Annotated in this window: 39 protein-coding genes, 3 tRNA genes, 6 rRNA genes, 2 pseudogenes and 1 other annotated feature (1 of these 51 only partly in view); of the genes and pseudogenes, 14 read left to right on the forward strand and 36 right to left on the reverse strand. The window is 45.9% G+C overall.

The features are described 5' to 3' along the window. The 5 genes from glpE to ftsY all read right to left on the reverse strand — a co-directional run. Nucleotides 1-178, reverse strand: partial view of a thiosulfate sulfurtransferase GlpE gene (gene glpE / locus ITG09_15680; GenBank protein ID UPR52070.1) — the 5' portion only. 143 nt of this gene lie to the left of the window's left edge; the window shows 178 of its 321 coding nt (coding positions 1-178); it begins with the start codon at nucleotides 176-178; its stop codon lies off the left edge, out of view. Nucleotides 179-596: 418 nt separating this feature from the next. After that, nucleotides 597-1,454: an RNA polymerase sigma factor RpoH gene (gene rpoH, locus ITG09_15685; GenBank protein ID UPR52071.1), complete on the reverse strand. Its 858-nt coding sequence runs from the start codon at nucleotides 1,452-1,454 to the stop codon at nucleotides 597-599. Nucleotides 1,455-1,631: 177 nt separating this feature from the next. Then, a complete protein-coding gene (gene ftsX / locus ITG09_15690; GenBank protein ID UPR52072.1) occupies nucleotides 1,632-2,600 on the reverse strand; it encodes a cell division protein FtsX in 969 nt (322 codons plus the stop codon). Beyond that, the gene (gene ftsE / locus ITG09_15695) at nucleotides 2,587-3,264 is read right to left on the reverse strand and encodes a cell division ATP-binding protein FtsE (GenBank protein UPR52073.1); all 678 of its coding nucleotides are present in this window, start codon (nucleotides 3,262-3,264) and stop codon (nucleotides 2,587-2,589) included. Before ftsE ends, ftsX begins: the two co-directional genes overlap by 14 nt. 78 nt (nucleotides 3,265-3,342) lie before the next feature. Then, nucleotides 3,343-4,608 (reverse strand): signal recognition particle-docking protein FtsY, encoded by a 1,266-nt coding sequence (gene ftsY, locus ITG09_15700; GenBank protein UPR52074.1) that lies wholly within the window; start codon nucleotides 4,606-4,608, stop codon nucleotides 3,343-3,345. A 230-nt stretch (nucleotides 4,609-4,838) separates the two neighbouring features. Between ftsY and rsmD the strand changes: the two genes are divergently transcribed. Continuing rightward, nucleotides 4,839-5,441 (forward strand): 16S rRNA (guanine(966)-N(2))-methyltransferase RsmD, encoded by a 603-nt coding sequence (gene rsmD, locus ITG09_15705; protein ID UPR52075.1) that lies wholly within the window; start codon nucleotides 4,839-4,841, stop codon nucleotides 5,439-5,441. Between the two features lie 10 nt (nucleotides 5,442-5,451). Next, the gene (locus ITG09_15710) at nucleotides 5,452-5,718 is read left to right on the forward strand and encodes a DUF1145 domain-containing protein (protein ID UPR52076.1); all 267 of its coding nucleotides are present in this window, start codon (nucleotides 5,452-5,454) and stop codon (nucleotides 5,716-5,718) included. A gap of 106 nt (nucleotides 5,719-5,824) precedes the next feature. Here the strand turns inward: ITG09_15710 and ITG09_15715 are convergent, their stop codons facing one another. The 5 genes from ITG09_15715 to ITG09_15735 all read right to left on the reverse strand — a co-directional run bounded on the left by ITG09_15715 (nucleotide 5,825) and on the right by ITG09_15735 (nucleotide 10,332). After that, nucleotides 5,825-7,147 carry an IS4 family transposase gene (locus ITG09_15715; GenBank protein ID UPR52077.1) on the reverse strand — a complete coding sequence of 441 codons (1,323 nt, stop codon included), beginning with the start codon at nucleotides 7,145-7,147 and terminating at the stop codon, nucleotides 5,825-5,827. A 126-nt stretch (nucleotides 7,148-7,273) separates the two neighbouring features. Beyond that, entirely contained in the window at nucleotides 7,274-7,858 is a 585-nt protein-coding gene (locus tag ITG09_15720) for a YhgN family NAAT transporter (protein UPR52078.1), read from the reverse strand. Between the two features lie 215 nt (nucleotides 7,859-8,073). Next, nucleotides 8,074-8,310, reverse strand: a complete 237-nt coding sequence (locus ITG09_15725; GenBank protein ID UPR52079.1) for a YecH family protein — start codon at nucleotides 8,308-8,310, stop codon at nucleotides 8,074-8,076. A gap of 90 nt (nucleotides 8,311-8,400) precedes the next feature. Next, the gene (locus ITG09_15730) at nucleotides 8,401-9,021 is read right to left on the reverse strand and encodes a lysoplasmalogenase (GenBank protein UPR52080.1); all 621 of its coding nucleotides are present in this window, start codon (nucleotides 9,019-9,021) and stop codon (nucleotides 8,401-8,403) included. Between the two features lie 936 nt (nucleotides 9,022-9,957). Continuing rightward, nucleotides 9,958-10,332 carry a DUF4145 domain-containing protein gene (locus tag ITG09_15735; GenBank protein ID UPR52081.1) on the reverse strand — a complete coding sequence of 125 codons (375 nt, stop codon included), beginning with the start codon at nucleotides 10,330-10,332 and terminating at the stop codon, nucleotides 9,958-9,960. 244 nt (nucleotides 10,333-10,576) lie between these two features. Here ITG09_15735 and ITG09_15740 point away from each other — a divergent pair, with 244 nt between their 5' ends. Next, complete coding sequence (locus tag ITG09_15740; GenBank protein ID UPR52082.1) at nucleotides 10,577-10,906, forward strand: DUF2500 domain-containing protein; 330 nt, start codon at nucleotides 10,577-10,579, stop codon at nucleotides 10,904-10,906. Nucleotides 10,907-10,966: 60 nt separating this feature from the next. Here the strand turns inward: ITG09_15740 and ITG09_15745 are convergent, their stop codons facing one another. The 7 genes from ITG09_15745 to rhtB form a co-directional block, all read right to left on the reverse strand. Then, nucleotides 10,967-11,980 (reverse strand): acyltransferase, encoded by a 1,014-nt coding sequence (locus tag ITG09_15745; GenBank protein UPR52083.1) that lies wholly within the window; start codon nucleotides 11,978-11,980, stop codon nucleotides 10,967-10,969. A gap of 153 nt (nucleotides 11,981-12,133) precedes the next feature. After that, complete coding sequence (arsJ, locus tag ITG09_15750) at nucleotides 12,134-13,354, reverse strand: organoarsenical effux MFS transporter ArsJ (GenBank protein ID UPR52084.1); 1,221 nt, start codon at nucleotides 13,352-13,354, stop codon at nucleotides 12,134-12,136. A gap of 97 nt (nucleotides 13,355-13,451) precedes the next feature. Beyond that, entirely contained in the window at nucleotides 13,452-13,943 is a 492-nt protein-coding gene (locus ITG09_15755) for a cyclin-dependent kinase inhibitor 3 family protein (GenBank protein ID UPR52085.1), read from the reverse strand. 41 nt (nucleotides 13,944-13,984) lie between these two features. Next, nucleotides 13,985-14,986: an ArsJ-associated glyceraldehyde-3-phosphate dehydrogenase gene (locus tag ITG09_15760; protein UPR52086.1), complete on the reverse strand. Its 1,002-nt coding sequence runs from the start codon at nucleotides 14,984-14,986 to the stop codon at nucleotides 13,985-13,987. A gap of 41 nt (nucleotides 14,987-15,027) precedes the next feature. Further along, nucleotides 15,028-15,369: a metalloregulator ArsR/SmtB family transcription factor gene (locus ITG09_15765; GenBank protein UPR52087.1), complete on the reverse strand. Its 342-nt coding sequence runs from the start codon at nucleotides 15,367-15,369 to the stop codon at nucleotides 15,028-15,030. Nucleotides 15,370-15,468: 99 nt separating this feature from the next. Continuing rightward, nucleotides 15,469-16,689, reverse strand: coding sequence for an HDOD domain-containing protein (locus tag ITG09_15770; GenBank protein UPR52088.1), 1,221 nt, complete (start codon nucleotides 16,687-16,689; stop codon nucleotides 15,469-15,471). A gap of 45 nt (nucleotides 16,690-16,734) precedes the next feature. Next, the gene (gene rhtB, locus ITG09_15775) at nucleotides 16,735-17,352 is read right to left on the reverse strand and encodes a homoserine/homoserine lactone efflux protein (GenBank protein UPR52089.1); all 618 of its coding nucleotides are present in this window, start codon (nucleotides 17,350-17,352) and stop codon (nucleotides 16,735-16,737) included. Between the two features lie 81 nt (nucleotides 17,353-17,433). Here rhtB and ITG09_15780 point away from each other — a divergent pair, with 81 nt between their 5' ends. Both ITG09_15780 and ITG09_15785 read left to right on the forward strand, forming a co-directional pair. Further along, nucleotides 17,434-18,414 carry an alpha/beta fold hydrolase gene (locus ITG09_15780; GenBank protein UPR52090.1) on the forward strand — a complete coding sequence of 327 codons (981 nt, stop codon included), beginning with the start codon at nucleotides 17,434-17,436 and terminating at the stop codon, nucleotides 18,412-18,414. Between the two features lie 182 nt (nucleotides 18,415-18,596). Continuing rightward, nucleotides 18,597-19,424 (forward strand): Cof-type HAD-IIB family hydrolase, encoded by an 828-nt coding sequence (locus ITG09_15785; GenBank protein ID UPR52091.1) that lies wholly within the window; start codon nucleotides 18,597-18,599, stop codon nucleotides 19,422-19,424. A gap of 86 nt (nucleotides 19,425-19,510) precedes the next feature. Here ITG09_15785 and ITG09_15790 read toward each other — a convergent pair whose 3' ends face one another. Then, the gene (locus ITG09_15790; GenBank protein ID UPR52092.1) at nucleotides 19,511-19,978 is read right to left on the reverse strand and encodes an EVE domain-containing protein; all 468 of its coding nucleotides are present in this window, start codon (nucleotides 19,976-19,978) and stop codon (nucleotides 19,511-19,513) included. 39 nt (nucleotides 19,979-20,017) lie between these two features. Here ITG09_15790 and ITG09_15795 point away from each other — a divergent pair, with 39 nt between their 5' ends. Both ITG09_15795 and ITG09_15800 read left to right on the forward strand, forming a co-directional pair. Next, on the forward strand, nucleotides 20,018-21,562 hold the full coding sequence (locus ITG09_15795) for a hypothetical protein (GenBank protein ID UPR52093.1): 1,545 nt from the start codon (nucleotides 20,018-20,020) through the stop codon (nucleotides 21,560-21,562). A 2-nt stretch (nucleotides 21,563-21,564) separates the two neighbouring features. Then, nucleotides 21,565-22,161 (forward strand): DTW domain-containing protein, encoded by a 597-nt coding sequence (locus ITG09_15800; protein ID UPR52094.1) that lies wholly within the window; start codon nucleotides 21,565-21,567, stop codon nucleotides 22,159-22,161. Between the two features lie 138 nt (nucleotides 22,162-22,299). Here the strand turns inward: ITG09_15800 and ITG09_15805 are convergent, their stop codons facing one another. From ITG09_15805 to ITG09_15840, 8 genes are all read right to left on the reverse strand, one after another. Next, complete coding sequence (locus ITG09_15805; protein ID UPR52095.1) at nucleotides 22,300-24,780, reverse strand: EAL domain-containing protein; 2,481 nt, start codon at nucleotides 24,778-24,780, stop codon at nucleotides 22,300-22,302. A 192-nt stretch (nucleotides 24,781-24,972) separates the two neighbouring features. Then, the gene (locus ITG09_15810) at nucleotides 24,973-27,471 is read right to left on the reverse strand and encodes an EAL domain-containing protein (GenBank protein ID UPR52096.1); all 2,499 of its coding nucleotides are present in this window, start codon (nucleotides 27,469-27,471) and stop codon (nucleotides 24,973-24,975) included. 168 nt (nucleotides 27,472-27,639) lie between these two features. Then, a complete protein-coding gene (gene yigB / locus ITG09_15815) occupies nucleotides 27,640-28,356 on the reverse strand; it encodes a 5-amino-6-(5-phospho-D-ribitylamino)uracil phosphatase YigB (protein UPR52097.1) in 717 nt (238 codons plus the stop codon). A gap of 15 nt (nucleotides 28,357-28,371) precedes the next feature. Then, nucleotides 28,372-29,304 (reverse strand): tyrosine recombinase XerC, encoded by a 933-nt coding sequence (xerC, locus tag ITG09_15820; GenBank protein ID UPR52098.1) that lies wholly within the window; start codon nucleotides 29,302-29,304, stop codon nucleotides 28,372-28,374. Beyond that, a complete protein-coding gene (locus tag ITG09_15825; GenBank protein UPR52099.1) occupies nucleotides 29,273-29,971 on the reverse strand; it encodes a DUF484 family protein in 699 nt (232 codons plus the stop codon). The genes xerC and ITG09_15825 overlap by 32 nt, the downstream gene beginning before the upstream one ends. A 44-nt stretch (nucleotides 29,972-30,015) precedes the next feature. Next, a complete protein-coding gene (gene dapF / locus ITG09_15830; protein UPR52100.1) occupies nucleotides 30,016-30,846 on the reverse strand; it encodes a diaminopimelate epimerase in 831 nt (276 codons plus the stop codon). Between the two features lie 11 nt (nucleotides 30,847-30,857). Next, the gene (gene lysA / locus ITG09_15835; GenBank protein UPR52101.1) at nucleotides 30,858-32,111 is read right to left on the reverse strand and encodes a diaminopimelate decarboxylase; all 1,254 of its coding nucleotides are present in this window, start codon (nucleotides 32,109-32,111) and stop codon (nucleotides 30,858-30,860) included. Nucleotides 32,112-32,152: 41 nt separating this feature from the next. Next, nucleotides 32,153-32,365, reverse strand: coding sequence for a lipoprotein (locus tag ITG09_15840; GenBank protein ID UPR52102.1), 213 nt, complete (start codon nucleotides 32,363-32,365; stop codon nucleotides 32,153-32,155). On the opposite strand from ITG09_15840, the gene cyaY reads away from it, so the two are divergent. Further along, the gene (gene cyaY, locus ITG09_15845; GenBank protein ID UPR52103.1) at nucleotides 32,345-32,659 is read left to right on the forward strand and encodes an iron donor protein CyaY; all 315 of its coding nucleotides are present in this window, start codon (nucleotides 32,345-32,347) and stop codon (nucleotides 32,657-32,659) included. The two genes, ITG09_15840 and cyaY, sit on opposite strands and share 21 nt — an antisense overlap. Before the next feature lie 71 nt (nucleotides 32,660-32,730). On the opposite strand, the gene ITG09_15850 is transcribed toward cyaY, so the two are convergent. Further along, entirely contained in the window at nucleotides 32,731-35,259 is a 2,529-nt protein-coding gene (locus tag ITG09_15850) for a class I adenylate cyclase (protein ID UPR52104.1), read from the reverse strand. Between the two features lie 344 nt (nucleotides 35,260-35,603). Between ITG09_15850 and hemC the strand changes: the two genes are divergently transcribed. The 4 genes from hemC to ITG09_15870 are packed head-to-tail and all read left to right on the forward strand — an operon-like array spanning nucleotide 35,604 to nucleotide 39,700. Further along, nucleotides 35,604-36,542 (forward strand): hydroxymethylbilane synthase, encoded by a 939-nt coding sequence (hemC, locus tag ITG09_15855; protein UPR52105.1) that lies wholly within the window; start codon nucleotides 35,604-35,606, stop codon nucleotides 36,540-36,542. A gap of 2 nt (nucleotides 36,543-36,544) precedes the next feature. Then, nucleotides 36,545-37,273 (forward strand): uroporphyrinogen-III synthase, encoded by a 729-nt coding sequence (locus ITG09_15860; GenBank protein ID UPR52106.1) that lies wholly within the window; start codon nucleotides 36,545-36,547, stop codon nucleotides 37,271-37,273. A 19-nt stretch (nucleotides 37,274-37,292) separates the two neighbouring features. Then, complete coding sequence (locus tag ITG09_15865; GenBank protein UPR52107.1) at nucleotides 37,293-38,519, forward strand: uroporphyrinogen-III C-methyltransferase; 1,227 nt, start codon at nucleotides 37,293-37,295, stop codon at nucleotides 38,517-38,519. Then, a complete protein-coding gene (locus tag ITG09_15870) occupies nucleotides 38,519-39,700 on the forward strand; it encodes a heme biosynthesis protein HemY (GenBank protein UPR52108.1) in 1,182 nt (393 codons plus the stop codon). The genes ITG09_15865 and ITG09_15870 overlap by 1 nt, the downstream gene beginning before the upstream one ends. A gap of 752 nt (nucleotides 39,701-40,452) precedes the next feature. On the opposite strand, the pseudogene ITG09_15875 reads toward ITG09_15870, so the two are convergent. The 6 genes and pseudogenes from ITG09_15875 to ITG09_15900 all read right to left on the reverse strand — a co-directional run bounded on the left by ITG09_15875 (nucleotide 40,453) and on the right by ITG09_15900 (nucleotide 48,349). Next, nucleotides 40,453-41,208 (reverse strand): annotated as a pseudogene (locus ITG09_15875) (IS4 family transposase). Nucleotides 41,209-41,234: 26 nt separating this feature from the next. Continuing rightward, nucleotides 41,235-41,808: pseudogene (locus ITG09_15880) on the reverse strand (transposase). A 144-nt stretch (nucleotides 41,809-41,952) separates the two neighbouring features. Next, nucleotides 41,953-42,029: transfer RNA gene (locus tag ITG09_15885), tRNA-Asp, on the reverse strand. Nucleotides 42,030-42,072: 43 nt separating this feature from the next. Further along, nucleotides 42,073-42,188: ribosomal RNA gene (rrf, locus tag ITG09_15890) — 5S ribosomal RNA — on the reverse strand. Nucleotides 42,189-42,372: 184 nt separating this feature from the next. Next, a 23S ribosomal RNA gene (locus ITG09_15895) occupies nucleotides 42,373-45,265 on the reverse strand. Between the two features lie 191 nt (nucleotides 45,266-45,456). After that, nucleotides 45,457-48,349 (reverse strand): 23S ribosomal RNA (locus tag ITG09_15900). A 348-nt stretch (nucleotides 48,350-48,697) separates the two neighbouring features. Here ITG09_15900 and ITG09_15905 point away from each other — a divergent pair. Together ITG09_15905 and ITG09_15910 are read left to right on the forward strand one after the other, a co-directional pair. After that, nucleotides 48,698-48,774, forward strand: a tRNA-Ile gene (locus ITG09_15905). 21 nt (nucleotides 48,775-48,795) lie between these two features. Next, nucleotides 48,796-48,871: transfer RNA gene (locus ITG09_15910), tRNA-Ala, on the forward strand. Between the two features lie 96 nt (nucleotides 48,872-48,967). On the opposite strand, the gene ITG09_15915 is transcribed toward ITG09_15910, so the two are convergent. From ITG09_15915 to ITG09_15925, 3 genes are all read right to left on the reverse strand, one after another. Then, nucleotides 48,968-50,499 (reverse strand): 16S ribosomal RNA (locus ITG09_15915). A gap of 288 nt (nucleotides 50,500-50,787) precedes the next feature. Further along, a 16S ribosomal RNA gene (locus ITG09_15920) occupies nucleotides 50,788-52,297 on the reverse strand. A 573-nt stretch (nucleotides 52,298-52,870) separates the two neighbouring features. After that, a 16S ribosomal RNA gene (locus ITG09_15925) occupies nucleotides 52,871-54,402 on the reverse strand. The 16S, 23S and 5S rRNA genes sit together here with 3 tRNA genes alongside, the layout of an rRNA operon. Before the next feature lie 55 nt (nucleotides 54,403-54,457). Continuing rightward, nucleotides 54,458-54,542: a sequence feature (16S ribosomal RNA rRNA prediction is too short), on the forward strand.

Genomic DNA, 54,542 nt, shown 5'->3' on the forward strand with positions numbered 1-54,542 from the left:
GTTGTTCGAACTCTACCTCATCCATGAACGACACCATCGTATCATTGGTAAGGTGATAAGCTGTTTTTGAGTGAGCCACCGCGAAAGACTGCGGGTCACGGATATCGACAAGTCTTGCTTCGCCTTGTTCTAAAAGGGCTTGAGCGCTTTTAACATCGATATGTTTAAACTGGTCCATGACTTTCTCTTTTATGCTGATTTACTTTGCTGCCATTGTAACCTATCCCAAGGCTAACAATCACATCCACTTAATAAGGTTATCCACCAGCGATCACTTTTACACCGTTTGTGGATAAATCTGTGGATTGCGTGAATAAAGTGTTTTTTTTAAAATAGATCCACAACATGTAGTGATGATCCTGATCTAACTGTGGGTGTTATGAAAAATATCCCCACATCAAAAACCCTCACAAAGCCTTACTACACCCTGCTTTTAGACAACTGACGAATAAACTTCTCACAGAGTTATCCACAAAATCATTTTGCAAATTTCGATCGCAAAAGTTGAGAAATCGATCGAAAATAAAAAGGCCGAGATCTCTCGATCTCGGCCTTTTCAAATTCAGCTTATTTTATCGCTTCTGGCTTATCTGCCTTTAGAAGTCACCAACAGCTTGCTTCAACTTCTTCATCGCATTCTTTTCTAACTGACGAACACGTTCTGCAGAAATGCTGTAAGTATCGGCAAGGTCTTGCAGTGTCGATTTGTTGTCATCTAACCAACGTGAGCGAACAATGTGTTGGCTACGCTCGTCTAAGCTCTTCAATGCGAGGCCTAAACGATTATTGGTATGAGATTCCCAGTTAGCGGCTTCAACCGTCTCAGCAACGTCTGATGCCTTATCTTCAAGGTAATAAACTGGTGCAGTGTAAGCAGAGCCACCGTCATCATCATCCATAGGCGCTTCAAACGTCGCATCTTGTGCTGCTAAGCGAGATTCCATCTCACGAACTTCTGAAGGCTCAACACCCAGTTCACGAGCAACCGTCTCAACTTCACCGTTATTGAACCAACCTAAACGCTTTTTAGACTTACGAAGGTTAAAGAACAGTTTACGCTGTGCCTTCGTAGTCGCAATTTTAACGATACGCCAGTTACGTAGAACGTATTCATGAATTTCAGCTTTGATCCAGTGAACAGCAAACGAGACGAGACGAACACCAACTTCTGGATTGAAGCGCTTAACAGCCTTCATCAAGCCGATGTTACCTTCTTGGACGAGATCAGCCATTGGCAGCCCGTAGCCAGAGTAGCCTCTTGCAACGTGCACCACGAATCGTAGGTGGGAAAGGATCAAGCCTTTCGCAGCATCGATCTCACCTTTGTAATGTAATCGCTCTGCAAGTCCACGTTCCTCTTCAGGTGTCAGCATTGGGTAGCTGTTCGCTGAACGGATATAGCTATCTAAACTATCTTGTGTGACTAAAGCCATTTGATACGCTTGGTTTGCCATTCGGTTCCTCATCAATCTCTGATCTGGAGTAATACATCTATTAAAACCCGACAATCTTGAACCTAAAATGAACAGGTTTCAAGGAGGGGGAAGTAATTATGCATAATCAATTCATCTATACAAGGCAAAAACTGGTTAAGAAGTGCCTATTTTTCGTCTAAATATGACTCTATTCACCTAAATTGGTTCAATTTCTTTTAGGTGACGCTGTGCAGAAAGCTTCGCAGCCACACTACCAAGCAGGGTTCCGACGATCAAAAGCAGTAAAGATTCATCCCAACTCAGGCCAATTAAACGAAAGTGGCTGTCGTATAGCTGAGCCAAATCATCCACTGCGCTGTTCAGTAATACGGTAATCAATGCCGTCATTACCCAAGCGCTAATCGAACCTAAAACACCAAACCACATCCCAGAATAAAGGTATGGTCGAAGAATGTAGCTGTCGGTCGCACCAATCAACTTCATGGTTTGAATCTCTTCTTTATGCGCCAACACATTAAATCGTAGTGTATTGCCGATAATCAGAAATACCGCGCCCAACATCAATACCGTTAAGGTAATCACGATGACAGCCGCTAATGCTTTGATAGCATCTAATCGCGCTAACCAATCTTCGTCTAGACGAACATCGGTCACTAATTCTTGTTGTTTAACTGTGCCTGCCAGCTCTTTAATTAGGGTATCGCTGTGTACGCTTGGTGTAATCACCAACACACCTGGCAGTGAATAATCGTCGAGGATGGTTAGGGCATCTTCAAAACCAGAATACTGGCTGAGGTCTGCAAGCCCTTGTTGCGGAGAGATGTACTCAACCAGCTCAACTTGATCCCAACTTTCGATTTCATCCTTAAGCACCATAACTCTCGGCTCAGGAATACCATCCTCTATATAAGCACTTATTTGTGACGGGCTAGTGACATCTTGCGCCACTTCCCCAACATTTTTACCCAATAGGTACAAACAAGCTGGCATCGCCAACGCCATAGAGATCACCGCAAGAGTCAGCAAGTTGCCTAACGGGCGCTGCCACATTTGCGAGAACGATGACTTGGCTTGTTTCCAGTGAACAACAAAGAAGCCGTCGCTTGAAGCGCGGGTTGCTGCTCGATTAGATTGAGGTTTCTTGATGCGCTTATTCGCGGCCATAGTCTTCAACCTCACTCAAAAATCCTTGGTTTAATTCAAGATGGCGGTATTGAGGACGAGTGTTCACTAAACCGATATCGTGCGTCGCTAGGATGATCGTCACACCTGCGCGGTTGAACTCTTCAAACAATCGCAATACGCGGTTAGATAATTCAGGGTCTAAGTTACCGGTAGGCTCATCGGCTAAAAGCAGAGTTGGGCGGTTAACCACAGCGCGAGCAATACCCACGCGTTGCTGCTCACCACCAGAAAGCTGGCTTGGCAAACAACGGGCTTTGTCAAGTAATCCGGTTTTATCCAACGCAGCACTGACTCGACGTTTTATTTCGTTTTCAGAAATAGATTCAATACGCATAGGCAGAGCGACGTTATCGAAAATCGAACGGTCCATCAGCAAGCGATGGTCTTGAAAAACAATCCCAATATTACGGCGTAAGAAAGGAATATCTTTGGCTGGGATACGAGTGATATCGTGATCGTTGAACCAAACACGTCCATCGGTTGGACGCTCTATCGCGCAGATCAACTTCAGCAAGGTACTTTTACCAGCTCCAGAGTGCCCACCCAAAAAAGCCATCTCTCCACGTTTCAGGTGAAAGTCCACTTTTTGGAGCGCTTGTCTTCCACCTCGGTAGGCTTTACTCACTTGCTGAAATTTGATCACCGAAAATTCCTCTTACGATCACTCATATCAAATTTAAAAACGGTAGCAGGTTAAGGATAAACCACTTTGCTACGCGCGTTACTCTTCGCGGCTAAATAGTGCTTCAATGAAATCTTTAGATTCAAATGGACGCAGGTCATCAATACCTTCACCCACACCAATGTAGCGGATTGGTATCTGGAACTGGTCTGCAATTGAGAAAATTACACCACCTTTCGCCGTACCATCTAGCTTAGTCAATGTAATACCAGTTACTGGAGCCACTTCACTGAATAGTTTCGCTTGGCTGATAGCATTCTGGCCAGTACCTGCATCGAGCGTTAGCATGATTTCGTGTGGTGCAGAGTCATCAATCTTCTTCATTACACGAACGATCTTGCGTAGCTCTTCCATCAAGTTGCTTTTGTTCTGCAAACGACCTGCCGTATCGGCAATCACGACATCAACACCACGCGCTTTAGCGGCTTCAATGGCATCGTAGATAACAGAAGCACTGTCCGCACCAGTGTGTTGAGCGATAACCGGCACATTGTTACGCTGACCCCAAACCTGAAGCTGTTCAACGGCTGCAGCACGGAAGGTATCACCTGCCGCCAACATCACTTTTTTGCCTTCGCCTTGGAATTGTTTCGCCAGCTTACCGATAGTGGTCGTCTTACCCACACCGTTCACACCGACCATTAAGATAACGTAAGGTGTTTTTGTTGTATCAACCACAAGAGGCTGTTCAACTTGGCTTAGGATATCGGCCATCTCTTCTTTGAGCAGACCATATAGAGCTTCACCATCTTTTAGGTCATTGCGAGATGCTTTTTCTGTTAGGTTTTCAATGATTTTTACGGTGGTATTCATACCCACGTCAGCAATCAGAAGTTGCTCTTCTAGCTCTTCAAACAGGTCTTCATCGATTTGCTTACCTTTGAACAGACCAAAGAAACCTGCACCGATGTTTGCTTTAGTGCGGCTTAGGCTGCGCTTAAGGCGAGCAAAGAAGCTTTCTGTCGGCTTCTCTTGTACTTCTTCAACCTTAGCTTGAGGAGCCGCCACTTCTTCCTGCTCTGCTTCTGCTTCTGCTTCTGCTTCTGCTTCTGCTTCTGCTTCTGCTGCGACAGGTTGCTGCTCTTGTTGAGTCTCTTCAAGCGCTTGCTCAGGTTCAACTGACTTAGATTCAATTGGCTTAGCTTGTTCAGCTTCAGGCGCGACCTGTTCAGCCTCAACTTGTGATTCAACTTCAGTTTGATCTTCAACGTTTTCTACGTTCGCTTCATTCTGAGTTTTTGGGCTTTGTTCTTCTTCACCAAAACCAAGCCACGATAATAATCCGCGCTTCTTTTTTTCCGTCATCAGAGGAGTTTCCTAGATCTACTAATTAGCTGTATTGACTTAATACACGTCGACTCTTTGCTATTGTTATACAATACAAGCTTGTACAAACGAATAGTAAAGAAAAATGACAAAGCAGTGATAAGTTTGCTTTTAGCTTGATACACTTTGTCATTGTAAATTTATTTAATACACGAACCCACTTAAATTGGGCTCGGTATAGTATCACTTTATTAGCGGTCAAAAAATCTATGGTAAGACGTCGCCAGCAAAACACATCACAAAAAAAGCCATCCGGAGGCTTTGTTCGAATTATTAGTGGCTCATGGAGAGGTAGAAAACTGCCCGTTCATGATTTAGAAGGATTACGCCCAACCATTGACCGAGTAAAAGAGACACTCTTTAACTGGGTGGCTCAAGATATCCCACATTCAACTTGCTTGGATGTATTTGCCGGTTCTGGCGGTCTAGGTTTTGAAGCCGCTTCTCGCCAAGCAAAAATGGTGACACTGCTCGAAATGAACCAAAAGGCGGCTAAACAGCTTTCTGATAATGCGAAAGAGCTCAAGGCAGACAACATTAATGTCGTGAATACTGATGCTATCTCTTTCCTTAAGAAACCGGGTACTCCTTACGATATGGTTTTCCTTGATCCTCCATTTCGTAAAGGCTTACTGGCAGAAACAGTACAACTGCTTGAGAGTAACGGTTGGCTTGCAGACAATGCCATCATTTACGTCGAGACAGAGAAAGAACTGAAACTTGAAGCTATGCCAGAGAACTGGGAATTGCATCGCGATAAGACCACCGGACAGTCAAGCTACCGACTGTTCAATCGAATCAGTGAAGAATAGGAGTTATTGAATGAAGTTCTTGCTTCCACTAGCAAAAGCAGCCATCGCCTTTGTTTGGTTTATCTTAATCGTAAATATTTTCTACCCGTTCCCGGGTAATGCTGCAATTGCGCTTTATATCATGACAGCATTCTTGTTCTTCATGCACGGCCTGCAGATGCTGATCTTTATCGGTGCTTTCGGCGATAAGATCGAGATGTCACGTTGGGAGAAGTGGTCAATATTGATTTTCGGAGTCTTTGCCCTACTCGATATCCGACGCAAACACATGATGTAATCGAGCTTAAGCTCAGATATAAGACGCTTAGCTACAGAAGATATCATGACAGAAACAATAAAGACAAAAACGCCGCTCATTTGAGCTAATGCCGTTCGGATAAGCATTACTGCTTGAACCTAAACGGATATTTGGCTGGAACAAAGAGGACTGAACGTGGAAACGTTCGGTCCTTTCTTTTATCCGGAAGAATGAAGTGACTCAGACTTTCTCTCATCCTTTTAAGTTTGACTGGTAGGGTTCCGTCTGGGCTTAAAGCTAGCCAACGTAATTGCGCATCAATAAGGTTAATTGCGGCGGTAAAACTTACCCTAGTTGCTCGAACCCCGGCTTCTGAAGCTATCTTAACCATCTCTAATCGCACTAAGTTATAGGCAAGTAATACGCCCCAAAGCTCTTGCTTCACTCCGGCAGAAAAACGACTTCGTAAAGTGACGTGACTTTGCAGTTGAGTCTGTTTAATTTCACCATAACCTTCTTCTATCTCCCAGCGTTGCCAATAAATACGCAGCAGGCTTTCTAGCGAGTATCTACTAGGGTCTGTAAGTGAAGTAATAAAACCTTTTATCTCACCTTTTGGCTCTTGATATAGGACTAATCTGGCTTCCCAACGTGCGGGTAAATTCGGATTCTGCCGTTGAGCTTGAGGAGAGATAGGCATTGAGATGAGCATGTCGTTCTCAGCATATTTCTCCAACACTTCATAGCGTAGCTTACGTTTTGCAGGCATTAACCAGTGAGCATTTTCCGCACTCTCTTGCCACGACAACAAAAGGTCTGCCGAGAAATAACAACGATCAAATAAGGTCAATGAGTGTGCGGGGATATCATTGAATAGGCGCTTGGCTAGGGTCGTTTCACCGACATGACAACCATCAAAAGCTGCCCCCATAATCATTCGTGTTTCTGTTGACATCAAAGCGACTAAACGAAGTTGAGGGTAAGGTTTCAATTTTTTAGAGATGAACCCAAATTCTTCAGCGTTCTCTGTGGAATCTTGACACCTAAATGTTGTCCCATCGACAGCAAGAACATTAAGCCCTAAGTCTTTGTCTTGTTGAAGGATATCTTCGCGCCAAGCCTTTACCGTTGTGTGAAACAGAGCCGCTAACGGACTCTCATCTAGACGTCGGCGTGAATCAGTTAGGACACTGGGTGCAACACGAGACCAACTATCTTCAGGTTTAGGCTGAAGTGCGATGTCTAATGAACTGCATACCTCTTTGATAGACATGTTGCGTTGCAGTCCCATCCAAATAACTAACCAGACAGCTTGCTGAGCGGGAAGTCGGCGTCGTCTTATGCTCGCTTTATTGGTTTCAAGAAGAGCTTGTTCTATCCACTCAATCTGAATGGCGTCGACGACAGATTCATAATTGTCGGCATCTTCAATGGTCTCGTGTGCCATTGCTAATTCTTGTTCAAGCATAAAAAAAATCCCCATCAACGTTGTTGGTGGGGATTATCTGCTAACTGCAAGATCGTTCAAGTCTTCTTAAACGATCGGCATTAGCTCATTTGAGCGGCGTTTTTTTATTCAGCGATGATATTGATGTTAGCCCATGTAGCCTTTCACACCATCGAGGAACATTTGCGTCGACAGCATAACCAACAACAAGCCCATCAAGCGCTCTATGGCTTTAAGGCCCCTCTCACCCAGCACTCGCAGGAAGAAGCCATTAAACATCAGAATAAAGAAGGTTGCGCCCCAAGCCAGCATCACTGCGCCTGAAAGCTCTAACATGTTGTCAGGGTGCTGTGTCGACAGCAGAATCAATGCCGCAATCACTGAAGGGCCAGCAATCATTGGGATCGCCATCGGCACAATAAACGGCTCTTCACCAGCCGCGAGGCCAGTAATGCTGCCTGCGCTTGGGAAAATCATCTTAATCGCGATAATAAATAGAATGATACCGCCAGAGATACTCAAGGTTTCAGGCTGTACGTGCAGAAAATTCATGATGCTTTGGCCAGCAAACAAGAACAGCAACAAGATAACCAGTGCGAACATCAGCTCACGAATCAGAACAATACGGCGACGCTTCGGGTCAATATGCTTAAGGATAGAGAGCACGATTGGCAGGTTGCCAAGCGGGTCCATGATAAGAAACAGCATGGTTGCTGCAGATAAGATTTCCATAAGTTTGTCTCGAAAAGCGTAAGTGCGCGGAGTATAGCAGCCTCACATTGATTTTCGAAAACAGTAGTTGGCATCGTTAAGAGGGAATTTACAGAGGGAAGTGATACGGAAATAAATATAGGAGTGGAGTCAAAACCTCTCATCCACTCGCCCAATATCTGAAGATCAAAAGGCTCTGAAACCAAAAGTATCTAAAACTCAGTGCCTACTAAAGATCAATGATTACACACGCGCTCGCGATTGGTACAAAGCTTGTCATCAAGAACCACGACCTTTTCCATCTTCAGGAAAAACTTCAGCAATCCATCTAAATCCAGACCGTTCAGTTTACACGTATGAAAACGCGCTTCTGCGCCATATTTTTGAGCGAGCTCTTGCGTCAACTCTTCACGAGTCAGTGGCTTTTCACTCAGTAGGTTTAAAACGTTGTGTGCATGAATTTCGGTAGTCATAACTCTATCTCATATTTAATGAACTAGACGTAGAGTACCTACTTTCATCTGAGCTGCTTTGATGTAGCTCAGAGTTAAGCGAGCTCTCCCCTAAATGGTAAGGGAAGCAACAATGAGAGCGTGCGCCAGAAAGTAACTGCCCGTCACCCAAAAGTAGGCACCCTTAATTGGGCTACGATAGAAATTTAGCGCGTATGCCAATGCCGAAAGCAGCAACACGGCACAACCAGTAAAACCGACCGCATGCGACAGTTGAGGATCAAGCAACCAGAGCTCACCAGAAGCCCATGCAAGCTGAATAAGCACGATACCCATGATAACCACAGGAAAGACGAGTTTGTCTAAGCGAGGCAGTAATAAGAAGAAAGCAACGACACAAGCCGCCAACAGGAGTGCGAACAACCACCAGACCATTTCCCCTGATAGCTGTAGCCAAAATGCTTTGCTGTAACAGAGCTGAGCCAGCAAGAAGCAAACAAAATGCAGAGGACGTTTTTGAGTAATAGTATGCAAGACATCTGCGATCGCAGAGACCGCCAACCCAGCAACGACCCAATAGGTAAAATCAGCAACGACAGATTGAGTTAAAGCAATGGTCGCTAATAATACAAAGGTAAAAACCTTATACGATAAGGCCTGACCGATATGTCCATGTTTCGTTCCTGCTATTGCTCCGATACCAGACAAGGAAACCGCCAACCAACTCCACATACCATTTGCCCTATTGCTTTAAATCGTCGCCAGTCTAGGCACACGAGTGTTGATGTAAAGCCTCAGCCCCTCAAAATTGGATCTTGATTACGCTTCCACTAAAAAGAGTCTCTTTCAGTTGAAGCCATGACAATTACGCGGAGATAACGATGATTCGTTTAAAACTAGAGCGATTCTTCGTTAAACTCATCGAAAAGCACCTTACAGCGCCCATATTTTCATTTTGGTCATTTCTAACCTAGACAAATCGCAAAAATCCATCAAAAACAGCCAAAAACAGCCAAAAACCACACTTTAAAATTAGAAAAAAAAAACAACAAAAACCAACAAAAACATTAACTTAAATTTTGAAAATGAAAATTAAACATGAATTAAAAACCTCAAATACACCTAGCTTTGTAAAGTAAGCAACTTGCGTTAATTCAGCTCCTATTTGTCAGAATTTCCCTAGCTCCTTGTCAAATTAGCCACCAGAACCAAGAAAAAAACGCACAAACAAAACCAAATCCAACCTAGAGGCCACCAGACCCCATTAATACAGTTTAACAACCTTTAACAATATAAATCACACATAACAACCATTATAAAACAGCAACTTAAAGCAAATAAGAACAAACATGAATCACAACGAACAAAATAAGAACACACTAAAAAATACAGTTAAACAACCTCAAACAAGCCAATTTACAATAGTTTTCTACCACTTTTAGGGCTTTCGAAAGTAATTCTTGATCTAAACCTATAAGTGGGCTATTCTTTAAAACATAGCGAGAGACAACCAAATTTAGGAGTAGTGTTATGATTTCATCTTCGCAAAGACAAGGACTTGTAATGATCGCGGTAGTTGTAGGTCTAATGACACTACCGATGATGTACTAAGCAAGTTACAGATAAAAAAAGGGACGCCATAAGCGTCCCTTTTTTTGTTCAATTTTTTCACTTCGAAAACAGATGCAGTGTTAGCACATCCCAGTTTGCATAATAGAAACCAGCGGCAGCTAAAGTCATTGCCATCATCAGTAAGATCGCAACTCGCCAGATAAAACGACCACTACGTGGAGTCAGCTCCTTCTCACAGTCGTTACACATCACGATGAACTTATGTTGGTCTTCCAACTTAGCCTCATGTTCATTGACTACCTTGTTACGACACGTTGCGATATAGCGCAGCTTGCTCACCATATCGTGCGGTAGCCTTTCTTCACAGCTTGTTACAAGCTCATGCAATCCTTCGCCTTCGGCATGATATTGAAGCCTCAATAATTTCTCTATATTGCGAGTTCTTGTCACCACTTTTTCAATATCGGTCATCTTGGCCCTCCCACTCCACACTATAATTCTAGTCGAGCATTTCCCTATTCTTATACAAAATTACTGTTATTTACGAGAGAAAGAGACAATAAATAACAATGCTTTATCCCAAGCTGGCCATTAAATGTGATGTCTGCCGAAAAATAATCAGCTTGGCTTACAACAGTTCACGAATAACGGCTTTAAACACATATCCCTATTGCTTGAAAGACTAGAATAACCATCACGACTACATGGAGGTTATATGCCTAATTCACTCTTTTTTGCCATCTTTGCACTCGCTGCTCTTGCGGCTTGGGTATTTATTGGTTTCTATCGAAAACACTCGCAAGGTGAAAATGCGCCAGAAAAGAAAGTGAATGTCACGGTGTTAGACAAACAATCCATCGACCTTCCTGACGCAGAACCTGGCCAAGAAGATCAAGAGTACTGGATTTACGTTCAACGTGGTGTGGTTGGTCCGAAGCGAGAATTCCAAGTCGGAATCCACTACTTCCACGCCCTTAACCCTGGCGACAAAGGAACCTTAACCTACCAAGGCGATAAGTTCTTACACTTTGCGTTGAAGCGCTAAACGTCAGCCGCCTCAACTGTATCTTCTAAGCAATCCATCAGAAAGCCTTAGCACTCACCGCTAAGGCAATAACCAACGCGTTTTCTCTGATTTAGACACCAACCAGCTCATCCATAACGCGCCAGCTCCGCTGATCACAATCCATAATGGAATAACCCACGCAGGGTGTCCTTGGTACCAACCGAACTCTTTCATTGGCCACAAGAAAATCGGGTGCAGCAGGTAAATACCTAAACTGTGCTTACTGATAAAACCAACCACTTGATTACTCTTCTCAGACAAGCCTTCACCATAGTAACGGCATACCATGAACACCATGCTCGCTGCTAATACCGTATTCAACGTCTTGTAAGATAACCAACGCCCTACCGTGTACTCTTCTGCCACCAAGCTTGCATCAACCACCATATAAACAGTGGTTAGTAACGCTAGCCCACCCAGTAACACACTCACGCCAACTGTCATCTTGTTAAGTGGCACAATCTTATACAGCAAGTAACCCAATGGTAAGTAACCAGTGTACAACCACAGTTCGTGGCTCCAAGGGCCATCGATTTTCAGTAGGAACAGTAATGTTGTGAACAACCATACAGCCGTAAAAGCATAGACCGATCTATCACCGTACTTTCTGACCATGATCTGCAAGAACGGAATCACAAAGTAGAGCGGGATGAAGTAATAGAAGAAACCAAGGTGGTAATAGGTGTAATGATGGTAGCTATTGAGCAACACGTCCCAACTGACATCAGCATCAAAACCCATCGCAGACCAACCAGATAGGTAGGTATAGAAAAGCGACCAAACAATGAAAGGTATCAGTACCTTACCCAGACGGCGCTTGAGGTAGTATTTGGCGTCAAACGGGCGCTGATCACTCAGCATCAGTGCGCCAGTAATCAAGATGAACACAGGTACTGCCCAGCGGCTAAAACCGTTCACCGTAATGGCAGTCAGCCACTCACCAAAAGGAATGGTACCCAATTCATTGCGATAAGGCGCCAAAACATGAATCGCGATAACCGCTACGGCCGCGACACATCGTGCCAAATCAAAAAAGAGAATTCGCTGCTTCATGTAAATGCCTGATTAATATTCAATCATTCTACTATAGCAATAAAAAAGCTGGCCGGAATAAATACCAAGTCAGCTTAGTGTTAAAGGAGATGCTTATCGCGAATTTAGCTCATATGGCTCTAGGTTATGCGACTTTAACTCTACAAACGAGTCTCATGCCGCTGAGATTTGCGCTACTTTAGGTAAACGCAGAGAGATCACCGTCGTTATCGCTAAGAATGCAAAGGAAACCCACAGACACGCAGACAAGCCTGCCATTTGGAATACCAAACCCGACAATATCGTGCCAATCAAACGGCCCATCGCGTTTGCCATGTAGTAGAAACCGACATCAAGAGAAACGCCATCGCCTTTCGCATAACTCACAATCAAATATGAGTGAAGTGATGAGTTCACCGCAAAGATGGCACCAAATACCATCAAACCACCCACGATAACGAGCTCTGGTTGCCAACCAATCTGTACCGCATAAGCAATACCAGCGGTCACAATAGCCAACGCACCCGCCCATAATAGCGCTGCATGTCCATCAGGCACCTTGCCTTGAGCTTTACCAGTAATCTTAGGTGCAATGCCCTGCACAAAGCCATATGCGATAGTCCAAGCCGCTAAGAAACCACCAACCCATGAGTGATCCCAACCAAACACACTGCCTAGGTAAATCGGCAAAGCAATCACAAACCACACATCACGAGCACCAAACAGGAACATACGCGCAGCCGACAAAATATTGATGGATTCAGACTTAGAGAAAATCTGTTTGAACTTGGGTTTGGTTTTCGCTTTACCCATGTTCGCTTCTAAGCTCACCAAACTGCCAATGAAGACCAATGTCAGCACAGCAGCCATCGCTAGCACTGCGTATTGGAAACCAATCGTCGAAAGCAGTAAGCCACCGATAAAGAACCCAGCACCTTTCAGTGCATTTTTAGATCCGGTTAGAATCGCAATCCACTTATAAAGCGCGCCTTGCTGTTCATCAGGGACTAAAGTTTTGATTGAGCTCTTGGCACTCATCTTATTGAGATCTTTAGCGATACCAGACAACGCCTGCGCAGCCATCACCCAAGGGATGGTCAACATTGCGCTTGGCACCGCGAGCATACCCAAAGCGACAACTTGCATGCCTAAGCCGATGTTCATGGTCTTATTGAGGCCAAGACGAGCCCCTAACCAGCCACCAATTAGGTTAGTCACCACACCAAAGAATTCATAGAAAAGGAACAGTGAGGCGATTTCTAACGAACTGTAACCAAGGTCGTAAAAATACAGAACCACCAGCATGCGAAGTGCACCATCAGTAATGGTGAAGTTCCAGTAGTTAAAAGTCACCAACATGTATTGGCGAACGCTCTTACTTAGATTTGAAAACATAACGCTATCTCTGCAATCTAAACAAAAAGAGCTTTTGGATCATGATAAGTTCAACACTCCAGATACCAAAAGCTCCTTGTATAACAACAATGGCTTATTAGCTGTTCGCTACGCCATTAATGTACTCAACCTGAATGGCTTTAGTAAATGCGCCCGGACGAAGTGATTGTACTTCTTGAACAATCTTGCTCAGATCCCAGTTCTTTTCTAGCAATAGGTGTGCAGCGAGTAAACCAGTGCGACCAGAGCCGCCCATGCAGTGCATCGCAACCTTGCCGCCGTTATCAACGATGTTATGTAGCTCAGGGCTAGCCGCTTGCCACTTCGCAGCAAAATCAGCACCCGGCGCACAATCGTCTTCGATCTCGATTTGGAACCACTGCATGCCTAGTGCATGTGTCTTTTCGCCAAGTGCCGCCACGTCTTTGCTTGCAAGCTCATGGTCATCAAGTGCTGTCACGATAGCTTTAACGCCTTGCTCTTTTAGCTGAGCCAGTGATGCATCAAGCGTTGCTTCTTTTGTACCTGGGCATGGAGTCAGGATTAGCGCACCTTGCTCTAGGTCTAGTTGCCATGTTGGATGTGTCATTGTGTAATCTCCAGATTCTACTATTTCTTAAGTACGCAGGCTTATGCTAAACCGACAGTGCGAACTAACTCAGCGGTACGTGTCGCGTAACCCATCTCGTTATCGTACCAAGCGTAGATCTTAACCATGCGCTTACCTACCAACATCGTTGATAGTGCATCCACGATGGTTGAGCGTTGGTCACCTTTGTAATCGATAGAAACCAGCGGACGCTCTTCAAAGCCAAGAATACCTTTTAGTTCATTCTCAGACGCTTCTTTTAGCATCGCGTTAACTTCTTCTACTGTTGTGTCTTGCTTCACTTCGAAGATGATGTCAGTCAGAGAAGCGTTCGCTAGTGGAACACGAACCGCGTGGCCGTTAATGCGGTTTTCAAGCTCTGGGAAGATCTCAACAATCGCTTTAGCACTACCCGTTGTTGTTGGGATAAGGCTCATGCCACATGCACGTGCACGGCGTAAGTCTTTGTGGGGCGCATCAAGGATCGTTTGCGTGTTGGTTAGATCGTGAATCGTGGTAAAGGCTGCATTCTCGATACCGAGCTTCTCGTTGATAACTTTAACCACTGGCGCGAGACAGTTGGTTGTACAAGACGCTGCCGTTACGATTTTGTGTACTGCCGGGTCGAAGATAGCGTCATTCACACCAACAACGATGTTTGCGATGCCTTCTTCTTTCACTGGCGCCGATACCACAACACGTTTCACGCCCTGCTCTAGATATTTGTTTAAGAAAGATGTCTTACGGTGAACACCCGTCGCTTCAATCACCACATCACAGCCAGACCAATCGATCGCATCAATGTCGCGCTCTTGTGTGGTCTTGATGCGCTGGCCATTGATGATCATCTCATCGCCTTCTGCAGTTACTTCGTGGTGAAAGCGACCTTGAACTGAATCGAACTCTAGAAGATGTGCTAACGTTGCGGTATCGCCCGCTACATCATTAATTTGTACAAACTCTAGCTCTGCCCAATCGAATGCTGCGCGAAGTGCTAGACGGCCAATACGACCAAAACCATTGATACCTACTTTAACTGTCATTGTGTGTTCTCTCAGTCAGTGGTGAATCTAAAAATATTCAATTAAACGCAACATTGAGGGCGTAAAGTTATTGCTTCTAAACGCTCAGTGTCTTGTTGATATTCAGTTTTCAAACAGTTCGATGCGATAAGGTCATCAATTAACTTTAGCATCCAACCTGGTAAATCTTGTGACAGGCGGTAAAACACCCACTGCCCTTGGCGAACGTCTGTCAAAATGCCGTTTGAGCGCAACTGCGCAAGGTGGCGAGAAACCTTTGGCTGACTTTCTTGTAATGCCTGAGTCAACTCACCAACAGAAAGGCACTCTTGGCGCACAATCAACATTAAGCAACGCACTCGCGTTTCATCAGACAGTAATTTAAAAAATTGGTGAGGAAGCATAATTACATACTCATATATGGATATGCGTATATATTAGTTATAAAAAAACGCACGTCAAGGCGTGCGTTTCAATTGTAATAAAAGTTTAACGAAAGGAAATCAGAGCTGATTAGTCACGGTATGGCTCCAACGTCGAGCTTCGGTGAGCTCCGTTCTTACCTGTTCCACACTTAAACCTAAGTCGGCACAGTGTTCATCAATCTGCTGCCAGTCAGCGTGTTCAAAGCTCTCTTCAAGTGCTAACAAGGTGCCATAAGGCCCTTCTCTACGCAGCAAAGCGACCTTAATACTTTTGCACAACGGTAATTGCTCTACGAGGTTCTCAAGTGACAGGTCGAGCAATGCATCCAGCAACGAGAACAAACCAATCATAAAGGCTTGCTCGGTATGTCCTTCAAATGCCTGATAACGAGACATACGCTGGCAAAACTGTGCACGCTGCAAAGACAAACCATACAACTCTTTCGGTTTTTTATCCGAGACGTAAGACGCCACCGCCAGCGAGACAAACATTTTCAGTTTCTCTTGCCCTAGATACACCAAAGCCTGACGGAATGAAGAGATGGTCACCTCTAGACGAGGCGACATGGTGTTCACAAAGCGCAGTAGCTTATAAGACAAGGCGACATCTTTCGCGACGATGCTCTCGACACGCTGAAAGTCGACATCTGGCTTGCACACTTCCTGGAACAGTTCCATGGCAATCACTTGCTCTGGGCTAATGTACTTAGTCTTGATGATTTCCGGCTTGCTAAAGAAATAGCCTTGGAAGAACTTAAAGCCCGCCTCTTTTGCTTGCTGGTACTCTTGTTCGGTTTCGACTCGTTCAGCAAGAAAGCTAAATTTCTTCCCTTGATGCGCCCTAACCAAATCACACGCCTCATCTAAGCCCATCTGCATGATATCGAGCTTAACAATATGCGTATATCTGAGGAAACGTTCCCATTCTGGCGTCGAAGTAAAGTCATCTAGGGCGATCATGTAGCCCGCTTGGTAAAGATCTTTAACGGCTTCTAATAACTCGTCGGTCGGTTGGCAGGTTTCAAGGATCTCAACCACCACCTTGTCTTTCGGCAAGCTCAAGGGCAACCTACGAATTAGGCTTTGATATGGGAAGTTAATAAAGCAGCGTGAAGAAGGGATCGAAGGGTTAAGCCCAACCGACAAGAAGTTCTCAACAATCAGACGATACGTTGCTCTGTTAGACTCAATATGCGCTGGATAGGCATTCCTTTCTCCGTCACGAAACAGCAACTCATAACCAAGCGTGTTCTTGTTACGATTTAAGATAGGTTGTCGAGCAACGTAGGTAGCGGTCATTTCTTGATAACTCTAATTGGTTTAACTATAACTCTATTGCTTTGATTAGGCTTTGGCGGCAGCCAGCAATGCGCCGCAGCCCATGAACATACCACCAAAGATTTTATTTATCTTACCCATTATGCGATCTGAACGAATAAAACGTCCCATTTGTGAAGCTAATGAGGTATAGCCCAACATAACAACGCTATCAATGAATATCGTTGTAACACCGAGCACCAACAGTTGCGGTGCTTGCGGCTGTGTTGGATCGATAAATTGAGGGAACAGTGCCACCAAAAACACGATAGATTTTGGGTTAGTCAGGTTAATCAGCACCGCATTTCTAAGCAGCTTACCACTCGATAACATCGAGTTTTCTTGTGAAGCCACTAAGCTAGAGTTGTCACGCCACTTTTGAATACCCAACCAAAGAAGGTAAACCACGCCCACCCATTTGATGATGGTGAACGCCAACGCGGATTGAGCCACTAATGCACCAATGCCCGCACCCACCAGCATGATGTGGAATGCAAGACCGAGCTGTAAGCCTGCGATCGACGCGAGTGACTTCTTAGTGCCATAACTTAGCCCATTACTAATTGAGTTAACGGTGCCTGAACCCGGAGCCAAACTAAACAATATCGCCGTGACGACATAAGCAAGCCAAACATGAGTATCCATTTGCATTTCCTTACTAGTTCTTTAATCTAACAACATTAGTAGCAATAAAGCTCTCACACGCATCAGTTCAGGTAATTTCCCATGGAAAACCACAGCGGCGCCCCGATTTCGTACACGCAAGAACCTCAATTCGAGCAAGCGATTAAACACCCGATCCCCACCCTTTGGCAACAACGAAAAGATGGGTATGTAACAACATCCGGTAAAAAGAAGCTGTACTGGTGTAGCCTGACTTCAGAGACACACAACAAGGCGATTGTTATTTCAAATGGCCGCATTGAGTGCTGCCAAAAATACCAAGAACTCTTTTATGATTTCTATCAACAAGGCTATGACGTTTATTCATTTGACCACCAAGGTCAAGGCCAGTCTGAACGTATGGTAACAGACTCTGACATTGGTCACATTCATGAGTTTGATGATTATGCATCTGACATGTCTGACGTCATTGCCAGTTTTGATCTCAGTAAGTATTCCAATCGCTACCTGCTCGCGCATTCAATGGGCAGCACCATAGCCACTCGCTACCTACAAACCCATCCAAACCACCCATTTGATAAGGTGGCTCTGTGCGCTCCGATGTTTGGTATCAATACCGAGTGGTATCTCAAACCTATCGCGATGATCGTTGGGCAAGTGCTCACCGCTTTTTATGCCAAGCCAACTTACGCGCCGGGTCAGCAAGCGTATTACTCGAAGCCTTTTGAAAACAACTTACTGAGCCACAGTAAGGTTCGCTATCAGTGGTTCCGTTGCTTGTATGACGAGTCTCCCTCTTTGCAGGTGGGTGGACCAAGCACGCGTTGGGTGTGGCAAGGGTTAATGGCCGCCAAGCAAGCGATTCAACAAACTCGTCAAATCAAAATTCCTCTGCTATTGATTCAAGCTGGGGAAGAGAAGATTGTCAGTAACGATGCTCAAGTGAAGTTCATCAACAAGCTGAAGAAAACCAACTCGGATTGCCAGTTTAAGTTGGTTGAGGGTTCTAGGCATGAGGTGTTGTTTGAGCAAGATGAATATCGCAATCAAACACTGGATGCGATCAATCAGTTTTTTGCCTAGAGCTAACACGTGAAGCAATCTATCAAGAAGATAAGCGCTAAAGAGGAAGAGAAGTAAGTGAGCTTTGCCCTCTTTTCTTGCATGAATTTGGCATACAATTTCTACCTAGAGATATTGTAGTTAAAACGATTCTAGCGCTGGCTAGCGTCAATATTGGTTAAGCATTTTGCAATGAGGGTTAAATGAGTATTCCTGCACTAAAAGATTCCGTGAAAATTGTTGCCTCTGATCTAGATGGTACGCTTTTGGCTCCCAACCATCAGTTAAGCGATTTTACCAAGCAAACACTCACGAAGTTACACGGACAAGGTTATACCTTTATCTTCGCAACAGGTCGTCACCATGTTGATGTTGCTGGTATTCGCAAACAAACGGGCATTCCTGCTTACATGATCACCTCGAATGGTGCTCGCGTTCATGACCAAGACGACAATCTGATGTATGCCAAGAACATCCCTGCGGAATTAGTGCAAAGTGTTGTAGATGTGTTTAAGAAAGACCCGGAGATCTTCATCCATATCTATATGAACGATGAGTGGTTACTGAATCGTGATGACGAAACAATGAAGAAGTTTCACGATCAAACAGGCTTCACATACCGACTGTACGATGCAGATACCGCACCGAGTGAAGGCATTGCTAAAATCTTCTGTACTCACCCAAATAAATCACATGAACACCTTGTGCCATTTGAAGATGAGCTCAACGCTCTGTTTGGTGAAAGATTGAATGTCGCTTTCTCAACACCTTGGTGCTTGGAAGTGATGGCTGCAGAAGTCTCTAAAGGTGATGCGCTACAAGCCGTGGCTCAATCTATCGACCTTGAGCTAGAAAACTGCATTGCTTTTGGTGATGGAATGAACGATGTCGAACTACTATCAATGGCAGGTAAAGGCTTAGTGATGGGCACATCCCATGAAAAAGTACTTAAAGCGCTGCCTGACAATGAAGTGATTGGCAGCAACGCCGACGATGCCGTTGCGCACTACTTAGAAAAGCACCTGCTTTAATCTAATCTAGTAAAAAATCCGAATAAATAAAAAGGCAGCCAACTGGCTGTCTTTTTTGAACCTTACGCAAAAAGCTCTCTCTAAGGCTATCGAGAACCTAACACTTCTTTGCTTAAGATAGTCTGCCACTCCTGTTCAGTAACCGGCATGATGGATAAGCGGTTGCCCCGTTTCACCAATGGCATTTCGGAGAGCTCAGGCATGGCTTTAAGCGTAGCTAAAGGAATCAAGCGCTCAGTCACTCGCACAAACTCGACATCAACCATTATCCAGCGTGGGTTATCGAGTGAAGACTTAGGATCGTAGTAATCACTCTCAGGGTCGAACTGAAAGTGGTCTGGGTAGGCTTCTCTGGTTACTTTAGCGATCCCCGCTACGCCAACTTTTTTACATGATGAGTGGTATATCATCACCAAATCTCCAAGCTTGACGTCATCACGCATCATATTTCGAGCCTGATAGTTGCGTACACCCTCCCAACAAGAGGTTTTTTGTACTCTCAGAGTCTGAATAGAGAAGGTGTCGGGTTCTGTTTTAAATAACCAATATGCCATAATAAATCCAATTAACGGTTGCTCCGAGGAAGATATAACATGAAGGTAATGAAAAACCCAGTGACATGGCTAGTCGCATTCGCGCTACAAGGTTGTGCAACGGCGCCAGATACGCCGCAACAACCTGAAGTTCCACCAGCAACCTTGGATGAACCACTGAGCATTCAACCACAAACCTTCATCATGCGCGGTCAGGTTGTGATTGGCCATGAGAGCCGCACCTTCACTCCGTGCGGCAGCCAGCAACAATACTGGTTAGACTTATCGCCAGAGTTAGCACTAGAAGCACAAGGGCTCTCAACGAGGCCTTACCAAGCTTTATATGGCGAGCTGATTGGACACCTAACCGTGCCAAGCCAAACGGGTTACAACGCAGATTTCACGGCACGTTTCGTGGTTGACCAAGTAAACATCCTAACCGCAGAGAACCCAGAGCGCTGCGACCAACCACTGCGTTCTACTCGCGTGTTCGGTAATGAACCCTTCTGGTCAGCAACCTTTGATAAAGACCAACTAAAATACACCAAAATGGGCGAAGAGCCACAGATCCTCGATATTGAATCTAGCCGCACCACTCCAAGCACTCGTGACTACCAGCTACAAGGACAATCAGTGCAAGGTGAACTCAACCTTACAAAAGAGAGTTGCAGCGACGGCATGAGCGATTCTATCTATGGATGGCTTGCCAAGCTTAACCTCAATGACAGTAATTATAATGGCTGTGCGACAGTCTCTAACCAAGACTCTACTCTGGACTGGAGCGGACTCTATTTCGCTAGCTCAACGCAAAACTCAGGGTTCTCTATCAACCTTGAACTCAACGATGACCACAGTGCTATCACGACTTATTCATACAGCAATGGAGACCCTTCTATTGTTGAGCAGGGCTTCTGGCAACAACTGAACCAAAATCAGGTACAAGTGGTTATGACTCGCCACCAGCAACAATATTTGATCTCCGAGCGCATCTTCACACTCGATAATGGCAAGCTGATCGCTGAAAAAGAGAAAGTAGGCAACGTTGTCTATCCGATTGCCAACGGCGGTCTGGTGCTATTCGAAGCTAAGGGTGCACAAGCGCAAGTAAACACCACTGCTAACGTTGATCTAACCGCAAAGCAGGTCAACTCCAGTGATCAACTTGATCCAAAAGTCGACCAAGCGATCCGTGAGTATTTTAAGATCAACAACAGCTCACCTGACGACACCAAATACCGTTGGTTAACCTACGACCTCAACGGCGACGGCAAAGAAGAGCTGTTTGCCCAACTCGATTGGTGTGGTTCTGGCGGCTGTACACTGCTGATTTTCGAAAACCATCAAGATAACTGGCGCTTCAATAGTCGAGTGACACTGGTTAAGGGCGACATACGCTTAGGTAAATCGCAAAACCACGGCTGGCAAGATCTGATCTTCAATGTCAGTGGCGGCGGTGCAACACCTGCAAAACACACACTGTCATACTCTGGTGTCAGCTACCCGCTAAACCCAAGTGTCGCTCCAGTTGCAGAAAACGCTGACATCAGCGACGTGGTTTTGTTTGCTGATGGTATCTCACCCGCACAAAGTGGAGTGAAACTGTAAACATGAGTAACCAACAAGCTTGCCCTGGTTGTGGCTTCACTCACCAATGTATTTGTCACCTAATACCTAGTGTCGAAAACCAAATCGATCTTGTGCTGCTGACTCATGAGAATGAACTGTCGCGTGATACCAATACCGGAAAGCTGCTTGAGCAATCTATTCAACAGTGTCAATCCTTTGTGTGGCAAAGAAAAACACCGCCAAAAGAGCTGATTGCCTTACTCGAAGACGAAGCATTGCAGCCTTTTTTGCTGTTTCCAAGTGACAACAGTATTGAGTGCCAGCAGGCCGTGTCATCTATAGCCGGAGATCGTAAGCCGTTATTCATCATCTTGGATGGCACATGGCAGGAAGCGAAGAAAATGCTCAACAAGAGCGCGTGGTTAAACACCATTCCTCAAATCCATCTCGATATCACGACGGAATCGTCATACACCTTGCGCCGCAATCAAGACAGCGGGCACTTGTGTACTTGTGAAGTAGGCATTGAGCTACTCAAGTCTTTAGGTGAAAGCGAACCTGCCAAACTGATTGATGACTACTACCAACAGTATCTAAAAGTTTTCCACGCCGACAAGTGTGGCCACGCTCTCAAATAGATCAAGCAGGCGAGCGAGAAGGCAATAAACACATTTCTGGACGAGACAGATACTGAAAACAAAAAGGGTGAGCCATAAGCTCACCCTTTTTACATCGTTATTTAACCAACCAGTGTTTCACGTGAAACGCTCGCTCCATCAGAACAAACGCTGAGGTTGACCAAAGTAATACCCTTGCAGGTAATCGACACCCATGTCTTCAGCAATACGACACACTTGCTCGTTATGAACGAACTCCGCCACTGTCTTAGCATTCAAAATCTGACATAAGCTCACCAGCTGCTGGGCTATCTTGCGTTGTTTTTTATCCTTATCAATATTACGAATTAAACTGCCATCAAGCTTTATCACTTGTGGTTCCAGTTTCAATATCTCATCAATGTTCGAGTAGCCCGAACCAAAGTCATCGACAATAATATTCACACCAAGATCTCGGAAGTGATTACACACCTCGATCAAGCGACCGTAATCCTGAATTTGTTCGGTTTCCAACACCTCTAAACCAATACGCTGTGGGTGGCTGATTTTTTTGATGGCTTGTTCAAGGTGAAGAATGGTTTTCTCATTGCTAAAATCTTGTGGCGCCAAGTTAATTGAGAACGAATCGGTTCGCTGACTCATAAAATCAAAGGTGCGCGTTATCATCTGACGACTGAGGCGTGTATAGAGATGGGTTCCTTCAATGATTGGCAAGAACTTACCCGGTGCAATCAGCTGACCGTCCTCTTCAATTCGAACCAAACACTCGTAGCTTTCTACCTGATGACAGTGTGCTGAGACAATCGGTTGAGAACACGCGACAATGTTTTGATTAAGCACTGCGCGGCTGACACACGACAACCAACCCAACTGTTCTTGGCGATGTTTTTCTAGTTGAATGAGCGTCTTGGCACTCACTAGGTGTTTGTTTTGGCTGACTGCGCTGCGCCTCGCTTCAATCGCCTTCAGCAATAAGTCATCTATCGAGGTATCAGGGAAATCTCGACGACTCGCAACACCCGCACAGATAGACACCGACAGGTAATCAATGTCGGGTAAACCAGTAGGCTCGAAATTCACATGCTCGGTTTGATCAGCAAATTCAGAGAAGCGTTGATGAATATGTTCTTGGCTTGCCCAGCTATCAAACACCACCGCCCACTCACCAATACCGATGCTATAAAGCTGACACCCTTTATCAAAGAACTGCCACAGTGCTTTTTGAAAGTACTCACTCAAATCATGCAGCAGCTTGTCACCGACTCGATAACCATACTTCTCATTGATCTGACCAAAGGTCGTGACCTTCAAAGCTAACAAGTGGCTATCACTGCTCATTTTCGACAACTTCTCACGCAACACACTTCGATTGGGTAAACCGGTACGACGATCAATTCGATAGCTCGCCGTCAATGCGGTGGCTTGCTGCTGAATCTTACTCGCCATGCTGTTGTTCATATCATCGACATCAAGCAATGCATTTCGGATCAATGAAAACAGAGGGGATATATTGGTCGCAGGTTGTGTCTCTAATGGCAACACAGCCTTACCCTCGCCTTCTCTAAGCGCGAGGTAAGTAAGGCTATGGTGCAAGATTCGTTGTTGGTCATTCTCATGATAGAGCTCTCCCATGCAGTAAACGCCATAGCTGTCTGCCAATTTTTGGAAAACCTCAACTTCTTGGTTGCCATCAATAAAGTCGATGCGAGAGGTGCAGTTGTAAATAAAGAACTGTTCTGGTCTATGAGAGGCGATCTGCTGAACACCCAGTCGGATTTGTTCTAAGGTCAATGATGGATGGTCGTAACAAAACCGAACCTCATCGCCTACTTGGAACTGACCACTGAATTCAATCTCTCCACTTTCTACTACCTTGAGTGGTAAGTGAATGTTTTGCTCTTTCGGGTCACCGACCATCAAGGGAAAGTTATGCAGTTGTTCAAAAGGCACTTCAAGGCCATCAGCGAGATAACGATTATAGAGTTGGCGAACAGGAATACCGTCCAATTCCAGCAAGCGGTTATCTTGAGCACCAGTCACTCGAAAAGTCCGGCCAATAGGGTTCCATTCAGTGTAGTAACCCTTGGTGATTGATAACTCAACGCTGTGCAGAGCTAACATCACATAGGCATTCTCATAGCAAATGCCGTCTAGCATCACCCAACGCCCATTATCTGTGATTGTCGATGCACCGCCACAAATCGGCAATGAATATCTCGACTGCTCAAACGCTGAAAATAGATCTCGGTCATTTATCTGCAAGCGATCTGCGAAACAGATGATGTTGTGAGTAGTATCATTGCACTCAAGTTGTTGCCACATGGCGTGGCTATCAAGCAATGGTTGTTCGCTATATTCGACAACACCACAAGAGTAAGACGTCGCTTCAAAGCGGGTAACAATCAGGTAAAGGCCTTGGTGCAGGATGACGCCTTGGCTGATGTAGTGGTTAGCACTACAACCAATCAGTTTGGCATTGGGAAAAGTCGATTGAATCACTTGGCAGGCAGCCAAAACAGAACCTTTCTCGAAAGACGAAAAAACCTGAATCAGTAGGCTTTCATGTTGATGAAAATCTATCTTTTCCAATTCACGTTGGGTTTGCTCAATGTCTTGTATCAGGAGAGAAGTCGACTGCATATTCACATTAATCGTTACGTTAATGATTTGTTATTGTGCTTATTATAGATAAGGCTTGCACGGAATATTTACGATCGTCTTATGAATAATGTGACCTTAGTTAGACATCATTCATTCCGCCAAAAAGCAGTCATTAATGGCGGCGCAGTACTTTTATAGCCAGTAGTTACACAATGCGGGAAGCTTTAACTTCTAAAACAGTCGTTTAGGCTCACCGAAGTAGTATCCCTGCAGATAATCGACGCCCATTTGCTCTGCTATCTCACAAACTTGTTGGTTATGGACAAATTCAGCGACCGTTTTAGCATTGAACACTTGGCATAAGCGAACCAATTGAGAAGCGATGTTTCTTTGTTTTTGATCTTTGTCGATATTACGAATCAAGCTACCGTCGAGCTTAATGATCTGCGGCTCTAGCTTAATGATTTCATCGATGTTGGAATAACCAGAGCCAAAGTCATCAACAATGATTCTAGCCCCGAGTGCGCGGAAGTGATCACACACCTCAATCATGCGGCCATAATCTTTGATCTGCTCAGATTCCAAAACCTCTAAGCCCAGTCGAGTGGGGTCGTTCATACCACTTATCGCAGCCTCAAGAACCTCGAGCGTCTTATCGCTCAATAAATCTTGTGGGGATAGATTGATAGAAAACGAGCTCTGCTTATCCGCCATGTAGCCGATCGTGCTCTTAATCATGTGTCGACTAAGACGCGTGTATAGATGCGTATCAGCAATGATAGGTAAGAACTTTCCTGGAGGCACAATGGTACCGTCCGACTCCATGATTCTGACCAAACACTCTTGGCCAATCATTTCGTGTGTACCCGATTCCACAATCGGTTGTGAGTAGGTGATGATGTTCTGATCTAAAATCGCACGACTTACACAGCTCAACCAACCAAGCTGTTCCTTGCGATCTTCCTCGCTCACCTGAATGTCTTTAGCGTTAGTAATATGGGTGTTATTACGCACTCCATAACGTCGAGCTTCGATCGCTTTCAATAAGATCTCGTCACCGCTGTCGGTTAAGAAGTCACAACGACTAGCAAAGCCTCCACACAGAGAAACTGACAGGTAATCAATATCAGCCAAACCATACGGCTCAAAATTAATGTGTTCGATGTCATCTGCAAACTCAACGAACCCTTCTTTTATTTTCGCACTACTAACACTGGAATTAAAAATAATCGCCCACTCTCCGACACCAATACTGAATAGTTCTACCTTCATGCGAGGCTCTTTCACGACACGAAGCTGTAATCGCTCGATAAAGTGATTAGACAGATCAAGCAGTAATTGATCACCGACTTGATAGCCGTATTTCTCATTAACTTGATGGAAATTCGTGAGCTTTAACGTGAGTAAGTGTTCACTAAACAGAATCGTATTAAGGCGTTCTTTTAATACTATGCGGTTCGGCAAGCCAGTACGTGAGTCAATACGATAGCTCTCGGTTAAGCGGCGCGCTTGTTGATGGAGCTTCTTCTCCATCTGAGTATTCATACTGTCGAGATCAGCGACTGCATTTCTAACAAGGTTAAGCAATGGCGACACTGTAGAGCCACACTGAAAATCTTCACAACGAAACTCTTTAATCTCGTCAGACTCGCGCATAGCGATATAAGTCAGGCTGTGGTGCAGTATCTCTTGGCGGTCTTCATTGCGGTATAGCTCACCCATGCAGTAAGCACCGCACGTGTTCACTATCCCTTCAAATGGTTTCAGCTCGACCTTACTATCAATAAACTCAAGGCGAGAGACACAGTTATAGATGATCACCGATTCAGGTTGATGCATGGCTAGCATCTCGGCACCGTGGCGCACCTTTTCCGCTGTCAAAGAGGGGTGGTTATAACAAAACTGCGCCTCTTCACCGACATGCCATGGGCTATCAAACTCGATACTGCCATCATCATTAATACGTAGCGGCGTCGAGATACCCTTCTTTCTACCAAGTTCTCGATAAAGCGGAAAGCTCATCAACTGGCTAAAAGGAAGGTCTTTGCCATCCGCAAGGTAATGTTTGAATACTTCAATAGCAGGCTTGTCATTCAACGCGTATAAGCGATTTCCAACTGCATGTGTGACTCGTAGCTTCATCCCAATCGGGTTCCACTCAGAGTACGCATCCGACCAAACCTTCAGTTCTGGGTTAGTCAGAGCCACCGCAACACAGGCGTGCTGGTAGGTTTGCTCGTTATGCATAACCCAACGACCAAATTCATTCTCATGACACAGTCCACCAGCAATCGGCAAGGCGTAAGGCAAATTTTCAAAAGCACTATAGATAGGATAATCACGCCCTTCAACTTGATCGCACAAGCTGATAACCGTTTTGGTGTCTTCTGTAAGGCGCAATTGAAAAGCTAAGTCTTGGCTGTCTTGATTTGGATTGCCGGTAAAAGGCTGGACCGCAGAGGTTAGATGGGTTTCGTTGAACTCACTGACGATGACTAAGGTGCACGCACTTTCAAGGCAATTATCACAGATAACATGACGAGCACTCTGGCCAATTAGCGTCGCATTATTTAAACGATTGAGGGCAACACTCGCGATTTGACGAGCTAGATCTGAAGATTGAGCTGAGAAAATTTGAATAAGGTACTGTTTGCTGTCACACCATTCTCGCTGATCAAATTGAGCTCTAAATAACGCCTCAGTATTTGCGAGAAATGTAAATGTTTGCATGCCAACCCTTGTTCAAAATCGAGTGAAGTAACAACCCGCAACCACTGCTATGACTGAAATGAATCGATAAAAAGTAGTCGCCAATTATCCTAGCCTAATCAGGCTTTTATAGGCGACTAATGTAACAATTCACTATCATAAATGCGACACAATAAGCTTACCAAGCCATTAAATTAGTCGCATAAGATCGCTAAGTTGGTCTATTTCAACATCAGGGAGCACACTCGCCTTCGGGGAGCGGTATAAATTGGAACCAGTGTCATTAAACCAGCACGCTTGAAAGCCATTTTGCTTGGCTCCATAGACATCTGTTTTGAGGTGGTCACCAACATGAAGAATATTCGCAGCGTCGCAATCTAGGTGTTTCTGAGCTTTTTCAAACATATCTGGGTAGGGTTTTGCTCTGCCATCAGGGCCGGCTTTAAGGATTAATTGAAAATACTGCCCTAAGCCAATTTTGTGTGGATCGACATTGCCATTGGTAATCGCAACCAGAGGAATACGCTGGCTAAGCTCTCTCATCACTCGATGTGTTTCTTGAGGTACATCGACTTGATTGCGCAGCCATAAGGCATGCTCAATGCCCTCTCGAGCCGCTTGCTCTGCTTGCTGCAGAGAGTAACCCAATTGCAGCAAACCACTCTTAATCTGAGTTTCACGCCACACGGTGACATCATGTTTCAAAGCTGGGTTTTCAGATGCGACTTGCTGCTTAATGCCCTGCCACTCTTCAAGCGATAAAGAAGCCGACACTGGGTGCTTTTGATAAAGCCACTGTGCCATCTCTTTCTCAACCTTCATGATCACAGGCCAGTTGTCATACAGGGTGTCATCCAAGTCAAAGGTCATGGCTTTGATGGGCTTTAACCCTCGATAAATTCGCATAATAAACCCTTTAATCTAATCTTTATTCTTCTTACGAGCTCTCGGATGAGCCTGATCATAAGCTTGCGCTAAGTGTTGGAAATCCAAGTGGGTATACACTTGCGTAGTCGAGATGTTTTCATGCCCTAACAACTCTTGAACAGCACGAAGGTTTTGACTCGACTCCAGCACATGCGTTGCGAAGGAGTGACGCAGTTTATGCGGGCTGATGTGGCTCGCGACAGATTGCTTCTTGCCCCACTCTTCCATACGCTTTTGCACGCTGCGGTGAGAGATACGAGTCCCGAGCTTAGAGACAAACAGCGCGCTTTCACCCGGTGAAGCCAATTCACCACGAACTTTGAGCCATTTATCGACCCACTCTTTTGCTAAACCAGAAAAAGGCGCTTTGCGTTCTTTGTCGCCTTTACCAATCACTCGAATTTCGCCTTGTCGACCCAACACATCTTTCAGATTGATACCGACCAGTTCTGCCAGTCGTAATCCAGCACCATACATCACCTCCATCATCGCTCGGTCACGAATCGACAATGGGTCATCCTCATTCACATCAAGCAGTTGACCCACTTCATCAACATCGAGGTTTTTAGGCAAAGGGCGTTGTTTGCGAGGTGCAGAGACACCTTTGGCTGGATTGGCGGTCATTTCGCCACGCAACACAAGGAAATCAAAGAAGCTGCGCAGTGAAGATAAGCGCGTTGCAATGCTGCTCGCTTTCATTCCCTCACGCATGCCTTTACTGGCCAGTTGTCTTACCCACGCCGCATCGACTTGACCCCAGTCTTTCAGTCCTAGCGTGACTAAATGACCGGCCATGGTTTCAAGTTGTTGTTTGTAATTACGTTGGGTGTGTAGGCTGAGTCCCTTCTCGCTTCGGAGATATTCATAGAAGCGAGAAAGTGGCTTTTGAAGACTGTTAGGAAGAGGTATTTTGGGCTCTAGGCTCATTATTTATCTGCCAAGGTAAGGTGTCCGCCAAATGAGCGACAACAAGTGCTAAATGGCGTAAAAAGAGCGTATCCATATGGGGTTGGAAATGTCCGCCATCTTCACTAGAAAAGGCGAGCAAACCCAATGGAGACTGCTTAGCAAGCGGTAGTACTACATAAGAGCCTAGCTCTGGAACTGGATAATCACCAAACAAATCGTGTCTGTCGGCTTTTCTCAAGCGCCCAAGATAAGCATCTTTACCGTTGAAGTGGTTAAGCGAAAACTTAGAGTAACCCTCAGCACTCAACTGATAAAAGCCAGATTGCGAAAGAATACGAACATGAGCCTTAAGCCCAAGGTCTAACGCTTTTTGTTCAACGGCTTTTATCACCTGCATGAAGTCACTGCATTTCAGCACTTGCGCTTGCAGATCCATAAACTCATAGAAGGTTTTATCGTTATTTGCTGCCAACGACATCAAGCCAGTGATCTCTTCTTCAAGCTCTTCGATTCGATGACGCTGGCGTTTAAGCTGAACCTCAACCAGAGAAACAGCGCCCTGCTCAACGTTATTGATAGCAAGGCGATCAACCAAATCTTTTCGGTCTTGGAAAAAATCTGGGTTATCACGTAAATATTCCGCGACCACTTCTGCGGTGAGTGCGTCGGCTTCAACGTAAGACAAAACCTATCCTTTATTTTTATGAATCTATTTGTTTTGGGTCGTTATTAGCAAGAAAGTTGCCCATCAAACACATGCGTTGCAGGGCCTGTCATAAACAGAGGTTTACCCGGGCCTTGCCAGCTAATGTGTAAGTCACCGCCAGGTAGACGAACCTTCACATTCTCAGCCAGTAAGCCTTGAGTGATACCAACGGCAACTGCGCCACACGCTCCGCTGCCACATGCCTGAGTTTCACCCGCACCGCGCTCGTAAACACGCAAGCGAACTTCTTCACGGTTAACGACCTGCATAAAGCCAGCATTAACACGCTCAGGGAAACGTTCGTGTGATTCAAGTAGCGGGCCTAAGGTGTCCACATCAGCCGTGTCGACATCATCAACCACGGTAACCACATGTGGGTTACCCATGCTTACCGCACCACAGAATAAGGTGTGTACATCCGTTCTTAGGATATACGTCTTCTCTGGCTGCTTGGCCTTAAATGGAATCTTACCGGGTTCGAACTCAGGAATGCCCATGTTCACCGTGATCAGGTCATTCTCTTCAATCTTGAGAACCATTTTACCTTTCTTGGTGCTGACGTTGATGCTGTACTTATTCGTTAAGCCTTTCATGCGAACGAATCGTGCAAAACAACGTGCACCATTACCACACTGCTCCACTTCACTGCCATCCGCATTGAATATGCGGTAATGGAAATCAGTTTCTGGATCATAGGGAGCCTCAACCACAAGTAGCTGATCAAAGCCCACGCCAGTGTGACGATCCGCCAAACGACGGATCAGATCTGGAGAAAAGAAAATATTTTGAGTAATGCAGTCCACGACCATGAAATCATTGCCCAAACCATGCATTTTAGAAAAGTGGAAGTGCATAACGCTTAAAATTACTCCGGAAGAATGTTTTCAAGTTCCCACAGACTCGTAAGCTCTTCACGCTGACGAACCAAGTGAGTTTTATCGCCATCCACCATCACTTCAGCCGCACGCGAACGAGTGTTGTAGTTAGATGACATCGCGAAGCCATAAGCACCCGCTGAACGAACTGCTAGCAGATCACCTTCTTCGAGAACAAGGTCACGATCTTTACCTAGGAAATCGCCTGTCTCACAGATTGGGCCAACCAAATCGTAAGTCACGGCTTCACCCTGACGAGGGCTCACAGGAACAATATCTTGCCACGCTTGGTAAAGCGCTGGACGCATTAGGTCATTCATCGCGGCATCGATGATGGCAAAGTTCTTATGCTCAGTTGGCTTCAGGAACTCGACTTTCGTTAATAATACACCAGCGTTAGCAGCAATCGCTCTTCCAGGCTCGAAAATCAGCTCTAGATCAGAATGATTGTCTAGGCGAGCCAATAAGGCTTTGGCGTAGTCAGAAGGCTGTGGAGGTAATTCATCACGATAAACCACACCTAAGCCACCACCGACATCAAGGTGTTTGATGTTGATACCGTTAGCACGCAGTTGGTCGATTAGTGCAAGCAGACGATCAGTTGCGTCGATGAAAGGTTCGATATCTGTTAACTGAGAACCGATGTGGCAATCAATACCATGGATAGACAAGTTATCGAGTGTTTGTGCAAACGCATAAACAGCTGGAGCACGGTCGAAAGCAATACCAAACTTGTTATCACGCAGACCTGTAGAAATGTAAGGGTGAGTGTTTGCATCAACATCTGGGTTGATACGCAGTGAAATCGGCGCTTTAACACCAAGCTCACCAGCCACTTTATTCAGTCGCTCTAGTTCTGGTTCAGACTCTACGTTGAAACACTTAATGTTCAACTCAAGCGCACGCTTCATTTCAGCGGCTGTTTTGCCGACACCAGAGAACACAACTTTCGCCGGATCGCCACCTGCAGCAACCACACGCTCTAGCTCACCGCCAGAAACGATGTCAAAGCCTGAGCCCAAACGAGCCAAAGTGTTCAATACGCCAAGGTTCGAGTTAGCTTTAACGGCATAACACACCAAGTGTGGATGCTCACCAACCGATGAATCAAACGCATTCCAGTGGCGTTCTAATGTTGCACGAGAATATACATACAGCGGTGTACCATATTGCTCTGCTAGTTGTGAAAGTGCGACGTCCTCAGCCCAAAGCTGGCCATCTTCCTGATAGTTGAAGTAATCCAAAGTTCTTATCCCTTATAAATAACGATTTCTGCGTGTTTCACTTATTGTGATTGTTCAGTCTGCTGAACTTCATCAGGATCGTATAACGGACCCGTTTGACCACAACCAGAAAGTCCAATAACGGACACCATAAACAGAGCGGTAATTAATTTTTTCATTTTGCATATCGTGATTATTAACTCAATGCCCCCTATAATCGCACCACACTCAGGAAAAGCAATAGGATAGAAAGGATGAACGAGACTGAATTTCATCAGCTGGTCGATATACAGATGCAAAACATCGAAGAAGCTATCGATGGATCAGAGGCAGATATTGATTACGAAGTGACTGGTAACGTGATGACGCTGGAGTTTGAGAACCGCAGCCAAATCATCATTAACCGCCAAGAACCAATGAAAGAAATCTGGTTGGCGTCTAAATCTGGTGGCTTCCACTTTAAATTAATCGACGACAAGTGGACATGTTCTAAGACGGGCATGGAGCTGTTCGAGATGGTGAAAGAAGAATGCGTCAAGCACGCAGGTGAAGAGATCGATTGGGTCTAATCATTTGTAAGCAAAACTAAAAAGGAGTGAATCAATCACTCCTTTTTTAATATCAATCAGTCTTAATAAGCCTAGATGTTAACTATCTTTGAACTCCGAGAAGCTAACGTCGCATCGTTACGATAAGGCACAACGTAAGAGTTACCCTCTTCAGGATGAACGATTTGGTAGTACTGAGGTAAGTTAAAGTTAATCAACTTAGACGACATCTTCGATTCATCTTTTACCGACGTGTAGAAAGAATTCACACTCGCGATCATCTCATCTTTTTCGCCGCTGTATTGATGATACACCTCAACCTGATTCGACTCGTCCAATACATAAATATTGAAACCTTTGTCGGTATCTTCGAAGAAGAACTGAATTAAGCCCTCACTCGCAAAACCATCAACCACTTCTGGCAATTGATACTCTTGCTCTTTGTCGAGCATCAGTAAAGGCGAACCCTTCAGCTTGTTAGTTGAGATACTACGATAGAAATCGACCGAGTTTTCCAACATCTGTACCGACACACCACGGCGCTCGAAGAACAGACCAAACATCTTGTTAGCTAGGCGGATAGCCTTAAAGCGACGGCGTTTCTCTGGTTCGATTGGTTTTAAGCGTAAGTCGATACACTCAGCAAGCAGCTGATACACCATGTTACGCATCACACCGCGCAGGTTTTTGCTGTAACAGAACACATCGACCGACTCTGGCGGTAACGCATCTTGGTGCATTTTGCCAAGAACCGTTTTAAGTGCGTCCAGCATTGCGGTATCACCTTGGAAATGAAGCGTACGTACTTCATGCCAAGAGTTACGGTAAACCAAATCGACACTGCCGACTAAGCTCTTACCTTCTTCACCAAAACTGAAGATATCTGCATTCTTCAGATCAACCTTCAAGGCACGGCCGCTTAATTCAGAAGTCGGGTCGTTTTCAAAGTTAATGAACATCGCCAGCTGGCTGATCTCACACGGACTCGCCAGTGCCTGCATACTTGGGCGGCGCTTACGTAAAGAGAAGGTATTACGCAGATCGCTCACCATTTGATAGAACTTATCGATATCAATGTGGGCGTCACGAACCACAGAATGCAAACGTGTCGACTCAGTAATCAAGCCATTAAAGAATGACCAAGCAACCAACTTACTCAAGTACTCATGGTGTTCCAGAGAAGGCTGACCAAGAATACGATGCGCTACCAGTGGCTGCTTATACAAGTACCAACCGGCTTTATTTGACTGACCCTGACGAACTTCGATGAAGCTCAAGTCTGGTTCATGCAGATCCGGGGATATTTGCGGGTTCAGTAGCGTCACTTTACCAGGCAAGACCTCAAACGCAGCGTAAAGTTTACGTGCCAAGATACTGATATCTTGTGGGCTGATGGCTGAAGTGATGTCATTGCGACGCGCAAATTGAATCAGGTTACGGTAGCTCAGCATCAAGGCATCAAGTAGTGCATGATGCACTACTTTAACCTGCTCAACCTTCCAGTTACGGCGGTTATCAAGCTCAGCAATGGTTTCCTGTCCCCAATTCCAAGACTTAGTCATCTCAGTCAAGGCTTCACGACGCCATGCAACAGAACCAATGCCCGCATCTCGTGACAATTTCTCGTGGGTCTTAAGATAAAAACAGCGTCTTACCAAGTCCAATCGAGTGTGGTCGTTGATGCGTTCTAGATAACGCGTTACCTTCTCAAGCATCAGATAGTAGCTATCCATGCCATACAGATCAGGTTCATCCGCAAAGAAGCGACGCTTGGTATCAATACTCAGCAGTTGGGTGTTTGGGTATTCCCATGAATAGGCTTCTAACAGGATCGCCTTCAAAACCGATTTATACGGTGAGTCGATACTCTTATAGAGCTGCCACAAGTTTGAACCAAAGTATTCTTCCGCGGGAATACGATTCAGTTTGCCGAAATCGATCCACTGCGAGCAATCAAGATAACCATCCTGACACAAGCCATGAACATACTCGTCGTAACACTCTTCCATTTCTGGCGGAATAATTTGCCACAACAAACGTTGACCAGCCAAACGAACCGCAGAGCGATAGAATTCATCAAGCAGTAATAAATGCTGTGAAGAACCACAGTTATCGCCTGTCATCTCTTCAGAATGGTTCGAGCGGAAACGCTCTTCATCCATCAAGAAGAAGTTAGCTTCTACTCCTAAGGTTTCAGCCCAATCGGTAATCAGCAAACACTTGTTGGTTAGGCTATCACGAGATGCGCCATCCATATCCGGGGACACACACACCCAGATATCAAGATCACTTGAAGTACTTTGACCAATAGAGGAAGTGCTACCCATGGTGTACAAACCAAGGATTGCAGGTTCAGCAGCCTCAGTAAGTTTTCCACCAAGCGTTAATTCGGTATCAGAAACAAATTGCTTTTGGAATTCATTAAGCGTGAAGCTACGAATTCCAAAAGGAACTTGTTGGTCATAATAACCAGGCATCATCGGGTTGTTGAAGTGAAGCAGTGCGGGGATAAGGTTGAATACTCGCTGGCCTTGCACATTCATCAACGCCAACGCACGATCTATGCGCTGCTGATTTAGATTGTCTAATCGTTGAATCAAAGTTTGAGTGTAAGCCTGCAAGGTAAGTCCTTGGTTTGAGGTTAAGTGCAGTTCTGTTTAGTTACTGAACGAAAGGAGCAACAAAACGTGATCAATTTAACACTTTTACCCTTAATGGTAAAGCAAAGGAACCCGTCATACTGGTCAATTCCTTGATGACAGAAAGTTAAACTCACGGCGCCGTAGTGTCCTCTTTATTGACTATTTCTAATAATAGCCCATGTTTCAAATGAGATACCAATCACACTATTTTGGTGAACTCATGAAAATTTCTCAGCTATCAAAGTATGGAATGATCAAACAGTAAGAATTCTCGCCTCATAATGGTAGGATTAGGCTATTACAGAACCTATATCGGAAACACCATGACAAATTCAGCACCAATCCGTATCGCGACCAGAAAAAGCCCTCTTGCCCTTTGGCAGGCATACTTTGTAAGGGATGCTCTGCAAGCTGCTCACCCTGGTTTAGAGGTAGAGTTGGTAACTATGGTGACCAAAGGTGACATCATCCTCGACACGCCGCTTGCTAAAGTGGGTGGTAAAGGGTTGTTCGTTAAAGAACTTGAAGTAGCAATGCTAGAAGGTCGTGCTGACCTAGCAGTCCACTCTATGAAAGATGTACCTGTCGACTTTCCTGAAGGTTTAGGTCTGGTAACGATTTGTGAGCGTGAAGATCCGCGTGACGCATTCGTATCAAACACTTACAACAACATTGATGAACTCCCACAAGGTGCTGTCGTAGGTACATGCAGCCTGCGTCGCCAATGCCAGCTATTAGAATACCGCCCTGATCTAATAATAAAAGAACTGCGCGGCAACGTTGGTACTCGTCTAGGTAAACTCGATGATGGTCAATATGATGCGATAGTACTCGCTGCTGCTGGCCTTAAGCGCTTAGAGCTAGAAGAGCGTATTCGCAGTTTCATCGAACCAGAACAGTCTCTACCTGCTGTCGGCCAAGGCGCTGTTGGTATTGAATGTCGTCTAGATGATGAACGTCTAATCAAGCTTCTTGAGCCGCTGAATCACAAAGACACAGCTGATCGCGTACTTTGCGAGCGTGCTATGAACCTTACTCTGGAAGGTGGTTGCCAGGTGCCTATCGGTAGCTATTCACTATTAGATGGCGACAACATCTGGCTACGTGCATTAGTTGGTGAACCGGACGGCTCTAAGATGGTTCGTGGTGAGATATCTGGTCCTCGTAAAGACGCAGAAGCGCTTGGCGTGACTCTGGCAAATCAATTGCTGGACGATGGTGCTAGAGAAATCTTAACTAAGCTTTACGCTGACCAAGAATAATCATGACAGTGTTGGTGACTCGTCCCGGTTCAGAGGGACAATCGCTTTGCCAACAACTAGCGGATGAAGGGATTCAAGCAATCCATCATCCGCTGATTCGTATCGTTGATAATCCAAACTCTGCGGATTTAAGCACCAAGCTTAATAACAGCGATATCATTATTGCAGTCAGTCACCACGCCGTGACCGCTGCTCAAAACATCCTTTCAAAAACTTCATCCATTTGGCCAATTTCGCCGCTTTATCTTGGCGTTGGTCAAAAAACTGCGCACGTTTTAAGCAAAGCCTGTAAACAAAAAGTAAACTATCCTCAAGTGAGTGATAGTGAACATCTTCTTAAGCTTACTGAACTTAATGGCGTAGAAAATAAGTCCATTTTGATACTACGTGGTAATGGTGGGCGAGAGCTCATTAGAGATTCTCTACTCAATCGAGGTGCACAAGTCTCTTATTGTGAGACTTACCGTAGAGAATATATTCCTATTAGCGACCACAATACCTATCAAACATGGATAAACAAAAAAACGTCCAAAGTTATCATCACTAGTCAGGAACAATTGGAGTATCTTTGCTCAATTACCCCTGATGAGTATTTGGCTTGGCTTTCAACAAGACATCTATTTGTCCCAAGCCAGCGCATTGTAGAACGAGCACAACAACTCGGTTTCTCAAACGTGACCAATACTCACAGTGCTACGAACCAAATATTACTGGCTGCTCTCCGGCCCTAGCTAGAAACAGGAAATAAGCATGACAAGCAAAAAAAATAATGAGCATATTGAACCTGAAAAGAAACAAGAGACTCAGCCAGTAGTTGTTGAAAACGAAAAAGCTGAATCTGAAGAGACAAAACAGCCAGAAGATAAGCTTGATGGCTCAATGTCAAATACAGCTAAAAATGAGCAGCCTCAAACTGAGCATAAAGAGCAAATAGAAAAAGCAGAAAAGCAAGGTAAGCGCGGTGTCAAACTAGGCGCTATTGCGATCGCTATTTCTATTATCTTCAGTGGCGGTATCGCATTTCAAATGCAGCAAAAGAGTGCTGAGTATTCGGCTCAAATCGCTGCTCTTCAAGCACAGCTTCAAAATACCCAATCTGCAGTAAATAAAGATCTACAAGCCATCAAGCAAGAGACTATACAAGAAGCTTCACACGCGGTGGAGAAAACTCAGGTCGTACAGTCTCAACAGCAGAAGAGCATTCAAAGCCTGCAGTTAGCAGTGGCTGATGTTAAAGGTCGCCGCCCGAATGACTGGTTACTTGCCGAAGCCGATTACCTTGTGAAACTAGCAGGACGTAAACTGTTCCTAGAGCATGATGCCGTTAGCGCAACCAAGTTAATGGAAAGTGCCGATCAACGTATCGCAGCACTGAATGACCCTAGCTTAGTGTCACTGCGTCAATCAATGACCAATGACATTACTAAGCTTCGCACTATTCCTCTGATCGACCGTGACGGCTTAGTTCTACGCATCACAAGTCTGCAACAGCAAGTCGATACACTACCACTTGCCAATGCGATTCTTCCAGAAACTGCGGTTGTTGAGAAGAAAGCGGTATCGCAAGATATTAATGATTGGCAGAACAACCTGATGGCGTCGATGAAAGACTTCTCAGAAAACTTCATTACCTTCCGCAGTCGTGATGGCGAAGTTATCCCGCTACTGTCACCAGAACAGCACTTCTACCTGCGTGAAAACATCAAAGGTAAATTAGAAACCGCGATTCGCGCCGTCTACAAAGAACAAGGTGAACTGTATAGCGCAGCTCTTAATACCGCGAGTGAATGGTCGAAAGCGTACCTAAACCAAGATAACAACTCAGTGATTGAGTTTGAGAAGGCAATTAAGCAGCTGAGCGAGCAGAATATTTCTGTGAAATACCCTGTGAAACTTGAGTCTCAAAATGACTTGTCAGATGTAATACGTGAGCGCCTACGTCGTGAAGTCACTGTTATGACTACGGAGGAAAAATAATGATTCGTTGGATTTTTCTTTTTCTCGTTCTAGGTGCAGGGTTAATTGTTGGGACTCAGTTCTCTGGTCAACAAGGCTACGTTCTGATCTCAATTGCGAATAAGACCATTGAGATGAGCGTGACAACACTGATTATCTTTGTCATTGCTCTTCTAGCGGCTCTATTCGGCTTAGAGTACCTGTTTAAAAAGCTTATGTACGCAAGCTCGACAACTTGGAACTGGTTCAGTGTTCGTAAACTGAAACGCTCTCGTCGTTATACCAATGAAGGCATCATCAAGCTTCTTGAAGGTGACTGGAAAGGCGCTGAGAAGAAAGTAACTCGTTGGGCTAACCATCACGACATGCCTCTACTTTGTTATTTAGTCGCTTCTCAAGCGGCACACGAACAAGGTAATACACGTGAGCGTGATAAGTACATCGAGCTTGCAAGCCAACAGGACGACTCTCTACTGGCGGTTGAGCTAACTAAAGCTAAACAGCAAATCAGTGAGTCAAACTACGAAGCTGCATTCGATACACTTTCTACCTTAAAAGGCACATACCCTAATAACACTGCTGTACTTGGTCTATTAAAAGCCACCTACCTGCAACTGAAGTTATGGCAGCCATTGCTAGAGTTAACGCCTAAATTAGTAAAAAACAAGCTTCTAACAGCTGATGAACAGCGTGAATTAGAGCAGAAAGCACAATGTGGGTTACTTCATGATGTGGCTCAACAACAAGGTAGCGAAGGTTTAATCAGCCATTGGAACAAGCTTTCAAGAAAGCAGAAACAAAATTCCCATCTTGTATCCTGCTTTGTGAAGCAGCTTATCGCTCGTAAAGCTGACTCAGAAGCATTCACAGTGATCAAAGAGAACATTGCGAAGAGTGGTTCAAATGAACTCTACATGTTGCTTCCAGAGTTGAATCTAGCCGATCATCACCCAGTAGTGGTCATGTTAGAACGTGCAATCAGTAAAGACAGTGGTAATGCAGAAGCACACAGCGCGCTGGCTCAATTCTACCTGAGAGAGCAGAAGTGGGCAGAAGCACAAAGCCACTTCGAAAAAGCCCTAGCACTTCGCTCAAACGTATCAGATTACGGATACCTGTCTGATGCACTAGAAAAGCAGAACCTAACGAAAGCAGCTCACGAAGTTTCTCGTAAGGCGCTCGCTCTAGTTCAACCCGCTTAAGCAAATACACTAAACATGAAGCCGATGCCAAGCATCGGCTTTTTTGTATCTGCTATTTACCCCTAGATAACTTCTTCAATACCTATAGACCAAACTCATCGAACCCTACCCGTCCAACACCACCAAACCAACTAACCATGAAATTGTTCAATCGAGCTTCTCAAACACACGGAGAACGACTTTAATTGTGTCTGTACGTAGTTTTACCATTCTTATAAACAAGCCCCTAGAAGAGGTTAGAGATGAGTCATAGAGAAAAGTGACACCTTGAAGCTCAAGAGTAAATGGCGCTAAACTCGAGAGAAGACGTATATAGATATTTACCCACAGACAGACACCCACCTTTACGTAGCTGCTCTCTTGAGTCAATCTTTTGAAATAGAAAGGATAGAGCAAGTGTTTTCAAACCAACAAAACCGAGTCATTAAAAACGAGACTTCTTTATCAACCAGGTCTGCTTACTAGGAACTACAGCTCTCTGAAATACTAAGAAGGTTACTCATTGAGGCGATTACAACATCGACTAGCGTAATAAAGCCCTATTAAAAAGAATAGGGCCTTTACAATAAGTGAAGAAATATCAGGGTTCGTGATCAACGAAAAACATTTGTACAAAACTCGAAGACGAATAATAAAACACATACGCCGGAAATGATGAAAGCCTAGTCGTCAGACTTAATGCCGATCGTTTAAGAAGACTTGAACGATCTTGCAGTTAGCAGATAATCCCCACAATCCCCATCAACGTTGTTGTCGTTCTCAGCATATTTCTCCAACACTTCATAGCGTAGCTTACGTTTTGCAGGCATTAACCAGTGAGCATTTTCCGCACTCTCTTGCCACGACAACAAAAGGTCTGCCGAGAAATAACAACGATCAAATAAGGTCAATGAGTGTGCGGGGATATCATTGAATAGGCGCTTGGCTAGGGTCGTTTCACCGACATGACAACCATCAAAAGCTGCCCCCATAATCATTCGTGTTTCTGTTGACATCAAAGCGACTAAACGAAGTTGAGGGTAAGGTTTCAATTTTTTAGAGATGAACCCAAATTCTTCAGCGTTCTCTGTGGAATCTTGACACCTAAATGTTGTCCCATCGACAGCAAGAACATTAAGCCCTAAGTCTTTGTCTTGTTGAAGGATATCTTCGCGCCAAGCCTTTACCGTTGTGTGAAACAGAGCCGCTAACGGACTCTCATCTAGACGTCGGCGTGAATCAGTTAGGACACTGGGTGCAACACGAGACCAACTATCTTCAGGTTTAGGCTGAAGTGCGATGTCTAATGAACTGCATACCTCTTTGATAGACATGTTGCGTTGCAGTCCCATCCAAATAACTAACCAGACAGCTTGCTGAGCGGGAAGTCGGCGTCGTCTTATGCTCGCTTTATTGGTTTCAAGAAGAGCTTGTTCTATCCACTCAATCTGAATGGCGTCGACGACAGATTCATAATTGTCGGCATCTTCAATGGTCTCGTGTGCCATTGCTAATTCTTGTTCAAGCATAAAAAATAATGCCGTTCGGATAAGCATTACTGCTTGAACCTAAACGGATATTTGGCTGGAACAAAGAGGACTGAACGTGGAAACGTTCGGTCCTTTCTTTTATCCGGAAGAATGAAGTGACTCAGACTTTCTCTCATCCTTTTAAGTTTGACTGGTAGGGTTCCGTCTGGGCTTAAAGCTAGCCAACGTAATTGCGCATCAATAAGGTTAATTGCGGCGGTAAAACTTACCCTAGTTGCTCGAACCCCGGCTTCTGAAGCTATCTTAACCATCTCTAATCGCACTAAGTTATAGGCAAGTAATACGCCCCAAAGCTCTTGCTTCACTCCGGCAGAAAAACGACTTCGTAAAGTGACGTGACTTTGCAGTTGAGTCTGTTTAATTTCACCATAACCTTCTTCTATCTCCCAGCGTTGCCAATAAATACGCAGCAGGCTTTCTAGCGAGTATCTACTAGGGTCTGTAAGTGAAGTAATAAAACCTTTTATCTCACCTTTTGGCTCTTGATATAGGACTAATCTGGCTTCCCAACGTGCGGGTAAATTCGGATTCTGCCGTTGAGCTTGAGGAGAGATAGGCATTGAGATGAGCATGATTTGAAGAAAAGTGCTTTATTGCTAGGTTGTATGGGTGCAGCAAAGACACCGTGCCCCTATACTTCACATTATTCCAGCACATATTAGAAAGCCTAGTCTGACGACTAGAAAAGCCCTGCTAGAAATAGCAGGGCTTTTTTACAATAAGTGGCGGAGTGGACGGGACTCGAACCCGCGACCCCCGGCGTGACAGGCCGGTATTCTAACCAACTGAACTACCACTCCGCAGTGGAATACTTGTCGTCGCTGACAAGTGTTCAAATTTAAAGCCTGGCGATGTCCTACTCTCACATGGGGAAGCCCCACACTACCATCGGCGCTATTGTGTTTCACTTCTGAGTTCGGCATGGAATCAGGTGGGTCCACAATGCTATGGTCGCCAAGCAAATTTTGCTTTTACTTTCAGTTTTTTAAAAACTGAAGGCAAAATAATCTGGAAAGCTGCTTCTCTATTTAATAGAGCTATAAAAGTTTCTCACAAACTCATTCAAGCGTTTGTAGTTTTGCTTCTGCTTTTTTAAAAGCGGAAACAAACAGTTTTGAGTCCACAAAACCCCTTGGGTGTTGTATGGTTAAGCCTCACGGGCAATTAGTACAGGTTAGCTCAATGCCTCGCAGCACTTACACACCCTGCCTATCAACGTCGTAGTCTACGACAACCCTTTAGGACACTTATAGTGCCAGGGAAAACTCATCTCAAGGCTCGCTTCCCGCTTAGATGCTTTCAGCGGTTATCGATTCCGAACTTAGCTACCGGGCAATGCCATTGGCATGACAACCCGAACACCAGAGGTTCGTCCACTCCGGTCCTCTCGTACTAGGAGCAGCCCCTTTCAATTTTCCAACGCCCACGGCAGATAGGGACCGAACTGTCTCACGACGTTCTAAACCCAGCTCGCGTACCACTTTAAATGGCGAACAGCCATACCCTTGGGACCGACTTCAGCCCCAGGATGTGATGAGCCGACATCGAGGTGCCAAACACCGCCGTCGATATGAACTCTTGGGCGGTATCAGCCTGTTATCCCCGGAGTACCTTTTATCCGTTGAGCGATGGCCCTTCCATTCAGAACCACCGGATCACTATGACCTGCTTTCGCACCTGCTCGAATTGTCATTCTCGCAGTCAAGCGGGCTTATGCCATTGCACTAACCACACGATGTCCAACCGTGTTTAGCCCACCTTCGTGCTCCTCCGTTACTCTTTGGGAGGAGACCGCCCCAGTCAAACTACCCACCAGGCACTGTCCGTAATCCCGATTCAGGGACCAACGTTAGAACATCAAAACTACAAGGGTGGTATTTCAAGGACGACTCCACCACATCTAGCGACGCGGTTTCATAGTCTCCCACCTATCCTACACATGTAGGTTCAATGTTCAGTGCCAAGCTGTAGTAAAGGTTCACGGGGTCTTTCCGTCTAGCCGCGGGTACACTGCATCTTCACAGCGATTTCAATTTCACTGAGTCTCGGGTGGAGACAGCGTGGCCATCATTACGCCATTCGTGCAGGTCGGAACTTACCCGACAAGGAATTTCGCTACCTTAGGACCGTTATAGTTACGGCCGCCGTTTACCGGGGCTTCGATCAAGAGCTTCGACCGAAGTCTAACCCCATCAATTAACCTTCCGGCACCGGGCAGGCGTCACACCGTATACGTCATCTTACGATTTTGCACAGTGCTGTGTTTTTAATAAACAGTTGCAGCCACCTGGTATCTGCGACTCTCGTCTGCTCCATCCGCAAGGGACTTCACTGATAAGAGCGTACCTTCTCCCGAAGTTACGGTACCATTTTGCCTAGTTCCTTCACCCGAGTTCTCTCAAGCGCCTTGGTATTCTCTACCCGACCACCTGTGTCGGTTTGGGGTACGATTCCTTACAATCTGAAGCTTAGAGGCTTTTCCTGGAAGCATGGCATCAATGACTTCACTACCGTAGTAGCTCGACATCGTATCTCAGCGTTAAGAAAGTCCGGATTTACCTAAACTTTCCGCCTACATACTTGAACCTGGACAACCGTCGCCAGGCCCACCTAGCCTTCTCCGTCCCCCCATCGCAATTGTAAGAAGTACGGGAATATTAACCCGTTTCCCATCGACTACGCCTTTCGGCCTCGCCTTAGGAGTCGACTTACCCTGCCCCGATTAACGTTGGACAGGAACCCTTGGTCTTCCGGCGAGGGAGTTTTTCACTCCCTTTATCGTTACTCATGTCAGCATTCGCACTTCTGATACCTCCAGCAGCCCTTACAGACCACCTTCAACGGCTTACAGAACGCTCCCCTACCCCACATACCCTAAGGTACGTAGCCGCAGCTTCGGTGTATAGCTTAGCCCCGTTACATCTTCCGCGCAGGCCGACTCGACCAGTGAGCTATTACGCTTTCTTTAAATGATGGCTGCTTCTAAGCCAACATCCTGGCTGTCTGAGCCTTCCCACATCGTTTCCCACTTAGCTATACTTTGGGACCTTAGCTGGCGGTCTGGGTTGTTTCCCTCTCCACGACGGACGTTAGCACCCGCCGTGTGTCTCCCGGATAGTACTTACTGGTATTCGGAGTTTGCAAAGGGTTGGTAAGTCGGGATGACCCCCTAGCCTTAACAGTGCTCTACCCCCAGTAGTATTCGTCCGAGGCGCTACCTAAATAGCTTTCGGGGAGAACCAGCTATCTCCAGGTTTGATTGGCCTTTCACCCCTAGCCACAAGTCATCCGCTAATTTTTCAACATTAGTCGGTTCGGTCCTCCAGTTGATGTTACTCAACCTTCAACCTGCCCATGGCTAGATCACCTGGTTTCGGGTCTAATCCTAGCAACTGTACGCCCAGTTAAGACTCGGTTTCCCTACGGCTCCCCTAAACGGTTAACCTTGCTACTAAAATTAAGTCGCTGACCCATTATACAAAAGGTACGCAGTCACACCACGAAGGTGCTCCTACTGCTTGTACGTACACGGTTTCAGGTTCTATTTCACTCCCCTCACAGGGGTTCTTTTCGCCTTTCCCTCACGGTACTGGTTCACTATCGGTCAGTCAGTAGTATTTAGCCTTGGAGGATGGTCCCCCCATATTCAGACAGGATATCACGTGTCCCGCCCTACTCGTTTTCACTGATTATGAGATGTCGATTACGGGGCTATCACCCTTTATTGCGGCACTTTCCAGAGCCTTCATCTGTCTCATTAAAAGCTTAAGGGCTAATCCAATTTCGCTCGCCGCTACTTTCGGAATCTCGGTTGATTTCTCTTCCTCGGGGTACTTAGATGTTTCAGTTCCCCCGGTTTGCCTCCTGTTGCTATGTATTCACAACAGGATACTTGCTTATGCAAGTGGGTTTCCCCATTCAGGAATCCCAGACTCAAAAGGTTATTACTACCTAATCTGGGCTTATCGCAAGTTATTACGCCTTTCATCGCCTCTGACTGCCAAGGCATCCACCGTGTACGCTTAGTCACTTAACCATACAACCCGAAAGGGTAAGAAATACCAAACGCTTGAATGAGTTTGAAGAGAAATAATTTAAAAGTGCTTTTACTTTCAGTTTTTTAAAAACTGAAGGCAAAATAATCTGGAAAACTGATTTAAAAGTTATAGAAAGACAGACCTTGAATGAGTTTGAAGAGATGAGTCCACAAAACCCCTTGGGTGTTGTATGGTTAAGCCTCACGGGCAATTAGTACAGGTTAGCTCAATGCCTCGCAGCACTTACACACCCTGCCTATCAACGTCGTAGTCTACGACAACCCTTTAGGACACTTATAGTGCCAGGGAAAACTCATCTCAAGGCTCGCTTCCCGCTTAGATGCTTTCAGCGGTTATCGATTCCGAACTTAGCTACCGGGCAATGCCATTGGCATGACAACCCGAACACCAGAGGTTCGTCCACTCCGGTCCTCTCGTACTAGGAGCAGCCCCTTTCAATTTTCCAACGCCCACGGCAGATAGGGACCGAACTGTCTCACGACGTTCTAAACCCAGCTCGCGTACCACTTTAAATGGCGAACAGCCATACCCTTGGGACCGACTTCAGCCCCAGGATGTGATGAGCCGACATCGAGGTGCCAAACACCGCCGTCGATATGAACTCTTGGGCGGTATCAGCCTGTTATCCCCGGAGTACCTTTTATCCGTTGAGCGATGGCCCTTCCATTCAGAACCACCGGATCACTATGACCTGCTTTCGCACCTGCTCGAATTGTCATTCTCGCAGTCAAGCGGGCTTATGCCATTGCACTAACCACACGATGTCCAACCGTGTTTAGCCCACCTTCGTGCTCCTCCGTTACTCTTTGGGAGGAGACCGCCCCAGTCAAACTACCCACCAGGCACTGTCCGTAATCCCGATTCAGGGACCAACGTTAGAACATCAAAACTACAAGGGTGGTATTTCAAGGACGACTCCACCACATCTAGCGACGCGGTTTCATAGTCTCCCACCTATCCTACACATGTAGGTTCAATGTTCAGTGCCAAGCTGTAGTAAAGGTTCACGGGGTCTTTCCGTCTAGCCGCGGGTACACTGCATCTTCACAGCGATTTCAATTTCACTGAGTCTCGGGTGGAGACAGCGTGGCCATCATTACGCCATTCGTGCAGGTCGGAACTTACCCGACAAGGAATTTCGCTACCTTAGGACCGTTATAGTTACGGCCGCCGTTTACCGGGGCTTCGATCAAGAGCTTCGACCGAAGTCTAACCCCATCAATTAACCTTCCGGCACCGGGCAGGCGTCACACCGTATACGTCATCTTACGATTTTGCACAGTGCTGTGTTTTTAATAAACAGTTGCAGCCACCTGGTATCTGCGACTCTCGTCTGCTCCATCCGCAAGGGACTTCACTGATAAGAGCGTACCTTCTCCCGAAGTTACGGTACCATTTTGCCTAGTTCCTTCACCCGAGTTCTCTCAAGCGCCTTGGTATTCTCTACCCGACCACCTGTGTCGGTTTGGGGTACGATTCCTTACAATCTGAAGCTTAGAGGCTTTTCCTGGAAGCATGGCATCAATGACTTCACTACCGTAGTAGCTCGACATCGTATCTCAGCGTTAAGAAAGTCCGGATTTACCTAAACTTTCCGCCTACATACTTGAACCTGGACAACCGTCGCCAGGCCCACCTAGCCTTCTCCGTCCCCCCATCGCAATTGTAAGAAGTACGGGAATATTAACCCGTTTCCCATCGACTACGCCTTTCGGCCTCGCCTTAGGAGTCGACTTACCCTGCCCCGATTAACGTTGGACAGGAACCCTTGGTCTTCCGGCGAGGGAGTTTTTCACTCCCTTTATCGTTACTCATGTCAGCATTCGCACTTCTGATACCTCCAGCAGCCCTTACAGACCACCTTCAACGGCTTACAGAACGCTCCCCTACCCCACATACCCTAAGGTACGTAGCCGCAGCTTCGGTGTATAGCTTAGCCCCGTTACATCTTCCGCGCAGGCCGACTCGACCAGTGAGCTATTACGCTTTCTTTAAATGATGGCTGCTTCTAAGCCAACATCCTGGCTGTCTGAGCCTTCCCACATCGTTTCCCACTTAGCTATACTTTGGGACCTTAGCTGGCGGTCTGGGTTGTTTCCCTCTCCACGACGGACGTTAGCACCCGCCGTGTGTCTCCCGGATAGTACTTACTGGTATTCGGAGTTTGCAAAGGGTTGGTAAGTCGGGATGACCCCCTAGCCTTAACAGTGCTCTACCCCCAGTAGTATTCGTCCGAGGCGCTACCTAAATAGCTTTCGGGGAGAACCAGCTATCTCCAGGTTTGATTGGCCTTTCACCCCTAGCCACAAGTCATCCGCTAATTTTTCAACATTAGTCGGTTCGGTCCTCCAGTTGATGTTACTCAACCTTCAACCTGCCCATGGCTAGATCACCTGGTTTCGGGTCTAATCCTAGCAACTGTACGCCCAGTTAAGACTCGGTTTCCCTACGGCTCCCCTAAACGGTTAACCTTGCTACTAAAATTAAGTCGCTGACCCATTATACAAAAGGTACGCAGTCACACCACGAAGGTGCTCCTACTGCTTGTACGTACACGGTTTCAGGTTCTATTTCACTCCCCTCACAGGGGTTCTTTTCGCCTTTCCCTCACGGTACTGGTTCACTATCGGTCAGTCAGTAGTATTTAGCCTTGGAGGATGGTCCCCCCATATTCAGACAGGATATCACGTGTCCCGCCCTACTCGTTTTCACTGATTATGAGATGTCGATTACGGGGCTATCACCCTTTATTGCGGCACTTTCCAGAGCCTTCATCTGTCTCATTAAAAGCTTAAGGGCTAATCCAATTTCGCTCGCCGCTACTTTCGGAATCTCGGTTGATTTCTCTTCCTCGGGGTACTTAGATGTTTCAGTTCCCCCGGTTTGCCTCCTGTTGCTATGTATTCACAACAGGATACTTGCTTATGCAAGTGGGTTTCCCCATTCAGGAATCCCAGACTCAAAAGGTTATTACTACCTAATCTGGGCTTATCGCAAGTTATTACGCCTTTCATCGCCTCTGACTGCCAAGGCATCCACCGTGTACGCTTAGTCACTTAACCATACAACCCGAAAGGGTAGTTGCCATACGCTTATTTGTCTTCACTTTTTAAAGTGAAAGCAAATAGAAAACCAAGGTTTTTGGTTGTCATCAAGAAGGGTTAATTCTTGATAACTGTTTGCCGGACTCAATTTACTTTTTGTTTCCACTTTTTAATAAAAAGTAGAATCAAAAAATGAACAATCATTTCTGATCATTCGAATACAAGACACTTGAATGTGTTTGTTGTGTTTATCTAATGAAAGATAAACATTGAGAGATTACTTACGAGTAATTCAATCAAATTTAAAAGTCCACGATGAGTGTCCACACAGATTGATTAGGTTTAGAAAGTAAAAGAGACGATATTGGGTCTGTAGCTCAGCTGGTTAGAGCGCTCGCCTGATAAGCGGGAGGTCGGTGGTTCGAGTCCACTCAGACCCACCAATATCGACTAGATACAAAGATGGGGCTATAGCTCAGCTGGGAGAGCGCCTGCCTTGCACGCAGGAGGTCTGCGGTTCGATCCCGCATAGCTCCACCATCTTTAAGTGTTTTTATCTGAAAATATTTAAAAATGGTTCATTAGTTTGAATCAAGCTCTTTAACAATTTGGAAAGCTGACTGATTTATCTTCGTATAAGGAGGTGATCCAGCCCCAGGTTCCCCTAGGGCTACCTTGTTACGACTTCACCCCAGTCATGAACCACAAAGTGGTGAGCGTCCTCCCCGAAAGGTTAAACTACCCACTTCTTTTGCAGCCCACTCCCATGGTGTGACGGGCGGTGTGTACAAGGCCCGGGAACGTATTCACCGTGACATTCTGATTCACGATTACTAGCGATTCCGACTTCATGGAGTCGAGTTGCAGACTCCAATCCGGACTACGACGCACTTTTTGGGATTCGCTCACTATCGCTAGCTTGCTGCCCTCTGTATGCGCCATTGTAGCACGTGTGTAGCCCTACTCGTAAGGGCCATGATGACTTGACGTCGTCCCCACCTTCCTCCGGTTTATCACCGGCAGTCTCCCTGGAGTTCCCGACATTACTCGCTGGCAAACAAGGATAAGGGTTGCGCTCGTTGCGGGACTTAACCCAACATTTCACAACACGAGCTGACGACAGCCATGCAGCACCTGTCTCAGAGCTCCCGAAGGCACACCTGCGTCTCCGCTGGCTTCTCTGGATGTCAAGAGTAGGTAAGGTTCTTCGCGTTGCATCGAATTAAACCACATGCTCCACCGCTTGTGCGGGCCCCCGTCAATTCATTTGAGTTTTAATCTTGCGACCGTACTCCCCAGGCGGTCTACTTAACGCGTTAGCTCCGAAAGCCACGGCTCAAGGCCACAACCTCCAAGTAGACATCGTTTACGGCGTGGACTACCAGGGTATCTAATCCTGTTTGCTCCCCACGCTTTCGCATCTGAGTGTCAGTGTCTGTCCAGGGGGCCGCCTTCGCCACTGGTATTCCTTCAGATCTCTACGCATTTCACCGCTACACCTGAAATTCTACCCCCCTCTACAGCACTCTAGTTCACCAGTTTCAAATGCAGTTCCGAGGTTGAGCCCCGGGCTTTCACATCTGACTTAATGAACCACCTGCATGCGCTTTACGCCCAGTAATTCCGATTAACGCTCGCACCCTCCGTATTACCGCGGCTGCTGGCACGGAGTTAGCCGGTGCTTCTTCTGTTGCTAACGTCAAGATGCGCAGCTATTAACTACACACCCTTCCTCACAACTGAAAGTACTTTACAACCCGAAGGCCTTCTTCATACACGCGGCATGGCTGCATCAGGCTTTCGCCCATTGTGCAATATTCCCCACTGCTGCCTCCCGTAGGAGTCTGGACCGTGTCTCAGTTCCAGTGTGGCTGATCATCCTCTCAGACCAGCTAGGGATCGTCGCCTTGGTGAGCCATTACCTCACCAACTAGCTAATCCCACCTAGGCATATCTTGACGCGAGAGGTCCGAAGATCCCCCTCTTTGGCCCGTAGGCATTATGCGGTATTAGCCATCGTTTCCAATGGTTATCCCCCACATCAAGGCAATTTCCTAGGCATTACTCACCCGTCCGCCGCTCGACGCCCATTAATCTTCGGAGGATTTGTAGAAAGAAAGTATTTGGCACAGTCAATTCATTATCTTTCTGTTGGAAAGATAATAGCTTTAGAATTACTTTTTGTAGTTTTGAAGTCAGTATTCATTGAGCCGACAAAATCTTAAATTGAAGAGTTTGATCATGGCTCAGATTGAACGCTGGCGGCAGGCCTAACACATGCAAGTCGAGCGGAAACGACATTATTGAATCTTCGGAGGATTCCCCCTCTTTGGCCCGTAGGCATTATGCGGTATTAGCCATCGTTTCCAATGGTTATCCCCCACATCAAGGCAATTTCCTAGGCATTACTCACCCGTCCGCCGCTCGACGCCCATTAATCCGAAGATATCTTCGTATAAGGAGGTGATCCAGCCCCAGGTTCCCCTAGGGCTACCTTGTTACGACTTCACCCCAGTCATGAACCACAAAGTGGTGAGCGTCCTCCCCGAAAGGTTAAACTACCCACTTCTTTTGCAGCCCACTCCCATGGTGTGACGGGCGGTGTGTACAAGGCCCGGGAACGTATTCACCGTGACATTCTGATTCACGATTACTAGCGATTCCGACTTCATGGAGTCGAGTTGCAGACTCCAATCCGGACTACGACGCACTTTTTGGGATTCGCTCACTATCGCTAGCTTGCTGCCCTCTGTATGCGCCATTGTAGCACGTGTGTAGCCCTACTCGTAAGGGCCATGATGACTTGACGTCGTCCCCACCTTCCTCCGGTTTATCACCGGCAGTCTCCCTGGAGTTCCCGACATTACTCGCTGGCAAACAAGGATAAGGGTTGCGCTCGTTGCGGGACTTAACCCAACATTTCACAACACGAGCTGACGACAGCCATGCAGCACCTGTCTCAGAGCTCCCGAAGGCACACCTGCGTCTCCGCTGGCTTCTCTGGATGTCAAGAGTAGGTAAGGTTCTTCGCGTTGCATCGAATTAAACCACATGCTCCACCGCTTGTGCGGGCCCCCGTCAATTCATTTGAGTTTTAATCTTGCGACCGTACTCCCCAGGCGGTCTACTTAACGCGTTAGCTCCGAAAGCCACGGCTCAAGGCCACAACCTCCAAGTAGACATCGTTTACGGCGTGGACTACCAGGGTATCTAATCCTGTTTGCTCCCCACGCTTTCGCATCTGAGTGTCAGTGTCTGTCCAGGGGGCCGCCTTCGCCACTGGTATTCCTTCAGATCTCTACGCATTTCACCGCTACACCTGAAATTCTACCCCCCTCTACAGCACTCTAGTTCACCAGTTTCAAATGCAGTTCCGAGGTTGAGCCCCGGGCTTTCACATCTGACTTAATGAACCACCTGCATGCGCTTTACGCCCAGTAATTCCGATTAACGCTCGCACCCTCCGTATTACCGCGGCTGCTGGCACGGAGTTAGCCGGTGCTTCTTCTGTTGCTAACGTCAAGATGCGCAGCTATTAACTACACACCCTTCCTCACAACTGAAAGTACTTTACAACCCGAAGGCCTTCTTCATACACGCGGCATGGCTGCATCAGGCTTTCGCCCATTGTGCAATATTCCCCACTGCTGCCTCCCGTAGGAGTCTGGACCGTGTCTCAGTTCCAGTGTGGCTGATCATCCTCTCAGACCAGCTAGGGATCGTCGCCTTGGTGAGCCATTACCTCACCAACTAGCTAATCCCACCTAGGCATATCTTGACGCGAGAGGCTTACGATGAGTGTCCACACAGATTGATTAGGTTTAGAAAAGTTAAGAGTAGAAATACTTTTCCAGATGGGGCTATAGCTCAGCTGGGAGAGCGCCTCGCTGGCAGCGAGGAGGTCTGCGGTTCGATCCCGCATAGCTCCACCATCTTTAAGTGTTTTTATCTGAAAATATTTAAAAATGGTTTCGAAAGAAATCTAGCTCTTTAACAATTTGGAAAGCTGACTGATTTGATTACTTACGAGTAATTCAAATCAAATTTAAAAGTTCTCAATGTTTATCTTTCATTAGATAAACACAACAAACACATTCAAGTGTCTTGTATTCGAATCAATGTTTACATTGATTCACAATTGAGTCCGGCAAACAGTTATCAAGAATTAACCCTTCTTGATGACAACCAAAAACCTTGGTTAGTTGCCATACGCTAAGTAAACACAACAAACACATTCAAGTGTCTTGTATTCGAATCAATGTTTACATTGATTCACAATTGAGTCCGGCAAACAGTTATCAAGAATTAACCCTTCTTGATGACAACCAAAAACCTTGGTTTCTCAATGTTTATCTTTCATTAGATCAAATTTAAAAGTTTGAATTACTCGTAAGTAATCAAATCAGTCAGCTTTCCAAATTGTTAAAGAGCATAAAGCAAAAAGCTTTAATCAATAACTTACGTTATTAATTAAAGCTCTGGCTTTAACTAAATCTAAACCATCAATCTGTGTGGACACTCATCGTGACTATCTTCGTATAAGGAGGTGATCCAGCCCCAGGTTCCCCTAGGGCTACCTTGTTACGACTTCACCCCAGTCATGAACCACAAAGTGGTGAGCGTCCTCCCCGAAAGGTTAAACTACCCACTTCTTTTGCAGCCCACTCCCATGGTGTGACGGGCGGTGTGTACAAGGCCCGGGAACGTATTCACCGTGACATTCTGATTCACGATTACTAGCGATTCCGACTTCATGGAGTCGAGTTGCAGACTCCAATCCGGACTACGACGCACTTTTTGGGATTCGCTCACTATCGCTAGCTTGCTGCCCTCTGTATGCGCCATTGTAGCACGTGTGTAGCCCTACTCGTAAGGGCCATGATGACTTGACGTCGTCCCCACCTTCCTCCGGTTTATCACCGGCAGTCTCCCTGGAGTTCCCGACATTACTCGCTGGCAAACAAGGATAAGGGTTGCGCTCGTTGCGGGACTTAACCCAACATTTCACAACACGAGCTGACGACAGCCATGCAGCACCTGTCTCAGAGCTCCCGAAGGCACACCTGCGTCTCCGCTGGCTTCTCTGGATGTCAAGAGTAGGTAAGGTTCTTCGCGTTGCATCGAATTAAACCACATGCTCCACCGCTTGTGCGGGCCCCCGTCAATTCATTTGAGTTTTAATCTTGCGACCGTACTCCCCAGGCGGTCTACTTAACGCGTTAGCTCCGAAAGCCACGGCTCAAGGCCACAACCTCCAAGTAGACATCGTTTACGGCGTGGACTACCAGGGTATCTAATCCTGTTTGCTCCCCACGCTTTCGCATCTGAGTGTCAGTGTCTGTCCAGGGGGCCGCCTTCGCCACTGGTATTCCTTCAGATCTCTACGCATTTCACCGCTACACCTGAAATTCTACCCCCCTCTACAGCACTCTAGTTCACCAGTTTCAAATGCAGTTCCGAGGTTGAGCCCCGGGCTTTCACATCTGACTTAATGAACCACCTGCATGCGCTTTACGCCCAGTAATTCCGATTAACGCTCGCACCCTCCGTATTACCGCGGCTGCTGGCACGGAGTTAGCCGGTGCTTCTTCTGTTGCTAACGTCAAGATGCGCAGCTATTAACTACACACCCTTCCTCACAACTGAAAGTACTTTACAACCCGAAGGCCTTCTTCATACACGCGGCATGGCTGCATCAGGCTTTCGCCCATTGTGCAATATTCCCCACTGCTGCCTCCCGTAGGAGTCTGGACCGTGTCTCAGTTCCAGTGTGGCTGATCATCCTCTCAGACCAGCTAGGGATCGTCGCCTTGGTGAGCCATTACCTCACCAACTAGCTAATCCCACCTAGGCATATCTTGACGCGAGAGGTCCGAAGATCCCCCTCTTTGGCCCGTAGGCATTATGCGGTATTAGCCATCGTTTCCAATGGTTATCCCCCACATCAAGGCAATTTCCTAGGCATTACTCACCCGTCCGCCGCTCGACGCCCATTAATCTTCGGAGGATTTGTAGAAAGAAAGTATTTGGCACAGTCAATTCATTATCTTTCTGTTGGAAAGATAATAGCTTTAGAATTACTTTTTGTAGTTTTGAAGTCAGTATTCATTGAGCCGACAAAATCTTAAATTGAAGAGTTTGATCATGGCTCAGATTGAACGCTGGCGGCAGGCCTAACACATGCAAGTCGAGCGGAAACGACATTATTGAA

It is taken from the genome of Vibrio cyclitrophicus (assembly GCA_023206055.1).
Lineage (GTDB): Bacteria > Pseudomonadota > Gammaproteobacteria > Enterobacterales > Vibrionaceae > Vibrio > Vibrio cyclitrophicus_A.

Excerpts from the sequence above, each read along its gene's own strand:
- ITG09_15840 (UPR52102.1), bottom strand. The coding sequence starts at position 32,365 with ATGAAATTCAGTCTCGTTCATCCTTTCTATCCTATTGCTTTTCCTGAG.
- ITG09_15740 (UPR52082.1), top strand. The coding sequence starts at position 10,577 with ATGCCTAATTCACTCTTTTTTGCCATCTTTGCACTCGCTGCTCTTGCG.
- ITG09_15800 (UPR52094.1), top strand. The coding sequence starts at position 21,565 with ATGAGTAACCAACAAGCTTGCCCTGGTTGTGGCTTCACTCACCAATGT.
- ITG09_15870 (UPR52108.1), top strand. The coding sequence starts at position 38,519 with ATGATTCGTTGGATTTTTCTTTTTCTCGTTCTAGGTGCAGGGTTAATT.
- cyaY (UPR52103.1), top strand. The coding sequence starts at position 32,345 with ATGAACGAGACTGAATTTCATCAGCTGGTCGATATACAGATGCAAAAC.
- rsmD (UPR52075.1), top strand. The coding sequence starts at position 4,839 with ATGGTAAGACGTCGCCAGCAAAACACATCACAAAAAAAGCCATCCGGA.
- rpoH (UPR52071.1), bottom strand. The coding sequence starts at position 1,454 with ATGGCAAACCAAGCGTATCAAATGGCTTTAGTCACACAAGATAGTTTA.
- ITG09_15790 (UPR52092.1), bottom strand. The coding sequence starts at position 19,978 with ATGGCATATTGGTTATTTAAAACAGAACCCGACACCTTCTCTATTCAG.
- ITG09_15805 (UPR52095.1), bottom strand. The coding sequence starts at position 24,780 with ATGCAGTCGACTTCTCTCCTGATACAAGACATTGAGCAAACCCAACGT.
- ITG09_15755 (UPR52085.1), bottom strand. The coding sequence starts at position 13,943 with ATGACACATCCAACATGGCAACTAGACCTAGAGCAAGGTGCGCTAATC.
- ITG09_15770 (UPR52088.1), bottom strand. The coding sequence starts at position 16,689 with ATGACCGCTACCTACGTTGCTCGACAACCTATCTTAAATCGTAACAAG.
- rhtB (UPR52089.1), bottom strand. The coding sequence starts at position 17,352 with ATGGATACTCATGTTTGGCTTGCTTATGTCGTCACGGCGATATTGTTT.
- ITG09_15865 (UPR52107.1), top strand. The coding sequence starts at position 37,293 with ATGACAAGCAAAAAAAATAATGAGCATATTGAACCTGAAAAGAAACAA.
- ITG09_15795 (UPR52093.1), top strand. The coding sequence starts at position 20,018 with ATGAAGGTAATGAAAAACCCAGTGACATGGCTAGTCGCATTCGCGCTA.
- ITG09_15765 (UPR52087.1), bottom strand. The coding sequence starts at position 15,369 with ATGCTTCCTCACCAATTTTTTAAATTACTGTCTGATGAAACGCGAGTG.
- xerC (UPR52098.1), bottom strand. The coding sequence starts at position 29,304 with ATGAGCCTAGAGCCCAAAATACCTCTTCCTAACAGTCTTCAAAAGCCA.
- ITG09_15745 (UPR52083.1), bottom strand. The coding sequence starts at position 11,980 with ATGAAGCAGCGAATTCTCTTTTTTGATTTGGCACGATGTGTCGCGGCC.
- ITG09_15710 (UPR52076.1), top strand. The coding sequence starts at position 5,452 with ATGAAGTTCTTGCTTCCACTAGCAAAAGCAGCCATCGCCTTTGTTTGG.
- ftsX (UPR52072.1), bottom strand. The coding sequence starts at position 2,600 with ATGGCCGCGAATAAGCGCATCAAGAAACCTCAATCTAATCGAGCAGCA.
- ITG09_15760 (UPR52086.1), bottom strand. The coding sequence starts at position 14,986 with ATGACAGTTAAAGTAGGTATCAATGGTTTTGGTCGTATTGGCCGTCTA.
- ITG09_15735 (UPR52081.1), bottom strand. The coding sequence starts at position 10,332 with ATGACCGATATTGAAAAAGTGGTGACAAGAACTCGCAATATAGAGAAA.
- dapF (UPR52100.1), bottom strand. The coding sequence starts at position 30,846 with ATGCACTTCCACTTTTCTAAAATGCATGGTTTGGGCAATGATTTCATG.
- ITG09_15860 (UPR52106.1), top strand. The coding sequence starts at position 36,545 with ATGACAGTGTTGGTGACTCGTCCCGGTTCAGAGGGACAATCGCTTTGC.
- arsJ (UPR52084.1), bottom strand. The coding sequence starts at position 13,354 with ATGTTTTCAAATCTAAGTAAGAGCGTTCGCCAATACATGTTGGTGACT.
- ITG09_15725 (UPR52079.1), bottom strand. The coding sequence starts at position 8,310 with ATGACTACCGAAATTCATGCACACAACGTTTTAAACCTACTGAGTGAA.
- hemC (UPR52105.1), top strand. The coding sequence starts at position 35,604 with ATGACAAATTCAGCACCAATCCGTATCGCGACCAGAAAAAGCCCTCTT.
- ITG09_15810 (UPR52096.1), bottom strand. The coding sequence starts at position 27,471 with ATGCAAACATTTACATTTCTCGCAAATACTGAGGCGTTATTTAGAGCT.
- ITG09_15785 (UPR52091.1), top strand. The coding sequence starts at position 18,597 with ATGAGTATTCCTGCACTAAAAGATTCCGTGAAAATTGTTGCCTCTGAT.
- ITG09_15715 (UPR52077.1), bottom strand. The coding sequence starts at position 7,147 with ATGCTTGAACAAGAATTAGCAATGGCACACGAGACCATTGAAGATGCC.
- ITG09_15720 (UPR52078.1), bottom strand. The coding sequence starts at position 7,858 with ATGGAAATCTTATCTGCAGCAACCATGCTGTTTCTTATCATGGACCCG.
- ITG09_15730 (UPR52080.1), bottom strand. The coding sequence starts at position 9,021 with ATGTGGAGTTGGTTGGCGGTTTCCTTGTCTGGTATCGGAGCAATAGCA.
- ITG09_15780 (UPR52090.1), top strand. The coding sequence starts at position 17,434 with ATGGAAAACCACAGCGGCGCCCCGATTTCGTACACGCAAGAACCTCAA.
- ftsY (UPR52074.1), bottom strand. The coding sequence starts at position 4,608 with ATGACGGAAAAAAAGAAGCGCGGATTATTATCGTGGCTTGGTTTTGGT.
- yigB (UPR52097.1), bottom strand. The coding sequence starts at position 28,356 with ATGCGAATTTATCGAGGGTTAAAGCCCATCAAAGCCATGACCTTTGAC.